This is a genomic window from Corynebacterium sp. HMSC064E10 (assembly GCF_001812505.1).
GTDB lineage: Bacteria > Actinomycetota > Actinomycetes > Mycobacteriales > Mycobacteriaceae > Corynebacterium > Corynebacterium amycolatum.
In genome coordinates, this window is sequence record NZ_KV809173.1 from 714,398 (window position 1) to 771,843 (window position 57,446).

Annotated in this window: 51 protein-coding genes and 5 tRNA genes; 18 read left to right on the forward strand and 38 right to left on the reverse strand. The window is 58.8% G+C overall.

From position 1 onward, the window contains the following. Positions 1-223: 223 nt before the first annotated feature. The 5 genes from ndk to HMPREF2860_RS04940 all read right to left on the reverse strand — a co-directional run bounded on the left by ndk (position 224) and on the right by HMPREF2860_RS04940 (position 6,911). Positions 224-634 carry a nucleoside-diphosphate kinase gene (gene ndk / locus HMPREF2860_RS04920; RefSeq protein WP_038629458.1) on the reverse strand — a complete coding sequence of 137 codons (411 nt, stop codon included), beginning with the start codon at positions 632-634 and terminating at the stop codon, positions 224-226. A 99-nt stretch (positions 635-733) separates the two neighbouring features. Further along, positions 734-1,249: a DUF4233 domain-containing protein gene (locus HMPREF2860_RS04925; RefSeq protein WP_016422309.1), complete on the reverse strand. Its 516-nt coding sequence runs from the start codon at positions 1,247-1,249 to the stop codon at positions 734-736. Further along, on the reverse strand, positions 1,246-2,751 hold the full coding sequence (locus tag HMPREF2860_RS04930; protein ID WP_187402728.1) for a bifunctional tetrahydrofolate synthase/dihydrofolate synthase: 1,506 nt from the start codon (positions 2,749-2,751) through the stop codon (positions 1,246-1,248). Before HMPREF2860_RS04930 ends, HMPREF2860_RS04925 begins: the two co-directional genes overlap by 4 nt. A gap of 224 nt (positions 2,752-2,975) precedes the next feature. Further along, positions 2,976-5,711, reverse strand: a complete 2,736-nt coding sequence (locus HMPREF2860_RS04935) for a valine--tRNA ligase (protein ID WP_038628102.1) — start codon at positions 5,709-5,711, stop codon at positions 2,976-2,978. Positions 5,712-5,927: 216 nt separating this feature from the next. Further along, positions 5,928-6,911: a malate dehydrogenase gene (locus HMPREF2860_RS04940; RefSeq protein WP_038628100.1), complete on the reverse strand. Its 984-nt coding sequence runs from the start codon at positions 6,909-6,911 to the stop codon at positions 5,928-5,930. A gap of 230 nt (positions 6,912-7,141) precedes the next feature. On the opposite strand from HMPREF2860_RS04940, the gene HMPREF2860_RS04945 reads away from it, so the two are divergent. Further along, complete coding sequence (locus tag HMPREF2860_RS04945) at positions 7,142-7,927, forward strand: TetR/AcrR family transcriptional regulator (protein ID WP_038628098.1); 786 nt, start codon at positions 7,142-7,144, stop codon at positions 7,925-7,927. 62 nt (positions 7,928-7,989) lie between these two features. Here the strand turns inward: HMPREF2860_RS04945 and clpX are convergent, their stop codons facing one another. The 5 genes from clpX to HMPREF2860_RS04970 all read right to left on the reverse strand — a co-directional run bounded on the left by clpX (position 7,990) and on the right by HMPREF2860_RS04970 (position 12,321). Beyond that, the gene (gene clpX, locus HMPREF2860_RS04950; RefSeq protein ID WP_038628096.1) at positions 7,990-9,252 is read right to left on the reverse strand and encodes an ATP-dependent Clp protease ATP-binding subunit ClpX; all 1,263 of its coding nucleotides are present in this window, start codon (positions 9,250-9,252) and stop codon (positions 7,990-7,992) included. A gap of 173 nt (positions 9,253-9,425) precedes the next feature. After that, positions 9,426-10,049: an ATP-dependent Clp protease proteolytic subunit gene (locus tag HMPREF2860_RS04955; protein ID WP_369707172.1), complete on the reverse strand. Its 624-nt coding sequence runs from the start codon at positions 10,047-10,049 to the stop codon at positions 9,426-9,428. A gap of 46 nt (positions 10,050-10,095) precedes the next feature. Further along, positions 10,096-10,668, reverse strand: coding sequence for an ATP-dependent Clp protease proteolytic subunit (locus HMPREF2860_RS04960; protein WP_016422302.1), 573 nt, complete (start codon positions 10,666-10,668; stop codon positions 10,096-10,098). Positions 10,669-10,808: 140 nt separating this feature from the next. Further along, entirely contained in the window at positions 10,809-12,272 is a 1,464-nt protein-coding gene (gene tig / locus HMPREF2860_RS04965; protein WP_141737472.1) for a trigger factor, read from the reverse strand. Continuing rightward, positions 12,245-12,321, reverse strand: a tRNA-Pro gene (locus HMPREF2860_RS04970). Before HMPREF2860_RS04970 ends, tig begins: the two co-directional genes overlap by 28 nt. Positions 12,322-12,883: 562 nt before the next feature. Between HMPREF2860_RS04970 and HMPREF2860_RS04975 the strand changes: the two genes are divergently transcribed. The 3 genes from HMPREF2860_RS04975 to HMPREF2860_RS04985 all read left to right on the forward strand — a co-directional run bounded on the left by HMPREF2860_RS04975 (position 12,884) and on the right by HMPREF2860_RS04985 (position 14,331). Further along, positions 12,884-12,958 (forward strand) — tRNA-Gly (locus HMPREF2860_RS04975). 110 nt (positions 12,959-13,068) lie between these two features. After that, entirely contained in the window at positions 13,069-13,302 is a 234-nt protein-coding gene (locus HMPREF2860_RS04980) for a hypothetical protein (protein ID WP_038628093.1), read from the forward strand. A gap of 147 nt (positions 13,303-13,449) precedes the next feature. Beyond that, positions 13,450-14,331: a hypothetical protein gene (locus HMPREF2860_RS04985; protein ID WP_070628631.1), complete on the forward strand. Its 882-nt coding sequence runs from the start codon at positions 13,450-13,452 to the stop codon at positions 14,329-14,331. A 16-nt stretch (positions 14,332-14,347) separates the two neighbouring features. Here the strand turns inward: HMPREF2860_RS04985 and HMPREF2860_RS04990 are convergent, their stop codons facing one another. After that, positions 14,348-14,965, reverse strand: coding sequence for a DJ-1/PfpI family protein (locus tag HMPREF2860_RS04990; protein WP_038628087.1), 618 nt, complete (start codon positions 14,963-14,965; stop codon positions 14,348-14,350). Positions 14,966-15,067: 102 nt separating this feature from the next. Beyond that, on the reverse strand, positions 15,068-15,541 hold the full coding sequence (locus tag HMPREF2860_RS04995; protein ID WP_005511109.1) for a ribose-5-phosphate isomerase: 474 nt from the start codon (positions 15,539-15,541) through the stop codon (positions 15,068-15,070). Between the two features lie 228 nt (positions 15,542-15,769). On the opposite strand from HMPREF2860_RS04995, the gene HMPREF2860_RS05000 reads away from it, so the two are divergent. Beyond that, a complete protein-coding gene (locus HMPREF2860_RS05000) occupies positions 15,770-16,975 on the forward strand; it encodes a TIGR04053 family radical SAM/SPASM domain-containing protein (protein WP_070628632.1) in 1,206 nt (401 codons plus the stop codon). Between the two features lie 27 nt (positions 16,976-17,002). Here HMPREF2860_RS05000 and HMPREF2860_RS05005 read toward each other — a convergent pair whose 3' ends face one another. After that, positions 17,003-17,647, reverse strand: coding sequence for a mycothiol-dependent nitroreductase Rv2466c family protein (locus HMPREF2860_RS05005; protein ID WP_070628633.1), 645 nt, complete (start codon positions 17,645-17,647; stop codon positions 17,003-17,005). Between the two features lie 129 nt (positions 17,648-17,776). On the opposite strand from HMPREF2860_RS05005, the gene pepN reads away from it, so the two are divergent. Together pepN and HMPREF2860_RS05015 are read left to right on the forward strand one after the other, a co-directional pair. Then, the gene (gene pepN, locus HMPREF2860_RS05010; protein ID WP_070628634.1) at positions 17,777-20,479 is read left to right on the forward strand and encodes an aminopeptidase N; all 2,703 of its coding nucleotides are present in this window, start codon (positions 17,777-17,779) and stop codon (positions 20,477-20,479) included. Positions 20,480-20,546: 67 nt separating this feature from the next. Beyond that, positions 20,547-20,945, forward strand: a complete 399-nt coding sequence (locus HMPREF2860_RS05015) for a globin (RefSeq protein WP_038628076.1) — start codon at positions 20,547-20,549, stop codon at positions 20,943-20,945. A 19-nt stretch (positions 20,946-20,964) separates the two neighbouring features. Here the strand turns inward: HMPREF2860_RS05015 and HMPREF2860_RS05020 are convergent, their stop codons facing one another. From HMPREF2860_RS05020 to HMPREF2860_RS05040, 5 genes are all read right to left on the reverse strand, one after another. Then, positions 20,965-21,771 carry a DUF8185 domain-containing protein gene (locus HMPREF2860_RS05020; RefSeq protein WP_038628073.1) on the reverse strand — a complete coding sequence of 269 codons (807 nt, stop codon included), beginning with the start codon at positions 21,769-21,771 and terminating at the stop codon, positions 20,965-20,967. 6 nt (positions 21,772-21,777) lie between these two features. Then, complete coding sequence (locus HMPREF2860_RS05025) at positions 21,778-22,221, reverse strand: acyl-CoA thioesterase (protein ID WP_016422286.1); 444 nt, start codon at positions 22,219-22,221, stop codon at positions 21,778-21,780. A gap of 136 nt (positions 22,222-22,357) precedes the next feature. Next, complete coding sequence (gene ettA, locus HMPREF2860_RS05030; protein WP_038628070.1) at positions 22,358-24,028, reverse strand: energy-dependent translational throttle protein EttA; 1,671 nt, start codon at positions 24,026-24,028, stop codon at positions 22,358-22,360. A gap of 303 nt (positions 24,029-24,331) precedes the next feature. Beyond that, complete coding sequence (locus HMPREF2860_RS05035) at positions 24,332-24,871, reverse strand: single-stranded DNA-binding protein (protein ID WP_038628068.1); 540 nt, start codon at positions 24,869-24,871, stop codon at positions 24,332-24,334. 233 nt (positions 24,872-25,104) lie between these two features. Beyond that, entirely contained in the window at positions 25,105-27,252 is a 2,148-nt protein-coding gene (locus HMPREF2860_RS05040; protein ID WP_038628066.1) for a bifunctional copper resistance protein CopD/cytochrome c oxidase assembly protein, read from the reverse strand. Between the two features lie 110 nt (positions 27,253-27,362). Between HMPREF2860_RS05040 and HMPREF2860_RS05045 the strand changes: the two genes are divergently transcribed. Next, positions 27,363-27,435 (forward strand) — tRNA-Arg (locus HMPREF2860_RS05045). A 55-nt stretch (positions 27,436-27,490) separates the two neighbouring features. Here the strand turns inward: HMPREF2860_RS05045 and HMPREF2860_RS05050 are convergent. Further along, positions 27,491-28,135, reverse strand: a complete 645-nt coding sequence (locus HMPREF2860_RS05050; RefSeq protein ID WP_038628064.1) for a TetR/AcrR family transcriptional regulator — start codon at positions 28,133-28,135, stop codon at positions 27,491-27,493. Positions 28,136-28,404: 269 nt separating this feature from the next. Here HMPREF2860_RS05050 and orn point away from each other — a divergent pair, with 269 nt between their 5' ends. Together orn and HMPREF2860_RS05060 are read left to right on the forward strand one after the other, a co-directional pair. Next, on the forward strand, positions 28,405-29,058 hold the full coding sequence (gene orn, locus HMPREF2860_RS05055) for an oligoribonuclease (protein ID WP_038628062.1): 654 nt from the start codon (positions 28,405-28,407) through the stop codon (positions 29,056-29,058). 143 nt (positions 29,059-29,201) lie between these two features. After that, positions 29,202-29,277: transfer RNA gene (locus tag HMPREF2860_RS05060), tRNA-His, on the forward strand. Between the two features lie 145 nt (positions 29,278-29,422). On the opposite strand, the gene HMPREF2860_RS05065 is transcribed toward HMPREF2860_RS05060, so the two are convergent. Beyond that, a complete protein-coding gene (locus tag HMPREF2860_RS05065; protein ID WP_070628635.1) occupies positions 29,423-30,217 on the reverse strand; it encodes an ABC transporter ATP-binding protein in 795 nt (264 codons plus the stop codon). Positions 30,218-30,315: 98 nt separating this feature from the next. Then, positions 30,316-31,332 (reverse strand): FtsX-like permease family protein, encoded by a 1,017-nt coding sequence (locus HMPREF2860_RS05070; protein ID WP_052155632.1) that lies wholly within the window; start codon positions 31,330-31,332, stop codon positions 30,316-30,318. A gap of 149 nt (positions 31,333-31,481) precedes the next feature. Here HMPREF2860_RS05070 and HMPREF2860_RS05075 point away from each other — a divergent pair, with 149 nt between their 5' ends. Together HMPREF2860_RS05075 and HMPREF2860_RS05080 are read left to right on the forward strand one after the other, a co-directional pair. Beyond that, complete coding sequence (locus HMPREF2860_RS05075) at positions 31,482-32,687, forward strand: sensor histidine kinase (protein ID WP_038628056.1); 1,206 nt, start codon at positions 31,482-31,484, stop codon at positions 32,685-32,687. Between the two features lie 61 nt (positions 32,688-32,748). Further along, the gene (locus HMPREF2860_RS05080) at positions 32,749-33,432 is read left to right on the forward strand and encodes a LuxR C-terminal-related transcriptional regulator (protein ID WP_038628053.1); all 684 of its coding nucleotides are present in this window, start codon (positions 32,749-32,751) and stop codon (positions 33,430-33,432) included. Between the two features lie 54 nt (positions 33,433-33,486). Here HMPREF2860_RS05080 and HMPREF2860_RS05085 read toward each other — a convergent pair whose 3' ends face one another. After that, a complete protein-coding gene (locus HMPREF2860_RS05085; RefSeq protein WP_038628051.1) occupies positions 33,487-34,656 on the reverse strand; it encodes a L,D-transpeptidase in 1,170 nt (389 codons plus the stop codon). Positions 34,657-35,318: 662 nt separating this feature from the next. Here HMPREF2860_RS05085 and HMPREF2860_RS05090 point away from each other — a divergent pair. Continuing rightward, positions 35,319-35,391 (forward strand) — tRNA-Lys (locus tag HMPREF2860_RS05090). Positions 35,392-35,795: 404 nt separating this feature from the next. Here HMPREF2860_RS05090 and HMPREF2860_RS05095 read toward each other — a convergent pair. From HMPREF2860_RS05095 to HMPREF2860_RS05140, 13 genes are all read right to left on the reverse strand, one after another. Then, complete coding sequence (locus HMPREF2860_RS05095) at positions 35,796-36,650, reverse strand: phage major capsid protein (RefSeq protein ID WP_049172902.1); 855 nt, start codon at positions 36,648-36,650, stop codon at positions 35,796-35,798. Between the two features lie 287 nt (positions 36,651-36,937). Continuing rightward, positions 36,938-37,480, reverse strand: a complete 543-nt coding sequence (locus HMPREF2860_RS05100) for a hypothetical protein (RefSeq protein WP_070628636.1) — start codon at positions 37,478-37,480, stop codon at positions 36,938-36,940. Next, positions 37,470-37,847 (reverse strand): hypothetical protein, encoded by a 378-nt coding sequence (locus HMPREF2860_RS11030; protein WP_141752976.1) that lies wholly within the window; start codon positions 37,845-37,847, stop codon positions 37,470-37,472. Before HMPREF2860_RS11030 ends, HMPREF2860_RS05100 begins: the two co-directional genes overlap by 11 nt. Further along, the gene (locus HMPREF2860_RS05105; protein ID WP_083309503.1) at positions 37,844-38,185 is read right to left on the reverse strand and encodes a WhiB family transcriptional regulator; all 342 of its coding nucleotides are present in this window, start codon (positions 38,183-38,185) and stop codon (positions 37,844-37,846) included. The genes HMPREF2860_RS11030 and HMPREF2860_RS05105 overlap by 4 nt, the downstream gene beginning before the upstream one ends. Before the next feature lie 179 nt (positions 38,186-38,364). Next, positions 38,365-39,453: an AAA family ATPase gene (locus tag HMPREF2860_RS05110; protein ID WP_070628637.1), complete on the reverse strand. Its 1,089-nt coding sequence runs from the start codon at positions 39,451-39,453 to the stop codon at positions 38,365-38,367. 60 nt (positions 39,454-39,513) lie between these two features. Beyond that, a complete protein-coding gene (locus HMPREF2860_RS05115) occupies positions 39,514-39,984 on the reverse strand; it encodes a hypothetical protein (RefSeq protein WP_070628638.1) in 471 nt (156 codons plus the stop codon). 13 nt (positions 39,985-39,997) lie between these two features. Further along, a complete protein-coding gene (locus HMPREF2860_RS05120) occupies positions 39,998-40,279 on the reverse strand; it encodes a hypothetical protein (protein WP_070628639.1) in 282 nt (93 codons plus the stop codon). A 2-nt stretch (positions 40,280-40,281) separates the two neighbouring features. Further along, on the reverse strand, positions 40,282-40,539 hold the full coding sequence (locus HMPREF2860_RS05125; protein ID WP_141752978.1) for a hypothetical protein: 258 nt from the start codon (positions 40,537-40,539) through the stop codon (positions 40,282-40,284). Then, positions 40,529-40,753 carry a hypothetical protein gene (locus HMPREF2860_RS05130; RefSeq protein WP_141752979.1) on the reverse strand — a complete coding sequence of 75 codons (225 nt, stop codon included), beginning with the start codon at positions 40,751-40,753 and terminating at the stop codon, positions 40,529-40,531. Before HMPREF2860_RS05130 ends, HMPREF2860_RS05125 begins: the two co-directional genes overlap by 11 nt. After that, positions 40,740-40,988 (reverse strand): hypothetical protein, encoded by a 249-nt coding sequence (locus HMPREF2860_RS05135; protein ID WP_070628642.1) that lies wholly within the window; start codon positions 40,986-40,988, stop codon positions 40,740-40,742. The genes HMPREF2860_RS05130 and HMPREF2860_RS05135 overlap by 14 nt, the downstream gene beginning before the upstream one ends. Then, on the reverse strand, positions 40,985-41,143 hold the full coding sequence (locus HMPREF2860_RS11140) for a hypothetical protein (RefSeq protein WP_168164993.1): 159 nt from the start codon (positions 41,141-41,143) through the stop codon (positions 40,985-40,987). The genes HMPREF2860_RS05135 and HMPREF2860_RS11140 overlap by 4 nt, the downstream gene beginning before the upstream one ends. A 128-nt stretch (positions 41,144-41,271) precedes the next feature. Further along, positions 41,272-41,439 carry a hypothetical protein gene (locus tag HMPREF2860_RS11145; RefSeq protein WP_168157924.1) on the reverse strand — a complete coding sequence of 56 codons (168 nt, stop codon included), beginning with the start codon at positions 41,437-41,439 and terminating at the stop codon, positions 41,272-41,274. Next, the gene (locus HMPREF2860_RS05140; protein WP_049172885.1) at positions 41,436-41,645 is read right to left on the reverse strand and encodes a helix-turn-helix transcriptional regulator; all 210 of its coding nucleotides are present in this window, start codon (positions 41,643-41,645) and stop codon (positions 41,436-41,438) included. Before HMPREF2860_RS05140 ends, HMPREF2860_RS11145 begins: the two co-directional genes overlap by 4 nt. A 143-nt stretch (positions 41,646-41,788) precedes the next feature. Between HMPREF2860_RS05140 and HMPREF2860_RS11035 the strand changes: the two genes are divergently transcribed. Together HMPREF2860_RS11035 and xerC are read left to right on the forward strand one after the other, a co-directional pair. After that, positions 41,789-42,394 (forward strand): helix-turn-helix domain-containing protein, encoded by a 606-nt coding sequence (locus tag HMPREF2860_RS11035; RefSeq protein ID WP_141752980.1) that lies wholly within the window; start codon positions 41,789-41,791, stop codon positions 42,392-42,394. Between the two features lie 40 nt (positions 42,395-42,434). Then, a complete protein-coding gene (gene xerC, locus HMPREF2860_RS05150; protein WP_168164994.1) occupies positions 42,435-43,556 on the forward strand; it encodes a site-specific integrase in 1,122 nt (373 codons plus the stop codon). Between the two features lie 567 nt (positions 43,557-44,123). Here the strand turns inward: xerC and HMPREF2860_RS05155 are convergent. Next, a complete protein-coding gene (locus HMPREF2860_RS05155) occupies positions 44,124-44,405 on the reverse strand; it encodes a DUF3618 domain-containing protein (RefSeq protein ID WP_038628049.1) in 282 nt (93 codons plus the stop codon). Between the two features lie 149 nt (positions 44,406-44,554). Between HMPREF2860_RS05155 and bcp the strand changes: the two genes are divergently transcribed. The 3 genes from bcp to HMPREF2860_RS05170 all read left to right on the forward strand — a co-directional run bounded on the left by bcp (position 44,555) and on the right by HMPREF2860_RS05170 (position 47,725). Further along, complete coding sequence (gene bcp / locus HMPREF2860_RS05160; protein ID WP_038628046.1) at positions 44,555-45,082, forward strand: thioredoxin-dependent thiol peroxidase; 528 nt, start codon at positions 44,555-44,557, stop codon at positions 45,080-45,082. A gap of 75 nt (positions 45,083-45,157) precedes the next feature. Continuing rightward, a complete protein-coding gene (locus HMPREF2860_RS05165; protein ID WP_038628044.1) occupies positions 45,158-45,817 on the forward strand; it encodes a TetR/AcrR family transcriptional regulator in 660 nt (219 codons plus the stop codon). A gap of 159 nt (positions 45,818-45,976) precedes the next feature. Beyond that, positions 45,977-47,725, forward strand: a complete 1,749-nt coding sequence (locus HMPREF2860_RS05170) for a neocarzinostatin apoprotein domain-containing protein (protein WP_083309505.1) — start codon at positions 45,977-45,979, stop codon at positions 47,723-47,725. A gap of 12 nt (positions 47,726-47,737) precedes the next feature. Here HMPREF2860_RS05170 and HMPREF2860_RS05175 read toward each other — a convergent pair whose 3' ends face one another. Together HMPREF2860_RS05175 and HMPREF2860_RS05180 are read right to left on the reverse strand one after the other, a co-directional pair. Continuing rightward, the gene (locus tag HMPREF2860_RS05175) at positions 47,738-48,142 is read right to left on the reverse strand and encodes a holo-ACP synthase AcpS (protein ID WP_038628039.1); all 405 of its coding nucleotides are present in this window, start codon (positions 48,140-48,142) and stop codon (positions 47,738-47,740) included. Continuing rightward, on the reverse strand, positions 48,139-57,243 hold the full coding sequence (locus HMPREF2860_RS05180) for a type I polyketide synthase (RefSeq protein ID WP_070628790.1): 9,105 nt from the start codon (positions 57,241-57,243) through the stop codon (positions 48,139-48,141). The genes HMPREF2860_RS05175 and HMPREF2860_RS05180 overlap by 4 nt, the downstream gene beginning before the upstream one ends. Positions 57,244-57,446: the final 203 nt, after the last annotated feature.

Here is a 57,446-nt window from a genome sequence, read left to right on the forward strand (position 1 = left end):
GTTACTGACTGCGTTTATGACAAAAATAGCTCGAAAAATGGCCGAAAGTGTCAGAAACTCGCACAGTTTCACATTTGCAGCCTGTGCCCGCATTCACACGTACAGCCCGCTGAAGGGCCACCCCACGGTCGTCGACAAGCAAAAAGCGCCGGACCGGCAAACAATTGCTTGCTCAGTTCGGCGCCAGTTCAACGCTTACGGGTCAATGCTGAACCGTCAACGTTTAGAGGTTCGGGAACCAAATACCAATCTCGCGCTCAGCGGACTCCGGGGAATCAGAACCGTGAACAACGTTGTTAGCAACCTCAAGTGCGAAGTCACCGCGGATGGAGCCCGGAGTTGCGGCCTCAACCGGGTTGGTGCCGCCAGCGAGCTGACGCCAAGCAGCGATTGCGTTCGGGCCCTCGATAACACCAGCGACCAGCGGTGCAGAGGTGATGAAATCAACCAGCTCACCAAAGAACGGCTTATCGACGTGCTCTGCGTAGTGCTCCTTCGCAGTTGCCTCGTCAGCAACACGGAGGTCAAGCGCGACCAGCTTCAGGCCCTTGCGCTCGATGCGGGAGATAACTTCGCCGACCAGACCGCGGGAAACGCCGTCCGGCTTGATCAGAATAAGAGTACGTTCAGTCATGGTGTGCATCATACTATGACAAACCCCGCTGCACCGGAGTGGTGGTGCAGCGGGGTGAAATGTGCAGCGTAACCCAGCGCGACTACGAGCGCGGGAGATCTACGAGTGCTGGGTGGTCAACAGACCGCGCTCCATACGCTGGATGAGGTTCTTCCGCAGGTGCAGAATGTAGGCCCACACTAGTGCGAAGAAGATACCCACCACGCCCATCGACACGTGTGTGAAAATAGCCAGCACACCAAAGACCTGCAGTACAATGTTGGCCTTCAGCGCCCAGGGCTGCTTCTGCAGGAAAGCCATCGCAATCAGAGCCAGGCCCAGGATGGTGATGTACGTAACCGAGAAGGTCTGGTTAATCTGACCGTCGGGAATGCGCGTGACCACAGTCAGACCAAGCAGCACCGAGATAGCCTGCATGATCAGCGTGCCGGACATAACACCGCGCAGACCCTTCAGCGGGTCCTTAGCCGGATCGTGTCCCGCACCGAGCGGACCATACTTGCCGCCCTCACTCAGGTCACGCCCCTCGCGGTAGGCGCGCAGGGCCTCGCGGTCGGCAGCGGTGTAATCCTCCGCGCCATTGCCCTGTGGCTGGCTCGCCTGAGATTCGCTCATTGCGGGTCCTTTCCAAATAGTGTCCGGGCCTCGCCCGCGGTAACAACAGATCCAGTGACAATCACGCCGGAACCAGAGACAATACCGTCACCGGTGTCGGTTTCCTCAGCCAGCGCGACAGCTAGCTCAACGGCGGACGGCAGAGTGGGCACGCGATGCACGCGCTCCTCGCCGAAAATCTCCTCCGCAAGGTCAGCCAGGTCGTCGTAGTGCAGCGCACGCGGCGAGGTGTTCTGGGTGATTACCACTTCTTCGAAGTACGGCTCCAGCTCCACCAGCAGCCCACGAGCGTCCTTCTCCCCCAACACCGACAGCACACCGATGACACGGCGGAAGTCGAACTCAGCGGAGAGCGCCGTGCGTAGCGCACGGGCACCGTGAGGATTGTGGGCGGCATCGATAAACACCGTCGGGGTCGAACGCACGCGCTCCAGGCGGCCGGGCGATGCGACCGTCGCAAAGCCTTCGCGAACCGCATCAATGTTGAGCGGACGTCCCGGACCTGCGCCGAAGAACGCCTCCACCGCGGCCAGCGCTGTGGCGGCGTTGCGCGCCTGATGCGGACCGTGCAGTGGCAGATGGATATCGTCATACTCGCCGGCCAGGCCCTTGAGCGTCAGGTTCTGCCCGCCGACCGCCAGCTGATGGCTGACGACGCCATACTCAACCCCAGCACGGGCGACCGAGGCATCCATTTCCACGGCACGGCGCAAAACGACGTCCATTGCTTCCGGTTCCTGCTCGCCAACAATGGCGACATTGTCCGGTGGCGTGAGCAGGTCGTCCTTGTTCCACCGCGACTTGATGATGCCGGCCTTCTCAGCAGCGATTTCAGCCAGGGTATCGCCGAGGTACTCCGTGTGATCGAGACCGATCGGGCAGATGACTGCCACGTCGGCCTCCACCACATTGGTCGCATCCCATGTGCCGCCCATGCCGACTTCCACCACGGCGACATCGACAGGAGCGTCGGCGAAGGCAGCGTAGGCCATGGCCGTGAGCACCTCGAACTTGCTCATCTGCGGGCCGCCCTTTTCGGCGGACTTGGCATCAACCATTTCCACGTAGGGCTGAATCTCGCGCCAGATGCGCACGTAGTCGCGTGGATGGATGGGCTGGCCATCAATGGCGATGCGCTCGGTAACCAGCTGCAGATGCGGACTGGTGGTGCGGCCAGTGCGCCGACCGAGAGCGCGCACCAGCGACTCAATCATGCGAACAGTGGAAGTCTTGCCATTAGTGCCGGCAACGTGAATCACCGGAGTGGCACGCTCGGGATGGCCAAGGATGTCCATCAGCATCTCGATCCGCTCGAGTGATGGGTCAATCTTGGTCTCCGGCCAACGCTGATCCAGCTCGGCTTCCACCTCTGCGAGCTCGCGCAGCTCCTCGGCGGTGGCCTCCAGCGGAGCCGGCTCATTGACTGGGCGGTCCACATCGACCGGCAGACTCAGGCCTTCCTCGGATACGGAGACCTCACCGAGGCGCATGTCATCGGGCATGCGGTCATCGGCCATCACACCGGCGATTTCGCGAGGCTCAAGGTCCTCGACAATCTGGGAGTCAGTCGGATCGAATTCGAACTCAGGCGCTGCGGTGGACTCTTCTCGCGCTGCAGTCTCATCTTGCGTCACCGATTCGTCTTCGCCGCCGAGATTCAAACGAATCTCCCCTGCAATCTCATCGTGTGATTCAGCACCCCGAGGTTCGATATCCCGTGGTTCGGTCATGCCTGCGGAAGTCCCTCCAAACGAGCCTTAATGCGGTCAATTTCCTCCAGTGCGAACTGGTGGCGAGTCTTGATCTTCTCCACGACCTGCTCCGGAGCCTTGGACAGGAAGGCCTCGTTGCCGAGCTTCTTCTCGGTGCCGGCCAGTTCCTTCTCGGCCTTGGCCAGGTCTTTTTCCAGGCGCTTGCGTTCAGCGGCCACATCGACGGTGCCGGAGGTATCCAGCTCTATCAGGACCGTGGCCTGAGACAGGCGCACCTCAATGGAAGCGGTAGCGGTGAATCCATCCTCCGGTGCCTCAGCACGAGCCAGCGAACGAATCATCTCTTCCTGAGCAGTCAGATCAGCATCCGCCAGGTTCATGCGTGCCGGCACGCGCTGCGACGGCTTCACACCCTGGTCATTGCGGAAACGACGCAGCTCGGTGACCAACTTCTGGGCATCGGCAATACGACGTGCGGCAACCTCGTCGACAGCAGCGCCGTCGGTGGTCATGGTGGCATCCGGCCAGGCGGAAATAACCAGAGAGTCCTCGAAGCCCTCCGCGCCGTCGGTAAGCGCCTTCCATAGCGTCTCCGTGACGAACGGCATGGACGGGTGCAGCAGACGCAGCAGCGTATCCAGCACGCGGCCGAGAACCAGACGAGTGGAGGCTGCGCGGGCGGCCTGCTCCTCGGTCATGGTCTCGCCGTCGTTCAGGCGCGGGAAGTCAACCTTGGTCATCTCCAGGTACCAGTCACAGACCTCGTCCCATGCGAAGTGGTAAAGGGCCTCGTTGGCCTTGGAGAACTCGTACTTATCCAGCGCAGCGTCAACCTCGGCGCGGACCTGTTCCAGGCGGTCCAGGATCCAGCGGTCGGTGTCGGTGAGCTGGTCGCGGTCCGGCAGCTCGCCCACGTGGGCCCCGTTCATCAGCGCAAAGCGGGTGGCGTTGAACAGCTTGGTAGCGAAGTTACGGGAGCTCTGAGCGGCGTCATTACCGACCGGCAGGTCAGAGCCCGGGTTAGCGCCACGCGCCAGCGTGAAGCGAAGTGCGTCCGCACCGTAGTCGCGGACCCAGTCCAGCGGGTCAATGCCATTGCCGAGAGACTTCGACATCTTGCGACCCTGCTCATCGCGGACCAGACCGTGCAGGAAGACATCCTTAAACGGCACCTGCGGACGACCGTCGCGCCCCTTACCCAGCGGTGAATCAGCCAGGGTGGCAGCAAAGGTCGAGAACATCATCATGCGCGCGACCCAGAAGAACAGAATGTCATAGCCGGTGACCAGTACAGATGTCGGGTAGAACTTCTCCAGCTCTGGGGTGGCTTCCGGCCAACCCATCGTGGAAAACGGCCACAGCGCAGACGAGAACCAGGTATCCAGCACGTCCGGATCCTGCGTCCAGCCCTCGCCCGTCGGAACCTCATCATCCGGGCCGACACAGACGACCTCGCCATTCGGGCCGTACCAAATCGGGATGCGGTGGCCCCACCACAGCTGGCGGGAAATACACCAGTCGTGCATGTCATCGACCCAATCGAACCAGCGCGGCTCCTGCGAAGCTGGGTGAATAACCGTGTCGCCCTCGCGAACAGCATCGCCAGACATCTTGGCCAGCTCATCGACCTTAACGAACCACTGCAGGCTCAGCAGCGGCTCAATCGGCTCACCCGAGCGCTCCGAGTGACCGACCGAGTGAACGTACGGGCGGACCTCCTTGACAATGCGCCCCTGCTCACGCAGCGCCTCCGTCAGCGCAGTACGGGCTTCCGCACGATCCATGCCGTCGAAACGCGTACCAGTGTTGAAGATACGGCCAGTGGTATCAATGACCTCCGGCATATCCAGGTCGTGGCGCTGGCCCATGGCGAAGTCATTTGGATCGTGTGCCGGCGTGATCTTCACCGCACCGGTACCGAACTCGCGGTCCACATAGTCATCGGCGATGACCTGAATCTTCAGGTCCTCGCGGAACGGGTGGTCCAAAACCTTGCCCACCAGGTGCGTGTAGCGCTCATCCTCCGGGTGCACGGCAATTGCCACGTCGCCCAGCATCGTCTCCACACGAGTCGTCGCCACAACAATGGAGTCTTCCCCATCGCCGTAGCGGAAGGAGACGAGCTCGCCTTCAGCGTCCTCGTACTTGACCTCAATATCCGAGATTGCGGTCTGCAGCACCGGAGACCAGTTGACCATACGCTTGGCGCGGTAGATTAGGCCGCGGTCAAACAGTTCCTTAAAAATCGTCTGAACCGCACGAGACAGCCCCTCGTCCAGAGTGAAGCGCTCACGGGACCAATCCAGGGAGTCACCAATCTGGCGCATCTGGTTGCCGATACGTCCGCCGTAATCGTGCTTCCACTCCCAGACCTTCTCCACGAACTCCTCACGGCCATAATCGAAGCGGTCCTTGCCTTCGGACTCCTTCAGCATCGCCTCGACCTTGGTCTGCGTTGCGATACCCGCGTGGTCCATACCCGGCAGCCACAGCACCTCGTAGCCCTGCATGCGCTTACGGCGCACCAGCGCATCCATCAAAGTGTGGTCCAGTGCGTGGCCCATGTGCAGCTGACCCGTCACATTCGGCGGGGGCAGCACAATAGAGTAAGCCGGCTTGGAGCTAGACGGATCAGCCTCGAAATAGCCAGCGTCTACCCAGCCCTGGTACAGGTCCGACTCCACGTCAGCCGGGTTCCACGACTTGGGCAACTTATCTGCTCTGTTTAGGTCCACGTTGTTCTCAGTCACGCGTCACATCTTAGCGCCTTGCCCGGATTTGTTTTTCCAGGGGCTTTACGACGACCCTTGCGCCCCAACCCATATCTGCTATCGGCGACTTACGCACCGCCGAATTCAAGCTTTACTCACTCCCCGAGCCCATCCGCGATTACCGCAGTAAATGAAAAGGTGCCCTCTTGCGAAACCATCACAAGAGGGCACCTTTAAACAGGCGTTAAGCGGCCCTTAGACCAGCAGATCCTTAACTGCGTCGCGCTCTTCGCGCAGTGCCTTGACGTTGCGCTCGATGCCAGCGCGCTGCACCTCGGAGAGATCCAGGCCCTCAACGCGAACCCACTCGCCGTCCTTGGCGTAGCACGGAACACCAGCGACCAAGCCCTCGTCGATGCCGTAGGAGCCGTCGGACGGAAGTGCGACAGAGACCCACTCGCCCTCTGGGGTACCCGTGACCCAGTCACGCATGTGGTCAACTGCGGCAGCTGCAGCGGAAGCTGCGGAAGAGGAACCGCGGACCTCGATGATTTCTGCGCCACGCTTGGCGACGCGCGGGATGAAGTCCTGCTCGACCCATGCAGCGTCAACCTTGTCGGAGACCTTCTCGCCTGCAATGGTGGCGTAGGTGATGTCCGGGAACTGGTCTGCGGAGTGGTTACCCCAGACGATCATGTTCTTAATCTCAGTGGTCGGAACACCAATCTTTTGCGACAGCTGGGACAGGGAACGGTTGTGGTCCAGGCGCATCATAGCGGTGAAGCGCTCTGCCGGGATGTCCTTAGCGTGGGAAGCGGCAATCATGGTGTTGGTGTTAGCCGGGTTGCCGACAACCAGAACCTTGATGTCGTCTGCTGCGTGATCGTTCAGTGCCGCGCCCTGCGGGCCGAAGATCTTGCCGTTGGCGCCCAGCAGTGCGGAGCGCTCCTCACCCTTGCCACGCGGCTTTGCACCGACCAGGAATGCGGCGTTGGCACCGTCGAATGCCTTTGCCGGATCATCGGTGATGTTGATGCCAGTCAAAAGTGGGAAGGCGGAGTCAAACAGCTCCATGGCGACGCCTTCGGTGGCGTGCAGCGCCGGAGTGATCTCCAGCAGGTTCAACTCAACCGGGGTCTCAGGGCCGAAAACCGAACCGCTGGCAATGCGGAAGAGCAGGGAGTAAGCGATCTGTCCGGCGGCGCCGGTAACTGCAACCTTTACGGGAGTCTTGTTCACTACAGGCCTTTCTCGAGAGAGAATCAATTCGCTGCCCACTCTAATGCGACTGCGGAATTGGCGCAGACGGGGGCGACGGGCTCAGTACAATTCTGAAAAACGGATAGCATTAGGCATGACTTACGGTCGTGTACTCATTTCACTAGAAAGAAGTCCGCGACTGACCAATTTCACCCCCGTTAGATAGCCAAAACCCCGTAGTCGCTCTCTAGTCCAAGCAAAGGATTTTCATGAAGTCTCCAGGCTCCTCTGATGCAATCCCCCATGCAGTCTTGGTGGCAGCACTTCAAGAATTCACCGCAAAGGGGTATGCAGATGCCCGTCTGGATGCCATTGCTGCCGCCTCTGGTGTCTCCAAGCGCATGCTTCACTACCACTGTGGTGACAAGATGGGACTCTACAGGGCGACGTGGGCACATGTGCTGGAGACCGTAAGGCCTGACGACGACGCCCTGCGTCCGCACTCCAATGTGCCGGTGGAAGCCCTGCAGCATGTAGTCGGCGTTATCTACGACTATTTCTCGGCGAACCCACTCGCCGTACGGTTCATCATCCAGGAAAACCTGCATCCGGTCCTCCCACTTGAAGGCGTGACTGGGCTTGGTGGTCAGAGCCCTATTGTTTTGGAGTTTGACCGCATCTTGTTGCTCGGCCGCGATTACGGTGCATTCCGCACTGACATTTCCGCACTTGATCTTTATATTCTCGTGCTGTCGCTGGCCACCTTCCCCACCCTGCACCAACGGACTTTTGAAAACCTCTACGGCATTGAAATGCAATCGACGGTGCTGTCGGACAAGCTGCGTGAGTTCGCACAGGACACCGTGACCAGCCTGTTGACATCCTCGCCTCGCAACGAACCGGGAAGCTCGTACACTTCCCTGCTGGCCTCCCATGGTGCGAACTCGTCCGCACTTGGCGCAGAGGTCTATGGCGATCAGCCCAACCCAGAGACTCAGGACTTGGCTGCTGATGATGCCCCGGATTACCGCGACATCTACGGCATGGACGACTAGGGCTCCATACAGACACCAAAACCCGGTTAGAGCAGGCGCTCTAACCGGGTTTTCAGCTACCTTTACGCAGTCTTCTTGTTCTCGCTACGTTCAACGAGTTCCGGCGCTGCACCGTCCGTGATGCACTCCTTGTGGACAATGACCTCCGCGACGTCGTCACGCTCTGGGACTTCGAACATCACGGGAACCAAGATTTCTTCCATGATGCCGCGCAGACCACGGGCGCCGGTATTGCGGCTAATCGCCTTGGCAGCAATGGCGCGCAGTGCCTCGTCGTCGATGGTGAGGCGCACACCGTCCATGTCGAACAGGTGCTGGTACTGGCGGACCAGGGAGTTCTTGGGCTCAGTGAGTACGCGAACCAGCGCATCCTCATCGAGGTTGGTGACCGATGCGATGACGGGCAGGCGACCAATGAACTCAGGAATCAGGCCGAATCGAACGAGGTCCTCCGGCAGCACGTCGCGGAATGGATCCTTCATGTCCGCGTCGTTAGCCGAGGTGACATCTGCGCCGAAGCCCAGCCCCTTCTTGCCGACACGCTCCTGCACGACCTTCTCCAGACCGGCAAACGCACCGGCAACGATGAACAGGACATTGGAGGTGTCGAACTGAATGAACTCCTGGTTCGGCAGCTTGCGCCCACCCTGCGGGGGCACGGCGGCTACGGTTCCCTCGAGAATCTTCAGCAGCGCCTGCTGCACACCTTCACCGGAGACATCGCGGGTGATGGAGGTGTTTTCAGACTTGCGCGAGATCTTGTCAATCTCATCGACGTAAATGATGCCGCGCTGTGCCTTCTCGACGTCGAAATCAGTAGCTTGCAGCAGCTTCAACAGGATGTTCTCCACATCCTCACCGACATAGCCGGCCTCGGTCAGGCTGGTGGCGTCAGCGATTGCGAACGGCACATCCAGCTTGCGAGCCAGCGTCTGTGCCAGGTAAGTCTTGCCACAGCCGGTCGGCCCCAGCAGGAGAATGTTCGACTTTTGCAGCTCGACGTCGTTGTCCGACTTGGTCTCCGCAGCACGAAGGCGCTTGTAGTGGTTGTAGACCGCGACGGCCAGCGTGCGCTTTGCCATGTCCTGGCCGATGACATACTCATCGAGGAAGTCGCGAATTTCCAGCGGACGCGGCAGGCGGTCGTCGTTGCCAGTTGCCTCGCCGCCGGTGTTAAGCTCCTCTTCAATAATCTCGTTGCAGAGCTCGATGCACTCATTACAGATGTACACACCAGGTCCGGCAATCAGCTTTTTGACCTGCTTCTGACTCTTTCCACAGAAAGAGCACTTCAGCAAATCCGCACTTTCTTGCATACGCGCCATGAGGCTCCCGCCGCCGCCTTTCCGCATCGTTGCCAATAACTGCTTCAGACCAGCCTACCGTGAGTGTGCGCAAATACCGGCTTCCACGCCAAGGACGAGGCGAATTTCACGCGATCTCGCCCGGCGCTTTACGACGGCCAGTGCGCAGCACTCCAAAGAGACCATGTCCCCTTTTAGGCGTTGTGCTTGCGGTACTCGAAGACCTGGTCGATGATGCCGTACTCGACGGCCTCTTCAGCGGTTAGGATCTTGTCACGGTCGGTGTCCTTGCGGATCTGCTCTGCAGTGCGACCGGAGTGGCGAGCCAACGTCTCCTCCATCAGCTTGCGCATGCGCTCGATTTCGTTCGCCTGAATCTCCAGGTCGGAAACCTGACCCTGGATGCCCTGGGTAGCCGGCTGGTGAATGAGCACGCGCGCATTCGGCAGAGCTGCACGCTTACCCGGTGCACCTGCAGCGAGCAGCACAGCTGCCGCGGAGGCAGCCTGGCCCAGGCACACGGTCTGCACGTCGGGACGCACGTACTGCATCGTGTCGTAGATGGCCATCAGCGAGGTGAAGGAGCCGCCTGGGGAATTGATGTACATCGTGATGTCACGATCCGGGTCCAGGCCCTCAAGCACCAGCAACTGCGCCATGATGTCGTTAGCGGCGGTGTCATCGACCTGGGAGCCGAGGAAGATAATGCGCTCTTCGAAGAGCTTGTTGTATGGGTTGGATTCCTTAGCACCAAAGCTGGAGTGCTCCACGAAAGAAGGAAGCACGTAGCGCGACTGCGGCATCTGCATATTGTTCATCTCCATGTTGATTAAATCGCCTCTAATTATTCGCTACTGTCCGCTTTTAGCGTGCGGTGTCCTTGAGAGCGGTCACGACGTGGTCAACCAGGCCGTATTCCTTAGCCTCAGCTGCGGTAAACCAGCGGTCGCGGTCCGAGTCTTCCTCAATGCGCTCGACCGGCTGACCGGTGTGCTGCGCAATCAGACGAGCCATCTCCTTCTTGGTGGCAGCGAACTGCTCAGCCTGAATGGTGATGTCGGATGCGGTACCGCCAATACCTGCAGATGGCTGGTGCATCATAATGCGGGCGTGCGGCAGTGCGTAACGCTTGCCCTTAGCACCTGCGGCGAGCAGGAACTGGCCCATGGAAGCTGCCAAGCCCATGCCGTAGGTAGCCACGTCGCACGGAACAAACTGCATGGTGTCGTAAATGGCCATGCCGGCGGTGACGGAGCCACCCGGGGAGTTAATGTACAGCGAGATATCCGCCTCCGGGTCCTCAGCTGCCAGGAGCAGCATCTGACCGCAGAGCTTGTTGGCAATCTCGTCGTCGACCTGCTCACCCAGCCAAATAATGCGCTCCTTGAGCAGCTTGTCGAAAACTGTGTTCGTCGACATCTGGGCGTTATCGCTCATCTGTGTACTCCTTCTTCGTACGTGTGCGAGTTTGTCGTTCACTAGAGGGTAACGAAAAGGGCCGTCCCTTTGTTTCAGGAACGGCCCTTGTTCGCTATAAGCGTTGCAGCATAAGGAATGCGTCGCGCTAACGGCGGGGCTTACTCAGCCGAGTTGTCCTCAGCCTTGTCGGACTCAGCCTTCTCAGCCTCAGCTTCGACCTCACCGAAGTACTCGTTCAGATCGATTTCGTTGCCCTCGGTGTCCTTGGCGGAAGCCTTCAGGATCGAGGTGGCCAGAGCCTTGCCGCGGCGAACGTCTGCAAACAGGTTGCCGAGCTGGCCGGACTGCTGAATCTGCTGGATGAACTGGTTCGGGTCCATGCCGTAGGACTGAGCAGTGAACAGGATGTGGTCGGTGAGCTCCTGCTGGGAAACATCCGGCTGGATCTCTTCAGCCAGTGCGTCCAGGAACAGCTGGGTGCGGACAGCTTCCTCAGCGGACTTCTTGGAGTCCTCGTCGAACTGCTCGCGGGTGGTGCCCTGAGCCTCCAGCATGGAGTTCAGAACCTTCTCGTCGCCACCGAACTGACCCAGCAGCTGCTGCAGCTGGCCCTCGACCTGCTCCTTGACAACACCCTCCGGCAGAGCGATGGTGGTCTGCTCCATAGCGGCAGCCAAAACCTTGTCGCGAACCTGCTGAGCCTGCTCACCCTTCTTGGTGTTCTCGACCTGGCGGGCCAGGTCTTCCTTCAGCTCCTCGATGGTGTCGAACTCGGAAGCCATCTGAGCGAAGTCGTCGTCAGCTTCCGGCAGCTCGCGGACCTTGACGGACTGAACGGTAACGGTGACCTGAGCGTCCTCGCCCTCGTGCTCGCCAGCAACCAGCTTGGTGGTGAACTCCTTGGACTCGCCCTGGGACAGGCCGACAACAGCCTCGTCCAGGCCGTCGATCAGGTCGTCGGAGCCAACCTGGTAGGACAACCCCTCAGTGGAAGCCTCTTCCAGCTCTTCGCCGTCGATGGTGGCGGACAGGTCGATGGAGACGAAGTCGTCCTTCTCGACTGCGCGCTCGACGCCGGTCAGGGTGCCGAAGCGAGCGAGCAGGTTCTGCAGCTCAGCCTCAACAGCTTCCTCGTCGGCGACCAGCGGGTCAACCTCAACTGCGATGTCCTCGAACTTCGGCAGCTCAATCTCCGGGCGAACGTCAACCTCAGCGGTGAACTCAACGAGCTCGCCATCTTCCAGCTTGGTGATGTCAACCTCAGGCTGACCGATAACCTTCAGGTCCTCCTCGCGAACGACCTCGTCGTAGCGGGACGGAACCATGTCGTTGAGCACCTGCTCCAGGATTGGGCCGCGGCCGAAGCGGGCCTCAATCAGCTTTGCCGGTGCCTTGCCCTTACGGAAGCCCGGAATCTGGACCTGCTGAGCCAGTGCCTTGTAGGCGTTGTCGAACTCTGGCTTCAGCTCATCAAACGGGACCTCGACGGTAATCTTCACTCGGGTCTCATTGAGCTTCTCAACGGAAGACTTCACTGGTGCACTCTCCTGCAACTCGATGATTAATTCATAGACCACGGGAGTGCCCGTGATACTGGTCGGGGTAGCGGGATTTGAACCCACGGCCTTCCGCTCCCAAAGCGGACGCGCTACCAAGCTGCGCCATACCCCGTATGCGTCATTCGAAACCTAGCAGAAACCCCTTTGGAGCATCTGCACCGGGGCCCTCATAGTCGCGAAATCGCGTTTCCACAACGGACCCGTATAGATTTACCTGACGATTAATGAAATCACAAAACCACACGTTTAACCAGGCTAATGCTCTGTCTGAAAACGCTTTACGACGCCATCGAGAGCCAACCTGCCAACTACTACTGGTTTCATGAAATCCATGCATATCACCGGGCGTTTGCATCACCTCGGCACTGCTTTTGGCGGCCTCGTTTACTGCAAACACTCCATTCGTCGGCCGACTCCCCAAAGAAGCCTCTCAAACGACTGCCCCTTTGTTGAGTCGTGTGACAGTGTAATCAACGGCTATACGCCTGTTTCACATACCCCACGTTGCTTTAGCTTCATTTTCTGTTTTTCCCGGCCACAGCCACTTTTCTTTAAAGCCTTCGAGAAAAACCTGGCATCGATTTTTGTATGTGCGCTTTAACGGGTTAATATGCCTTGTACCGAGACACGGTCTGGTGGAGACGATTGAGTTTCTAAGCCGGATTTCTGTCTATGGGGATGTCGTATAGTGGCTAATACCTCAGCCTTCCAAGCTGAAGACGCGGGTTCGATTCCCGTCATCCCCTCCACGTAACCGGGAGCTTTGCTCCCGGTTTTTGTTTTTTCCAAGCTGATGCCCGGGGCCAGAAATTCTTCTGCCCTCTGTTCAGGATCCAGTGCCACAGGTACTCTGGGCACCATGAAGCCCACCATTATCGATGCCGATACTGGACACGAACTATGGACCGCGGTCGAATGCGCTGCTTTTTCCGGCACTGCACGTGGCACTTTCACCAGCTACGCTGGCCGCAAAAAGGCTCCTGAGCCCGTCGCGAAGCTTCATGGGTTGACCCTGTGGGATTCCGAAGAAGTTCGCGAATGGCACGCCAACCGGAGGAGCCGCACCCAGCACAACGATTCCACCGAGTCATAAAACCTGCCCAAAAGCCCATTCATTTCCTGGTTCCCGAGCTGCCTCTGTCGCACAGAGATGTCAGCTCGGGAACTTTTTGCGCTCTACATGCGTTGTTTCAAGTAATTACTAGCAATACTCGCAATTTCCTTTTTGGAGGCCTAGCCCATGGGGGCGTTAATCCTGATTGCTATCACCGTCGGCGGCGCAATTATCATCGCGTCGATGGCTCAAAACCGTTCTAACAGGGCCTTTGATGCCCGCCAGAACAATCAATTGGAAGACGCCGTCGCAGACGCCCGCCGATGGATTGAGCGGCTGGGCTCACAGGTACTGAACCTGGCTGGCACCGATTTGGCTTCCACGCAGGCTCTTGCTGACGCATCCGAGCGCTACAACGCCGCTTCCTCGCAGATTTCTACTGCACGCACCCCGGCACAGGCCCGGATGGCGCGCGAATCGGCGCTGGAAGGTCTGCACTACATCAATGCGGCTCGCGAAATTATGGGCTTGCCAGCGGGGCCGACACTGCCGCCGCTGGAGGGCCAGAAGGCCGCTGGTTCTGTGACCGAAACCCGCACCATTGAGCACGAAGGCCACTCGGTTACCGCCTCGCCATACGCCACCCCGGAAACCCCGAACTACTACCCCGGTGGCCGTGTCGCTGGCCGTCCGGTTCCAGCCGGTTGGTACTCCGAGCCCTGGTGGAAGTCCGCACTCCGCACCGGTGTCTGGACCGCAGGCTCAATGCTGCTATTCTCTACCCTCTTCCACGGTATGGCCGGCGTTGCCTACGGCGCTGATGAGTTCGCCAGCGGCATGGGCACCGGCGCCGATGACTTCGGCGGCACCGAGGACTTTGGAGCCGAAGACTTCGGTGGCGACGATTTCGGTGGAGATGACTTTGGCGGCGACTTCGGTGGCGGCGGTGCAGATGCCGGTGACGCAGGCGACGGTGGAGGTTTCTTCGACGGCCTCTTCGGTGGCGGCGACGGTGGCAGTGACGGTGGCGGATTCTTCGACGGCGGATTCGACGGTTTCGATATTTAGAAAGAGCCCGGCGCCGCTATTTCGCTAAATCCGCAAAAGGATCTACAGTGCCGTCTGTCTGGGGCCGATACTCAATTTTTCTGGCGGCGAATCGACCAGCTTCCTTGCCAAGGATGCTGCTAATTAAAGCAACAGCCATATCCATACCTGCTGCGACTCCTGATGAGCTCCAGCGATCTCCGTCTTCAACCCATCGAGCCGCTTTCACCCACGTCACTTCGTTTCCGAACGAGGTAGCCCAATCAAAAGCCAACTTATTACTAGTTGCCCGCTTTCCTTCAAGAAGCCCAGCCGCAGCAAGCAGTGCGGAACCTGTGCAAACCGATGCCACTAACCGCGCCCGGGATCCGAGGTTGTTGAGCCAGTCCAAAAACTCTGCATCCTCAACTAGTGTTCTACTCCCGGCTCCGCCAGGAACTAGAAGAATATCGACCGTTTCGAGGTCAGCGGCACAACGTGTGGCGATAACCTGCGCCCCCTGAGCGCTGGTTATCGGACCAGCAATGTTGGCGACATATTCGACCTCAATCTCTGGGACATGGCCAAAAAGGCCAACCGGTCCAAATACATCCAAGAGCTCGAACCCGGGGAATAGCACAACAGTTACTCGACGATGCGCTTCTGAAATTGTCATACGACAATTCATACTCCGCCTATACATAAAAATGGGCTGGTTCCAGAGTTTTCTGGAACCAGACCCTTTTATTCCTATCAACAGATAGCGAACAACAACCCTTTAAGCCTCCGGCAGCTCCGGAGCAACGCCAGTCTTCTCGTACTCTGCGAGGATGTCAATGCGGCGCTGGTGGCGCTCCTCCTCGCTCCACGGCTGGGAGACGAAAGCATCGACGATGGCCAGGGCTTCTTCCTCAGAGTGCATACGACCGCCAAGGCCAATCAGCTGAGCGTTGTTGTGCTCGCGGGCGAGCTTTGCGGTCTCCACCGACCAAGCCAGCGCACAACGAGCGCCCTTGACCTTGTTAGCAGCGATCTGCTCGCCGTTGCCGGAACCGCCGAGCACGATACCCAGGCTGCCCGGATCGGCGACGGTACGGGAAGCCGCCTCGATGCAGAATGCTGGGTAGTCATCTGCAGGGTCGTAGGTGTGAGCGCCGCAGTCTACGACGTCGTGGCCAGCCTTTTCCAGGTGGGCCTTAATCAGGTTCTTCATCTCAAAACCGGCGTGGTCTGCACCAAGGTAAATACGCATGGCAGCAAGTCTAGCGGTTCCCACGGATTAAACGGTGTCTGCACCCGTTTTAGGTATTGCTTGACGACGTCTCCTGCGCAGCCGAATAGGGTGAAAAGTGACTGTATTTGCGTCTCAGCATGTCTTCGAAACCGGAAATTGGGTGCTTTTACCGTGTCTCCTGCGCCGCAAGCTCACTTCCAAGTCGATCCGGAAGCTCATGGCTCCCATGGGCATCATCACGCACCGGTGGTGCGAACGGTTCGGCATGACATCAACAAGAAGCCATTTATCGTCATTTGGGAGGTCACGCGGGCTTGTGGCCTAGTCTGCAAGCACTGCCGCGCTGATGCGCAACATGAGCCGCATCCGCACCAGCTTTCGACCACCGAGGGCAAGATGCTGCTAGAGACCCTGGCGTCGTATAGCAAGCCGAAGCCTCTTGTGGTGCTCACCGGCGGCGATCCTTTTGAGCGTGATGACCTGGAAGAATTGGTGCGATTTGGCACTGAGCACGGCCTGAACATGTCGCTGTCGCCATCGGTGACACCGCGGCTGACGCCGGAGCGGATCAAGTCGTTGCGAGAGGCCGGCGGTAAGGCGATGTCAATGTCGCTCGATGGCGCGACTGCTAAGACGCATGACAAGTTCCGTGGTTTTTCGGGAACTTTTGAAAAGACGCTGGAGATGGCTCCGCACATCAACGAGGCCGGTTACCGACTGCAGATCAACTCGACCCTGACCAAGGGAAATATCCATGAGGCACCAGCGCTGCTGAAGACCGTCATGGAGATGCAAGCCAAGATGTGGTACGTCTTTTTCCTCGTCCCCACTGGTCGCGGTGCGGATTTGGGCGCTTTGTCGCCGGAGGAACGCGAGGATGTTCTGCACTGGTTGTCGGATGTGTCCAACCGAATTGCCATCAAGACGACGGAGGCGCCGCAGTATCGGCGCGTCGTTATGCAGCAGGAGGAGGCGATAGAAAAGGGGCTGCCACCCTATGAAGGCGGCGAGCTCTACCGCTACTTGACCGAGGAAACGACAAAGCTGCTCGGCGCTGTGCCGGAAAAGCCGCGCCGACCGCGCTCCCCGATGGCCGTCAATTCTGGTTCCGGTTTTGCCTTCATTGACCATATCGGCGATGTCTACCCCAATGGTTTCCTGCCGTTGCACTGCGGCAATGTGAAGGCCACACCATTCCAGGAAATCTATTCGAACTCGCCGGCTTTTAAGGCTCTCCGCGACCCGGACAATTGGCACGGCAAGTGCAGCGTCTGTGAATACCACAGCGTCTGTGGCGGATCCCGCTCGACGGCCTACGCGTTGACCGGGGATTACACGGCATCCGACCCGACCTGTATCTACATTCCGCCGCGGTGGGCTGCGATGAGCGAAGAAGAACGGCAGGCTTCCACCGGGCAGAATGCTGAAGCTGGGGCGGGTCAGCTCTCTTAGCCGCACGCCCCAGCTGCTACAGGTTTCTTAGTCGAAGCGCGGATCCTCAGTGCGAGAGCGGTTAATTTCGAAGAAATACGGGTAGCTGGCGACGGCAACCGAGCCGTCGAAAATCTTGCCGGCTTCTTCGCCGCGTGGGATACGGGTAAGCACCGGACCGAAGAAGGCAACGTCGTTGAGCTTGACCACCGGAGTGCCGACGTCGTTGCCGACCTCCTTCATGGCCTCTGCGTGGTTTTCACGCATGAGCTCATCAAACTCTGTGGTCAGAGCCTGGGCCAGACGCTCTTCCGGCAGGCCAACCTCTGCGAGGGTTTCCTTAATCAGCTCGTCGAATGCGTGCTCCGGCTCGTCGACATGCGCATGACGATCGATGCGGTTTTCGTTGTGAATCTTCGTGCCCAGCGCGGTGTAGAGCTTGTCGACGGCCTCCTGACCATCCTGGGAGAACACTGCATTAAACAGGCGTGCCGGGGTCCAGTTGCACTGCATCATGAACTTGTACTCTTCCGGCAGTTCGTCGCGGCCTTCATTGAGTACTGACAGGCTCATCGGCTTCCACTCGACCTCGATGTCGCGGACCTTTTCGACTTCCTTAATCCAGCGCGACGTCACCCAGCAAAACGGGCAGGAAACGTCGAAGTAGAAAGTGACCTTGTCTCGATTGCTCATGTGAAAGTCCTCCTAAATCATTGATTGACTTATCAACGACTATAGGGCGGAATTTTTCGGCTTGCATTCATGTTTTCCGCGCTCACTCAGAATCCTTCTCAAATCCGGGGTCGTGGTTACACTTGTCGCATGACTTCCACGAACCTAACCAGGACCGAGGCTGCCGACCGTGCGGCCATGCTCGAGGTGTCCCACTACGACATCTCTCTCGATCTCACCACCGCACCTGTCGGTGGGCCGCACAGCGCACCAACATTCGCTTCCAAGACCACAATTTCTCTGACGGCGAAGCGCGCTGGTTCCACCTTTATTGATCTGCGTGATGCTGTTGTTAAGAGTGTGACCATCGACGGCGTCGATGCCACGGAGGCCGCTCGCTATGCCAGCGAGACCGGCATTAACCTGGACCTGACCGACGGTGACCACACCATCGTTATCGACGCGGACTGCCGTTACACCAACAACGGCCAGGGAATTCACCGCTTCCAGGATCCTGCCGACGGCGAAACATACCTGTACTCGCAGTTTGAAACTGCCGACGCCAAGCGCGTGTTCGCCTGCTTTGACCAGCCGGATTTGAAGGCGACGTATTCAATCCACGTCGTGGCACCGAAGGGCTGGAAGGTTATTTCCAACTCGGTGGCCAAGACCGGCGCCACCACCGATGTCCACGGCAATGAGGCCGATACCTTCGACTTCTCGGTGGATGTTCCCCTGTCGACGTATCTCATCGCAGTCTGTGCGGGCCCATGGTACGAGGTCGCTGACTCGTGGACCGGCACTGTCGCACCGCACCCGGAAACCCCTGCCGAACACCAGCCGGAGGGCGAGCTGACCATTCCACTGGGGCTCTACTGCCGCCAGTCCATCGCCGAGTACCTCGACGCTGACACTCTGTTCAAGGAGACCAAGGAGGGCTTCGACTTCTACGCCAAACATTTCGGCGAGCCCTACCCGTTCGGTAAGTACGACCAGATCTTCTGCCCGGAGTACAACATGGGCGCGATGGAAAACGCCGGCTGTGTGACCATCCGCGACGAGTACGTCTTCCGCTCCAAGCCCACCCATTACCTCTACGAACGCCGCAACGACACCATCCTGCATGAGATGGCTCACATGTGGTTCGGCGATCTGGTCACCATGCAGTGGTGGGATGACCTCTGGCTCAATGAGTCCTTCGCCACCTGGTCGGCCGCCGCCGCTCAGGTCGAGGTTTCCGATTACAGCCACGCTTGGACCACTTTCGCCAACGTCGAAAAGGCCTGGGCCTACAAGCAAGATCAGCTACCGTCGACGCACCCGATTGCCGCCGACGCCAGCGACATTGACACCGTCGAGCAGAACTTCGACGGCATCACCTACGCCAAGGGCGCGTCCACCCTCAAGCAGCTGGCCGCCTACGTTGGTCAGGATGCTTTCCTCGCCGGTGCTCGTATGCACTTTGCCCGTCACCGCTTTGGCAATGCCACCTTCGCGGATCTGCTGGACGCGCTCTCCGAGGCTTCCGGTCGCGATCTGTCTGGCTGGGCCGATCAGTGGCTGACCACCACCGGTATCACCACCCTGGCACCGGACTTCCGCCAGTCGGCCGGTAAGTACACCTCCTTCGCAGTCACACAGGAAGGTGCCGAGCCGGGTGCCGGAGAACTCCGCGATCACCGAATCGCCGTGGGTATCTACAACCTGCGCGGCACCGAATCGGATGCCGTACTCGAGCGCACCAAGCGCGTGGAAATCGACGTCCGTGGTGCACGCACCGAAGTCCCAGAGCTGGTCGACACTCCAGTCGGCGATGTCGTGCTGGTTAACGACGACGACCTCACCTACAGCATGATCCGCTTGGACGAAGGCTCGCTTGCCACCGTCATCGACAACATCGGTGCCTTCACCGATTCAATGGCACGCACCCTGTGCTGGTCCGCTACCTGGCAGATGGTTCGCGCAGGTCAGATGCGCGCTCGCGACTTCGTCAACCTGGTGCTCCGCGGCATCCCGGGCGAGGACAAGCTCTCCGTCTTGGAGCGCGTCATCGCTCAGGCGGTCAGCGCCGTCAACGTCTACGCCGATCCACAGTGGGCTGATTCCACCGGCCGCGACCTGCTGGCTCAGGGCCTGTTGGACTACGCGAAGAAGGAAACCGACGCCGACCGCGCCCTGGTTTTCGTTAACGCTTTGACCACCGTGGGCTCGTCGAATAGCGACGTCGTTGACGCACTGCGCGCCATCTACGCTGGCGACGCAGACAAGGCTGGTTTCCCAGCTGTCACAGTAGACACCGACATGCAGTGGCGCGCCCTGAAGGCGCTGGTTTCCGCCGGTCTCGAAGGCGAGGAAGCCATCGCAAAGCTTGAAAAGACCGACAACTCGGCACTCGGTGCGCAGGCCGCCATCGCCTGCCGCGCCTCTGTGCCGACGCTCGCCAACAAGTCCCGCGTCTGGGCAGAGGCGACGGTCTCCGGCAACGATGCCCCGTCGAACCTTGTCATTCGCCACTTGCTGGCCGGCTTCAACGCGCCGGGCTCGGGTGAGGTGCTCGCACAGGCGCTTGACGACGACTCCCGCGCCACCATCAACGCGGAGCAGTCGGCGACTTCGCTGTCGGAGCACTTCTTCGCCGTTGCCAACAGCTGGTGGAAGCAGTTCTCCTCCGAGACGGCCCAGACTCTGCTCGAGGGCTTCTACCCCACCTGGGAGATCAGCGAGTCGGCAATTGCGGCCGCTCAGCGCCTGCTCGACAGCGATGAGACTGCGTCGCCGGTCAAGCGCATCATCTCTGAGCAGCAGTTCCTGGTGAAGCTCGCTCTTCGTGCCCGCGAGTTCGACGCGAAGTAGCAAGTGATTTCGGCCGGCACTTTGGCCGTTATCGTTTTCGTGGCATCAAGTCGATAGACTTGGTGCCATGACAACTTCTCAGACGCTCTTTGACTCCGTCGGCGGCGAGGATGTCTTCAATCGCATCGTCCATGGCTTTTACACGCGTATGCGTTCCGATGACCTCATCGGCCCGATGTACCCCAGCGATGACTGGGAGGGCGCCGAGGATCGACTCCGCATGTTCCTCGTCCAGTACTGGGGCGGGCCGCGTTCGTACAGCGAACAGCGTGGTCATCCGCGCCTGCGCATGCGCCACATGCCGTTTTCCATCGGCGAAGCCGAACGCGACCGCTGGCTGGAGATCATGAGCGCCTCACTCGCAGACATTTCCGATGAAGAGCTCCCCCGCCCTCAACGCGAAGCCATGTGGAATCACATGGTGCAGGTCGCTGACATGCTCATCAACCGCTTCGACGCGCAGTAGGAATTATGCTCCTACCCCGCTAGTTCAGCAGCGGCAGCACGCCAAAGGACTCGAGCGTAAAGATCGAGCCAAACCGCCCATCCAGCCGGTGCCACCGTCCCTTCGTGGACACGCGCACCGGCTCTTTTTCATCCGGTTGCTCCGGAATGAAGCCCATCGCACACAGCGCAAACACATCCCGCATGGTCACGTCCACCACGCTTTTCGACGTCTCCTGCGACTGCCCCTCCCCTGAGTCAACAGTGGCTTCACCGGCCTCGCCGCTGACAGTAAGAACCTTCTGATCTAGCAGAGATGGCGGCATACCCATGGGGCCGGAAGATTCCACCGCGACCGCGCGCCCCTGCTTCTCGAGAGTCCGGAAAGCAGTGGCCGGAACATAGTCGACAACCTGCCATCCTTCCGGAACTGGCAAGAATCCCGGCCAGGAGGACGCCGACTGCGCATGCACCCGGTACGGCAGCGCGGTGAGCGAAGCTTCCTTGTCCTCCGCATCGTCGGATGATTTTGCCTGCGCGAAGGCACGCACTGCGATGTCTTTAATCTCCGCGGCAGTGACGATGATGTCGTCGGGAAGCGCATGTAGCGCAATTGTGCGCATGGCGAGCGGGCCGATCGGGGTCTTCACCCATACCTGTGACATTGCTGGCGCAGCGGTGGGCTCGGGCGAGGAACTGATACCGGCGACGGTGGTGGTCTTTCGTGCGCGGATGCGAAGCAATGTGTTCTCGTCGAGGGCGTAGGCCTTATGGGCTAGGACGCCCAGATTCTTCAGGGCATCGGGAGTGCCGAAGGTCAGCTCGGCAGCGGGATGAGAAGTGGTCACGGCGAATTACTTGTCCTGGTCTTCCTTGTTGTCCTCGATTGCGGGAGCTGCAAAACGCTCCAGTTCACGGCGTGCAGACGGGGAGAGCTCGACTGCCTTCGCAGTCTTGAGATCAAACATCACCATCACGGTTTCAAGCACAGCCACGATGTGATCATGCTGGTCGGAGATAGTCTGGCGGAGTGTGAAAGAGGTGCGACCGAAGTTGATGATCTCGGTCTCAACCACAACTTCCTGGGTGTCCGGCAAGATAGCGCGGACGTAGTCGATCTCCAGGCGACGCACCACTGCCGCAGGCATCCCTGCCCCGCCGCCGAGACCGCGCATAACAAAGTCCAGACGAGCCTGCTGGGCGTATTCCAGGAATGCGGTGTTGTTAGCGTGGCCGTACTGATCGAAATCAGACCAGCGGATAGCAACGTTGGTACGAAATGGTGCTGATTCAGTCATACCCAGAACTATAGGCGTTTTCTGGAGCTACGAGCCTGCAAATAACGCGAAAGCCCGGGACCTGTGCACTGGTGCGAGCCAGTCCACACTGTTCCGGGCTTTGCCGTTGGCAAAAATCAGATTCGCGGGAAACAGATTAGCGGGTCAGGCGACGGTGAGTGACACGCGACGGGCGCGCAGCCTCCTCGCCGTAACGCTCAATCTTGTTCTTCTCGTAGCCCTCGAAGTTGCCCTCGAACCAGAACCACTTGCCCTCTTCGAAGTTGCCTTCCCATGCGAGGATGTGGGTACAGGTGCGGTCCAGGAACCAACGGTCGTGAGAAATGACCACGGCACAGCCCGGGAAGTTCTGCAGCGCGTTTTCCAGCGAAGACAGGGTTTCGACGTCAAGGTCGTTAGTCGGCTCATCCAGGAGGATAAGGTTTCCGCCCTGCTTGAGGGTCAGCGCGAGGTTCAGACGGTTGCGCTCACCACCGGAGAGAACCTTCGACGGCTTCTGCTGGTCCGCGCCCTTGAAACCAAAGGCAGACAGGTACGCACGAGACGGCATCTCGTTCTGGCCGACCACGATGTAGTCGAGACCATCAGAGACAACCTCCCAGACGGTCTTTTCCGGATCGATATTTTCACGGCCCTGGTCAACGTAGCTGAGCTGAACAGTCTGCCCGACCTTGACCTCACCGGAATCCGGCTGCTCCAGCCCCACGATGGTCTTAAACAGGGTGGACTTACCCACACCGTTCGGGCCAATCACACCGACGATGCCGTTACGCGGCAGGGTGAACGACAGGTCCTTAATCAGGACGCGGCCATCAAAGCCCTTCTCCAGGTCCTTGACCTCAACAACCTGGTTACCCAGGCGCGGCGGGGTCGGAATCTGAATTTCTTCGAAGTCGAGCTTCTTGTACTGCTCGGCTTCCTCCACCATCTGCTCGTAGCGCTCCAGACGGGCCTTGTTCTTGGCCTGGCGAGCCTTCTGCCCCGAGCGGACCCACGCCAGCTCATCCTTCAGGCGCTTCTGCAGCTTGGCGTCCTTCTTACCTGCAACCTCAAGGCGCTCAGCCTTCTTCTCCAAGTAAGTCGAGTAATTGCCCTCGTACGGGTAGAGCTTGCCGCGGTCGACCTCACAAATCCAGCCAGCGACGTGATCCAGGAAGTAACGGTCGTGAGTCACGGCCAGGACAGCGCCCGGGTACTTAGCCAGGTGCTGCTCGAGCCACAGCACGGACTCGGCGTCCAGGTGGTTAGTGGGCTCGTCGAGAAGCAGCAGATCCGGCTCGGAGAGCAGCAGCTTAGCCAGTGCTACACGACGACGCTCACCACCGGAGAGGTGAGTAACCGGCTCATCTGCCGGCGGGCAGCGAAGCGCATCCATTGCCTGCTCAATCTTGGAATCCAGCTCCCAAGCATCAGCAGTGTCGAGCTCCTCCTGGAGCTTGCCCATTTCTTCCATGAGCTCGTCGGTGTAATTGGTGGCCATCTCCTCGGCGATGGCTTCAAAACGAGCCTTCTTCTCGAAGATGTCGCCGAGGCCCTCCTCGACGTTGCCGCGAACGGTCTTCTCCTCGTTCAGCGGAGGCTCCTGCAGCAGGATGCCAACAGTGGCGCCCGGCTCCAGGAAAGCTTCACCGTTACTCGGCTGATCCAGGCCAGCCATAATCTTCAGAATCGACGACTTACCTGCGCCGTTCGGACCGACCACGCCGATCTTTGCGCCCGGGTAAAACGCCATGGTGACGTTGTCGAGAATAACCTTATCGCCGTGCGCCTTGCGCACGTTTTTCATCTGGTAGATGAACTCACCCATGATGGAATTTCGTCCCCTCGTAAAAAGGAAATAAGCAATCCCTGTAGAGGTTACGCATAGGAACCAAAAGGCACAATCTACATGGGCGTACCCGCAATCCTTTCCCACCAAAGTCTCTGCCAGGCTACTAGCAAAACTAGCTGCGAGATAACGCTGCCGAATCGTATGCGATCCCTCCCCCTTTCTCAGCAGCGTCACCTCACATGCAGCAAATGCCCCTCCCCTCTTTTAGCGGCACCCCCTTAATCCGCTCTAGAACGGCCAACTAACTCCTTGCCTGGAACTGGCCAACTAACTCCGTCACTAAAACGGCGCACTAGCTCCTGCACCAGCCATTTCTTGCTGCTCAGCACGAGCTGCACTTGTGTTCCCAGCCTCACTAGCGTCGCCAGCACCAGCGCTGAATGTACGCACTGTCTCGGTAACCGAGGCGTCCGATTCCCCAGCAGAAGCCTCACCAAGACCCGTCGGCGACTCATGCGGCTTCTCAGTCATAGTCTTGACCGTCGCCAGGTGACGACGCAGATTCGGCCCCACCGCCTTAGCAATGATCTTCTGGCGCTGATGCTTCGTACCATCATCGCCCTCCCAACGATCCGTACGAACGTGACCGTGGACAATAACGGCTTGGCCCTTCCACACCGTGTTATTCACGTTCTCGGCTAGTTTGCCCCAGCATTCAACATCAAAATATGACGTCTCCGACTGCTCCCAACCATTCTCCCCCTTCCATGACTTGCTGGATGCCACAGAAAACTTGCAGACCTTTGCCCCAGAATTGGTATTTCGATTTTCCACATGATGGACCACATTGCCCACCACGGTAATAACTGCCTCAGACATCGGGCTCCTCCCCCAAAAGAAAGCGTTTACCTACTGCGGCCGAATAATCCGAAGATGTCTCATTCGTGCCGTGCCAACTACTTTTCCGGCTCCGGGAGGCAAGCGAAAGAGGCAAACAAAAAGCCTGTGGATAATTTCGTCTAAAATACAACTATCCACAGGCTTCATATGAAGGTGAGGGGCGAGGTCGCAGCAATCCTCGTCGTCAAGCGAACGAAATCTGCTTAACGACGCTACCTTCCGCGCCTCTTCGAGGCATCAATCGGATTGTCCATGTGCACCGGATGCTGCGCGTCAACCTCTGAGGTGTAGTAGTCGCGCTCATCTTCGCCACCGACACCGACCTGCTGGCTCATGCGAGCGAGCATTTCGTTGTATGCAGCCAACTCCTCATCGTTGTTGCGGTCTGCGACACGGTCGTAGCGTGCTGCATCCTTCTCATCGGAACGTCGCCACTGCACAAACAGCGCAACGGTAACGATGTAGAGCGGAACCTCACCGGCAGCCCACGCGACGGCACCGCCGACATTCTGATCTTCCAAGAGATTGACTGCCCACGGGAGATCAAGGCTGGCGTAGTAGGTCTCGGCGAGCACCTGCTGCGACTGCATTAGCGAAATACCGAACCAAGCGTGGAACGGTAGCGACCCCATCAGCGTGACCAGTTTGACCGACGGCGCAATCTGCTGCGGTGCGGCATCGACACCAATAATGACCCAGTAGAAGATGTAACCCGAGATCAGGAAGTGGATGTTCATGAACACGTGACCTGCGTGCTCATCGGCCAGGAAGTCGTAAATCGGTGTCATGTAGAGCAGGTAGAAACCTGCAACGAACTGCACCGTCGCCACCACCGGGTGCGTGAGGAAACGCGACACCGGGTTGTTGATGAAGACCACCAGCCACTCACGAATACCCGGCAGACCATCACGTCCAGCCGGCTTCAGCGCACGCAACGCCAGCGTGACCGGACCACCCAGCACCAGCATGACCGGAATGCCCATCGAGTAAAGCATGTGGGCAATCATGTGCACAGAGAACAGAGCCGGCATGTACACACCCAGTGCGCTGCACGAAGTAAACAGCAAAGTTGCGCAACCGCCGAGCCACCACAGAGTGTTGGACAGCGGCCAGGTACCGCCGCGCTTCTTCAGCAAGTAGAGCCAATACAGGTAAATCCATGCGGCGATAATCGCGGCAGAGCCGAAGAAAATGTCAAAGCGCCACTGCGTGAACATGGCCTCCCAGCCGAATGGGATCTCCAGGTTGTAGCCGAGCTTGACCTGCATCTGCGTAATGGACGGCAGGCCCTCACCACCGGCCTGCTCAGAGAAATTCGGTGGCGGCGGAGTACGGCCGAGGGCCACGGCAACGCCAATCGTGAGCGCCATAATGATGACCTCAACAATGGCCAGTCGCCAGAACGGGCGATTCGACTGGGCACGCTCAATCTCCGGGATGGTGATCTTGCGGTGCACATAGCCACACAGGCCCAGCAAGATGGTGAGCACCGCCTTGACCAGCACCATGATGCCGTAGTTATTGCTGACCAGGTCAGACCAGTCAATATTGATGGCTGCGTTAATGAAGCCAGAGGCAGACATTGCAATGAATGCAACCAACGCCACGAAGGAGTAGCGCTTCACGACCTCTGGCATCCACTCACCACGACGACGCGCGTGGCCAACCAACGCCATCAAACCGCCGACCCAAAACACAGTGAAAGTCAAGTGCCAGATGTAGGAGTTGGTGCCGTAGTCATGCGCACCACCGGAGGCGTTGTGGCTCACAACAGCCAGCGGCATCATCGACACCAAGCTGATGGCGAAGAACACCGGCTGCCAAATCCATTTACGAGTCAGCGATGAGCCGAGCGCCACAATGCCCGCAAAAATAGCTACCCACAGCCACGCCAAGCCCTCCTTGGTCTGCTCCAAAGACACAGCCCAGTTACTCAGCTGAATCGTCGTTGACAGCGGCTGGCCCGACACATCGGAGAGAACCAGCGGAATCTCCATCAGCGCCATGAGACCCCAGCCGAGCATGGCCCACATACCCGTACGGGATGCCGTGTAGCCGTCGAGGCCCAAAGTGCCGTCGGCACGCTGCTTCGTACCGAAAGCAGCGAGCATAAACGAGCCGACACCGAGACAAGCGAGCAACTCACCGGTCGCCTTGGCGAACGGAAACCCGAAGGTAGTGATTGTGCCCGGATCAGGAATGCCCAACGTGGCGCGCGAATCCATGTTGAACGCCATCGAGAGCAAACCAGCTAGAACGCCGCCGATAAGCACAAAAACAACGTACCAACCAGCAGATTTACGGACTTTCTTATCCTTGCTAACAGGCGGAGAGGTCTCGGCCTTGGTCGTGGCAGTCATAGCCCTAAGCTTAGCGACCAAATTCCCTAGAGCAGAACCGGTAACACCACTGGGATTAGAACCGGTTGTGATTGGCTGTGCCAGAGACGCTACAATGCTTTTCTTAGCTGGCCTCCATAGCTCAGTGGACAGAGCAGTCGGCTTCTACCCGATTGGTCGAGGGTTCGAATCCTTCTGGGGGCGCAAAAATAACCCGCCTGGCCTGGTTTTATACCAGCATCAGGCGGGTTTTTACCTTTTAGTCCTTCTTGTTATCCGCGGGATCCGGACGCAAGTAGCGGTCAACCATGTCGACAACCTCTTCGACAGATTTCTTGTCTAGCGCAGCATCCTTTCCATCCGGACGCCACACCAGCACCATCGTCTGAATCAGACGGTAAATGTTGCGTGCCAACTGATATGGGTCGTGCTCGCGAATAGTGCCATCTTCCTGCCCGTGACGGACACCGGGGAGAATGAACTTCTCCACAATCTCCAGCTGAGTGTCGCTCATCTCTCCAGTGAGCGCTTCTAAGACGCGGTCGGGATCTGTCTTGACCAGGCCAGGGAAAAAGTCACTTTCGATGATGCGTTGAACGACGATTCGAATACGCAGCAACATACGAGCGCGTGAATCGCCAGGGACATAACGGAGCCCCTCAAGCATGTGCAGGATTTCGCGGTTGGTCACTTCCGCGAGAAGCTCGCCAATATCGGCGTAACGGCGATATACAGTCGGCCGCGAAACCCCTGCCTTGCGAGCAATTTCTGCAATCGAAGTCCTACGAAAGCCCACAGTCATTACGCTCTCACGAGCAGCGGCAATGATGACATCATCGACGGATGGTTTCTGTGCCGCGGTGTTGCTTTGAGCAGCGTCGCCAACACGGCTCGTCTCATCCATGTAACTATTTCTCCCGTTGGAATCCGAATTCAGAAGTAATTTTATCAGGCAAATAGGTCGATTTAGTTCATGCCCCGTTGTCCAATTCTAAAACCTCACTTTCCAGTTAATTTCGTTTCCCCACAATCCGCCTCAAAATCGGCACGCTAAACCACATCACAATCCACATCGCTAAGCTGGGCGTAGTCAACACGCGCCCCGCAGCCCAGTCCGGGCACAAAATAAGGCGCACTGCAGAAACATGCCGAATCTCAGCGAAAGGTGAAATCATGGCTCAGCCCAATCCCGATCTCCAGCTCTCCCCTGAGCTCGACCGGATTGTGTGGATTGACTGCGAGATGACAGGCCTCGAGCCCGAGCGCCACGTCATTGTCGAAATCGCGGCTCTCGTCACCGATGCCAACCTCAACGTGCTTGGAGAAGGTGTGGACATCGTCGTGCACGCGTCCGAGACTGAATTGGCACAGATGGACGATTTCGTCACCAAGATGCATGCAAAGTCCGGCCTGGATCAGGAAATACGCGCAAGCAAGACAAATGTCGCCGACGCCGAACAAGCTGTTCTGGACTACATCCACCAGTGGGTTCCCGAGCCCCGCACCGCTCCGCTGGCAGGAAACTCGATTGCTTCCGACCGCAAGTTCATCCACCGCTACATGCCAGAGCTCGATCAGCACCTGCACTACCGCATGATTGATGTCTCTTCCTTCAAGGAACTGGCCCGCCGTTGGTACCCCCAGGTTCTCAAGGGCGCTCCAGAAAAGGGTCTCGCTCACCGAGCTCTCGCAGATATCAAGGAGTCGATCCGCGAGCTGGACTACTACCGCCGCGCCATGCTTCTGCCCCACCCTGGCCCCGATGCCGACGCTGTTTCCGCCGCAAGCAAGGAATCCACAGAAAAGTACGGTGAAATTCGCGGCTAGCTCGCTTTACGACGGCCCCAAACCCTAACCCTCTCCAATTTTATCCGGGTTGACCTGCTGTTTTTGTTTCCAGCCCACTGTGGGCTACCATATAGTTCGCTGCAGAGATGAACTGAGAAAACAGCTCATTTAATGCGGTAATGGTGACTGTAGTTCAGTTGGTAGAGCACCAGGTTGTGATCCTGGGTGTCGCGGGTTCGAGTCCCGTCAGTCACCCCAAGTAGAACCCTCGGCCAGGATTTTTCCTGGCCGAGGGTTTTTGTGTGTCCGCCTACCACGCGGGTCTCGGGTTAATAGACAAAGTGTGTCCACCCAGCGTGTCGCCGGGATGGGTCCTTTTGCTACTTATCCCCCCCCACAGTCACTACCGAGTAGCTACCAAACCTGCATCCGATACCTGCAGTTTGCCGTCGATCATCTCCACGATCCGGTCGGCACCGTGGAGCTGCCCCAGGTCGTGGGTGATGTACAGGGTGGCCACACCCATCTTCCGCGTCACATCCATAATCAGTTGCGTCACGGCCCCTGCGCTCTTCTGATCCAAGGCCGCGGTCGGCTCGTCGACTAGCAGCACTTCCGGCTCATTCATCAGTGCGCGCGCAACATTGACACGTGCCTGCTGACCACCGGAAAGCTGGTTCACGCGACGGTTTCCCAGCCCCGCCAGGCCGACTGCCTCGAGTAGCTCATCGGCGCGCTTCTCCGCTTCACGACGGCCACCCGCGAGCCAACCGAAGACGCGGCCCAGCAGCCGCATTGCGATGAGCTGCTGCTTAACCGTTAAGGCTGGTAGAAGATTCGGCTGCTGGAAGACGATACCGATATGTTCGCGACGAACCTTGGCAGCATCCGCGCCGCGAGCGCTCAGGTCAATGGCCGTCCTTTCCGCACTCTCGTCCGCGCCTGCACCGTTCGACTCCTGCTTGGTGGAGTACAGAGTGACGTGTCCGGAGTCGGCGCTCTTCAAGCAACCGGCAATGGTCAGCAACGTTGACTTACCAGAACCCGATGGGCCGACCAATCCAACGACCTCGCCAGCGCGAATCTTCAGCGAGATGTCATCCAAAAGAGTGCGCTTGTTTTCACCGTCCTGGACAGTCAACGAGATGTTTTTGAGCGCCAGTGCCACGGGAGCTTTGTTGTCGATGTAGGTAGTCATGTTGTCCTCAATTCCTCAGTTGCGTGATGTGCAGAGTGTGCAGGGCGTGCAGGTTGTACGGGATGTTTTTGGCGGAAAGTCGTTTTCTCAGATTGCCACTATGCGTTCGCCAGTGCGGTGGTCGGATCGACGCGAAATACCGGCACCAGTGCCAGCAGCGCACCAACTACGCCGGTCACAGCGAGAACGAGCCCCGGCACGACGGTCGTGGAAGCATCGACCACAATCGGCATGACGTTGGCGCTCTGCAGAGCCCAGCCCGCCGCTGCAGTCACCGCCACGCCGCCGCCGACTCCGATTGCTAGCACGGCCAGGACCTGTGCCAGAGAGTCAGCCACCAGCACGGAGCGGGACGCACCGAGCGCCGAGGAAATGGCCACACCACGGAGTCGCTGAACGGTCCACACGGTGAAAAATGCGCCTACTACCAGCGCGGAGATGACATACAGCATCGAGGTCATCGCGTTGAGCGAAGTCTGCTCGCCCTGGTAGGAAGCCGACAGGTTGTTGCGCTCGCCGTCGCGCAGAATGGTTCCTTCCGGGACATTCGGCAGCTGCGCCGCAGACTCGTCGACAACCATCGCCGCCGGCACCATCTGCCCCGGCGTCAGGTCTTCCATCACACCGCGCCCGGCATAAATGACTGCTTGATGGTCCAGCCACTTATCCCCCACCAGTCGTGCAACCGTGGCCTTATAATCGCCCATCGCGCCAGACAGGGTCAGCGAGTCACCTTCCGCAATGGCGGTTTCACTAACGCCGTCGGTGACGGCCACCTGGTCGTCGTTAAGCGAAAAATCGGAGATGACGGTGACGGGCGTTTCATCGACTCGTGCACGGCTGACGTAGACATCGCGGATGGCGGCGTTATTATCGTTCGCCCACGTTTGGATGCCCTTTCGCACTGTCTCGCCCATGCTTGACGACGACAACGACGTGGCCCCCTCAGCGACGACGACGGCATCGTTTTTGCCGTAGACCTCGTCAAGTGCGGAAACGGACTGGGAGGACAGGCCGGCAGCCAAAGCCGAGAGGAACACGACCATCACAGCAATCATGCCAACGGTGATGGTGATTAGTGCCGCACGGCCTGGAGCGGCCCGAAGTTCTTTCATTGACTGGTACATACTCATTATGGTCGTGGATTCAAAGGAGGATTTAATCGCCAGGGAGGTTGAACTTCGTCTCCAACTTTCGGTTGATGTTGACAATTCCGGCTCGTCAGCGGTGTTTTGGCAGGTGGAACTGTCCTAAGCTCGAGGGCGTGGATACTCCTGAGACCCTGAACCGCAACTGGCAATTACTGCGGTTTGCCCTGGATGTTTTGGTGCTGGTGCTGCTAGCGGTATGCGTGGTTCCGGACCCGCAGTGGCGAATCATCACCTATGCGGTGTGTTTTCTAGCGGTGTACATAGCAGGTTCGGTCGGGCCGATTGGTCGGGCTCGGCATGGCAACGTAGCCAACGAGGTCGCACTGACTAAACCGCACGGCCTACTACTGGGCTGGCTTGTGATCCTGCTGCTGTGCTGGGCTGCGTTGGCGTTTGCAACGCTGGACGCCTCGTTCCTGATTTTCCCACTGTTTTTCGTAATTTTGCAGGTCACTGGCGGCCTTACGGCTGTAATCATGGTGGCGGCGACAACAGCGACGGCAATCGGCGCTATCGCCGTCCACACTCCCCTGACTTTTGGTGGGGTCCTCGGTCCTATCCTCGGCGGGACATTTGTGCTCACGGTGGGGCTGGGGTTTCGGCTGCTGCAGAAGGAGACTATCGAAAAGACCAAGGCGCTGGAGGAGCTCTCGGCTGCCCGCGCCCACTCGGAAGCACTGTCCCGTCGTGCCGGTGAGCTGAACGAACGCGCACGCCTCGCAGCCGACATTCATGACACCGTGGCGCAGGGGCTTTCCTCCATCCAGCTGCTGCTGCATTCGGTGGAGTCTCGCATGAAAAGTGCTCCCACTCAGCATGACCAGGCCTCGGTGGATTCGCTGCAGCTCGCTCGCAAGGTCGCGGCCGACAACCTCGCCGAAACTCGGCGCATTATCGCAGCACTTCAGCCGGCTCCTCTCGAAGGGGCTGACCTATCCGGTGCGTTGGAGAAAGTCTGCTCCTCCACGGTGCTGGGCGATGCTGTCAGCTTCTGCGTTGACGGCACACCCACGCGACTGCCGGCCACCGTCGAAGCCACAATTATCAGGGTGGCCCAGGCGAGCTTGGCGAACGTCGTCAAGCATGCACACGCCACGCGCTGTCGCGTCACTCTGACCTATCAGCCCGACGAGGTTCTGCTCGACTGCGTCGACAACGGCATCGGCTTCGACCCCACCGCACCAACCAACGACGACAGCGTGGGTATCGCCAACGCGCGCCGACGCGTGGAAAAGCTCGGCGGCACCTTCACAATCGAGTCGGAACCTGGGCGCGGCTGCGGTGTCAGCGTCAGCATCCCGCACGAGCTCGCCTCTTAAAGTCCCGCGCCTGGTATGCAGGTAGGAAACGACCATTCACATCACCCGAGGAGATAGCCAGGTGACCAAGCCCATCGGAGTCCTCATCGCCGACGATCATCCCATCGTGCGCGCTGGTCTTCGCGCCGTCGTTGAATCGGCGCCGGATATCGTCGTGGTTGGCGAGGCTGCCAGCGGTGACGACGCGGTCGAGAAGGTGCGCGCATCGCTTGACGACGACTCTTGCGACCACATCGATCTGGTACTCATGGATCTTCGCTTTGGCGAGGCCCCTGGCACCGCTTCCCGCGCAGGCGGAGTTGATGCCACTGCAGCCATCCGCGCACTCGCCGGGCGCGGCGTGAAGGCTCCGGAGGTGTTGGTGGTGACCAACTATTCTTCGGACTCCGATGTCCTCGGCGCTGTCACCGCTGGCGCAGTTGGTTATCTGCTGAAGGATGCCGCTCCGGAAGAACTCATCGATGGCATCCGTCGCGCCGTTCGCGGCGAGACCGTGCTGAACACGCAGGTTGCCGGGCGCTTGATGGGGCGGATGCGCAATCCCAATACGGCACTAACCCCGCGCGAACTCGAGGTGCTCGAGTTGGTCGCGCGGGGTATGTCGAATAGAAAAATTGCAGAGCAGCTGGTGCTCACTGAAGCGACTGTGAAGTCGCATCTGGTGCATATTTTCACCAAGCTAGACGTCAGCTCCCGCACCGCGGCTGTTGCTCGGGCGCAGGAGCTGGGAATGTTGGATGAATAGTAAGCGGTCTAACCCGTGTGACTTAAGTGATGGCCTCACTTAGAGGACAGGGGGTTACCAAGAGCTGGTCTCGTCGGCGTTGCCCTTCTTCCAGGTCTCCCACGGGATGTTCCAGTCACCTAGTCCATCAACACCGGAGAGCGTCTCGCCAACCGTATTCTTCACAACCACGATGTCACCGCGCTTAGTGTTGTCCAGGAACCACTTAGCGTTGGCGTCAGTGACGTTGATGCAGCCGTGAGACTGGTTGACGCTGCCCTGTGCCCATGTTGACCACGGTGCACCGTGGACGTAGATACCGGAGTAAGACATCTGCGTTGCGTAGTTAACCGGCGTGACGTAGCCACCGTTATCCAGAGACAGGCCGTAAGTACGGGAGTCCATCACCATAGTCTCGTTGCGATCACCGATGATGTACTGGCCATTCGGAGTCGGGTGAACATTAGACCCCATAGAGATAGGCATGGAGTTTACGACTTCACCGTTCTTCTTAATGACCATGGTCTTCGTCGCATCATCAGCGATAGCGATGACTTCATCACCGATGGTGAAGCTGGTTTCGGCGGACTCCGCACCGTACATGTCGTCACCGAGATCCGTGCCATAAATGTCGGACTTCACGGTAACCTTGGTACCCGGCTTCCAGTACTCCTTTGGACGCCAGCGCACCTCGCTATTATTCAGCCAGTAGAAAGCGCCTTCCACCTTAGGCTCGGTGGTCACCTTGATTGCTTCCTCAGCGGCCTTGCGGTCCGAAATACTCGCGCTGAACTTCACGGCAATAGTCTGACCGACACCCACGGTGGAACCATCCAGTGGGGACAGGTAGCCATTTACCTGAGAAGTCGGCTCAATAGTGGTGAAAGAAGTAGCCAGCTTTTCTGTGCCTGAGGTGGCGTTAATCTCATAGGTCTTTGAGTAGCCCAGGGGTTCTGCAGTGGTCCACTTGGTACCACTGGAGTCGAGCTTGCCCTTTACCTCTTTGCCCTCAGGGTTGGTCATAACAACCTTGTCCAGGCGATGCCCCTCTTCCACCTGAACCGAAATCGGGTCAACCACCGAAACATCGGTGGCATCGTCCTTCACACTGGCGACAAGACCAACGTCCGACTTCTCCGCCTCTTGCTGCTCGGCATTATCGCCGCCGACGGTACAAGCAGCTAGCGAAATGGTGGCCGCAAATGTCACCACCGCCGTCGACAGGCGCTTAAAAGATTGCCGCATGATCGTGCTTCACTCCAACAGTGCAATTATTAAGTAGTAAGTCCCGGGGACACACTGTGACACACAGCGGAGTCCTGCTACAGCCCCTGGTGCGCCCTCGAAAAAGGTCAGACTACCCTGCAACGGCACTAGCCGCCGATAAAACGCCCGCCCTAGCTGAAAAAGCCGTAATGACTGCCCGATCGCAGTTTTCAACTCTTCACAGGGCGCAGCACGCAAAGTAGCCCAACGGTTCCTACAGTTAACCCTCTGGAAAAATGCTGTGCAACCCCCAAAAACCGGGGCACTTCAACCGACCTGGGAAAACGATGCACCTTTGAGGCTGCGTTACCGAAAAGTAATCAGTTCGCTATTCAAAAGTGCCACCGGACGTTACCGGACGTTACTAAACACCGCCGAACGTCACCGAACGTACCTACGGCATCAATGCACGCTCCCGGCGTTGATGACCTTGATACAACCCCACCCCACTTTGAGGATTTTCAAACTTTTTTTGAACTTTTTTCAAACGGTTGCGCAAAACCCTTCAAAAAACATGCAAAAACGTCAGCTCAAAAACAGCACCTGACCAGCCGATTTTACAAACAATCAGAAACCTGGTTATATATCTTCTCGTTGCCGGGGAGGAGCTCACACAGAGAGCACCAAGCAGGAAACAGTAAGCGCCATTAGCTCAACTGGCAGAGCAGCTGACTCTTAATCAGCGGGTTCGGGGTTCGAGTCCCTGATGGCGCACAAAAGCCCCTGGTAGACGGACTTTGATAGTTCGACTACCGGGGGCTGTTCCCTTTTTGTTCCCTTTTTGGACGTTTCCGCAGGTCAACGAAAGATAAGGGCAAAGGTAAGGAAGATAAGACCAAAGAAACACCCTCTGACCTGTGAAGATACAAAGATGAGGAAGATGAGGGCATACAGGCCGCTTCCGCATCTTTGCAGGTCAGACACCTACAGCCCGGCGCGCCCCCACCTTAGGCGGTGGGGTGTTGCCGGGTGATTGATTGGAGTCTGCTTGTCCTGGTTTTTAATAGGCTGTCCCTAATTTGTCCCGGCACGTTTTCGCAGGTCAGGGGAGGTATCCAAGCAATGTCAGTGCCCCTTTGCTTTCGTGTTTGGGGACAGGGTTCCCTCCCCTGGGTCGCCTATTCGGCGGCGGTCAGTTTGATGATTGCGGCCGGGTTGATGATGCCCCAACCAACCCGCATGATTGCGCGGATTGCGATGCGGTCGGAACTGAAATAGGTTTGGTCGCTTACTTCAACGCGGGTGTCGGTGCGTCGCACGAAGATTGAGGTTGTCGACGGCACGCCCCAAATCGTGCCTTGTTCGACGTGTGGCGTGGCCATGAGTGGCACACCGTCGATATGTCGCACCAGTTGGCCAGTGGCGTCGCGTTCGGTTGTTAGTAGCCGTTCGGCGCTGCCTGTTGCCTTCTTGATCTTGGCGAGTGCTGCGGCGTCGGCGGGGTTGGCGGCGTAGGCGGTCAGCGGGTGGCCTTGAGACTGCGCGGCCTGCATGGCGTCAATGAATGGGTCAAGGCTTGAGAATGCGGCTCCTGCCTTGATTTCGGTGGTGCCGTCTAGTGCGGCGAGACCGCTTGGCGCTGGTGCTTCGAGCGCGCCGAAGTATGCGGCGTCAATCTGTCGAATGATGTCGCGTGTGAGTCCTGCACCGACGAGGTTTGCGGCGTCTGCGCTGGAATCGTCTGCGAGCTCACGTGTGACCACGGTGAGACCTGCGACCTTTGCCGGTCGGATAACCAGCGGCTTCATTTCCATGTCGTCGGTTGTGATCTCTGCGCCCTCTGCTGTCCATCGTGCTGTTGGGTCTTTGGTTACGGTTGGGACGATGACGGACTCGCTGCCGGTCTGCATCTGCTGGGATAGCAGCGCGGCTAGTGACTGTTCCATCACGGGCTTTTCAATGACGGTGGCCACGACGTCCGGGGTCAGTAGTGCGCTGCCTTGTAGCGCGTCGTTAGATGTGAAGCTTGGCATGGGTTGCCCCTCCTATTGAGGTTGGCGCGCGGGGCTGCACCCTCCTGCCGGTGTCGCCGGGGTGCCCCGTGGTCAAGCCTGTAGGGGTCGGTGGCGGTCGGTGCCCTTGGGGTATGCAAACGCCCGGGGCGGGGGTGCATTCCGCACGACGGTGTACGTGTACGAGAAATTGCTGTTAGTCGGTGTCGTACCGGCTAACGCCCCCGCTCCGGGCGGGTGATAGTGGTCAACTGTTCGCATGAATCCGGTCACGCGGGGGCGTTGACGCTCCCCTGCTGCTAATCCTATCAGCGTTGATCGAGAGCCCGGCCAATCCAATTGCCAGCCGCGCCAGACGTGCCAGTGGCACGCCCGACCGATTCCACAATCGGCAAGCCTGACTGTGGGGCGGTGTTGATGCCAGCGTCGGCGGCAATGTCGATACAGGCTTGCTTAATGCCAGCTAGGTCAACCTCCCCACTGTCAGAGATGTAGTCGGCGATATTGAGACCGAGCTTCACCAGCGCGGCGGTCGACACGTTATGAGCAATGGGGTTAGCCATCTCGATAACGGCGTGCTCTAGGCCAGTGACGCGGGCGGTGGCGTGGGCTAGTCCGCTTTCTGTCTCACGTAGGCGCTCCCGGTATTTCGCGGCGTCTTTCCGAGCAGCCGTAAGCCGTGGGTCTTGGTGCTTTCCATCGTCGGCCACGTCGCTACCGTCGGCGGCGTGGCCGTCGGCGGTGTCTGGATTTGCAACGCTTCCGTGTCGCTCCTGCTCATCGGTCGGTGAAGTCTCGGCGGCGTGGCCGTCGGCCTGCTCCACAGCATCGGCGGCGGTGTCATCTGTCATTTGTCAGTCTCCTTTTCTCCGTGAACTCGAAATGCCTAAGCCACTGCGCGGGCATACCCTGTCTATCCGGCGGCAAATACCCGGACGTGATAGCCGTCGGACGCACCGCGTGGACAACCACACGACGGCCAGGCACGCGGCCAGTAGCGGCCAAAAGCTCGGCTTCATGCGCCAAAATAAACCGCGGCAACCGGCCACCAACAGCAGCCGGGGAACACTCAATAGCCGCCAAATCAGCAGCACGCGCCGAATCCTCAGCCCTGCCAATCCGGCACCCCGGCGCGTGACTAGTCACAGGATTAAGCCACCAGTTAACCGGTGTCGAACATGCCGGGCATATTCCAGCGGCATCGTGTTTATTGCTCATTGGTCTTTCTCCTTTTTGCAGCCCGGCGCGTATTTGTGGCCGTTGTCGTACACCATTCCTGCCCATACTCCGGCGCGTTGTTCTGGTGGTAGTTGTTCGATTGCTTTTCTGCATGACTGTTTGGCCGTGCAGGTGGCGCATATGCGGGCGGCGGCGCGGTGGCGAATCGTTTGTTTGTGTTCGCGTTCTTTGTGGTGGGAAAGGTCGAATAGCCAGCCGCTGCCGCGGCACGCGGCGCCGGGCATGTGGTTGGTTGACCAGGTGGCCAGTTCGGCGGCGTGCTTGGCTAGCGCGGTGCTGATCTCTATCTCGGCGCGGCGTCGGCGTTTGTGTGTCACGGCGGCTATTCTCCTTATCCGGTCTATGCGCTAGCTATCATGCCCACAGGTCTGTTAACAGCATTGCGTTAATTGGTTCTGACTGCTCTTCCATGTCACTACTTTTTGCCTTTCTAAACAACATTAAATTTGCTGTTCATGCTGGTTGATGGATTATGCGCACGCGTGGCCACGGGCATTTATGCGCTAGCTATCATGCCCGTTGATGCAGCCCCGGCGTTTGTGGTCGGCGGCGTGGGATTTGTTCCCGGTAGGTGCCATGCCCACCCACCCGAGCCCTGTTTGCGGGCTTGGACTCCCAGGCGGGTTTTAGCGTCCCGAACCTGGGGCATACTCCACCCCGCGCCGGAAGCGTCGGCCTTAATGTCCGTCGACCAGCGCGCCCCGTCGGCTAGATACTCCCTCAGCCACGTATCGACACCCCGGCGCACGGCGCGGGTGTCTCCGTTCTGGTCAGCTTCGAGAACGTCGCGTGCGTCCCGGTCGGTCACCTCACCCCACGACACAGCACCTACACGGGTAGCAGCCGCGCCGGGGATAGGCACCAGAGTGTCCACAATCCGCGCCGGGCGGGTGATTGTGCGGGCGGCAAGGTTGGTTTTCGTGTTGGTCACAAGTATGTCGCCGTTGGTTTCGTCGGCGGCTACGGCCAGGACGCTACGAGGGACTTGGGACCATGCGGCGGAACCGAGGACGGCGCGGCCAGTGTCGGCGGTGGCGGTCTTTCCGAAATGCGTCACGGCCAGGATTGCCAGCCGGTGACGTTCTGCCAGGGCTGCCAGCGGGTCTAGTAGTTGGCGGACGTCTCCGGCGTGATTGGGGTTAAGACGCGGCGACAAAACGGCGGTAATCGGGTCAATGATGATCATGCCGTAGTCTCCCGCTTCGACTAGTGCGGCTAGGCGTTGCATATCGCGGGGTAGGTCGAGCGCGCCGGGTTGGCCGTGGTTGGTGACGTCGAGGAAGTCAACGCGGTTTAGGTCTGCTCCGGCGGCAATGAGCCGCGGGACGGTAACCAGTGCGCGGGAATCTTCGACAGCGACATAGAGCACGCGGGTGGGTGCTCCTAGTTGGCCTTTGGTGGCTTGGGCGGCGAAGTCGGCGGCGATAGTGCTTTTTCCGATGCCCTCACGGCCTGCGATGAGGGTTAGCGCGTTGGCGGGGAGCCATGACGGGATAAGCCAGGACAGGCGCGCGGGTTTAACGTCGCTTGCTCGGCGGGGTGTGAGTTCGCGGGTGCTGCTATTCTGTGGGTGCGGAGTTTCCATGATTTGCCTTTTCGGGTGGGAATGAGCCGGGTGTTTTTGCGAGCGCCCGGCTCTTTTTCGTCACTGTGACTTTGCTGCTACAAGGCGTAGGGCTTCGTACATTCCCGAAATGAACTCACCTCTAGACGCTGGGGTGTATTCCGATTCATGGCAGATGCTGATTACAAGGCCGGTGTCATTGGCGGCGTCGGTGCCTATCAGGAAATCGCGGGGGCTCCATTGATTCGCGGCGTTGAGCTCTGCCCACGCGGAAATCATGGCGTGCCTAGTGGTGGAACCAATGACAATCTTTTTCCCGGCGGGCATCGTGGCGAGGTTCGGGGCGGCGTCGACCGCTTTAGTGGTGTCGGTGAGGTACGCGCCGATAGCGACGTTCTCGAAGTTCGTCACCAGCGCCACAAAGTAGTTTTCAGTGTTCGGTGTTGACGATGCGAGGATCAGCCCGGCGGCGATTCCGCGCGAGTAGGCGGCGGTTTCGTTCGTGAGTCCGTCATAGAGGGCGGTGGCGGTTGGCCGGTGTGGTGTGGTCATTTGGGTAGCCTTTCTAGACAATGTCGGGGACGCTGTGGCCGTCAAGGACGGTAAACATTGGTTGTGCTTCGGTTGCCACGAGCGCGGAGCGTAAGACAGATTGGAGAACATCGGCGGTTTGCCCTCCTGATTTGGCGGCGAACTCATGGCAAGCCCGATGAATATCGTGGACGGTCAGGTCTGCAATCATGCCCGGTACGGGAAGCGGCATCGATGGAAAGCAGTGCAGAAATGCGACTTGGGCTAGTCCGTCGTACACGGCTTGATACACGTTTGTAGGTGTCGGCTCGGTCATTGTCAGTTTTCGCCCCTTAGCGGAAAGAAAATCATCTCTAACAACGTGGAAATTTCCAGGCGTAAATCTTTGCCAGTGATGTCTTTGAGCGTTTGGGTCATCATCGACACGTGTTCCATCGTTATGCATTCGCCCTTTTCGACTTCTTCGAGGATAGGAATATCGGGGCAAATGACATTCAGAGCGAAGCCCTGCATCTCTAACAACGCTGTGCGACTAACGCGGTGGTCAATTAATCGGGACACGACTTCACCTTTCACTTTCGGCCAGGATTGCGCGGTTAGTTGCCATATCGGCGGCTATCTCGGTGACCTGTAGCCACTTCACGGCGATTTCTTCAATGTGCTGTGTATCGCGGTTTTCGGCGGCGTCAGACAGTTCAGCGGCCAGCAAATCAGCTGTTTCACGGGCTTCGACCAGTGCGACACCGATGGACTCAATCAAGGGGCTGTAATCACGGTTACTTAGCGTCACGGGTTACCTGCTCTGCAATTTCGGGTGTTACGGCGTTTACTTCTGCCTGCCATGCCTTGATGTGCGCGTCGGCGCGCTGGTAGGCGTCAATCCGGTAGGCAATAACCGCCGGGATTGGGTCGGTGAACACGGCGCTATCAGCGGCGGCGGCAACACAAATGATGTCGGCTAGGTCGCGGGCTAGTTCGTCGCGGATTTTCAGCTTGTCGGCGAAGTCGTATTCAGTGAAGTTCATTCCCGGGTTTCCTTTTCAATCAATGCGTCAGTATCGAGGTTTTCCAACAGGTCGACGGCGAATAGTTCGAGCTGTTCCAGTTCCTCCCACGCCTTAGCGGTGGGGACGTATTCGCAGGTAGACCGGTGAACGCGGGGTGCTGGTATGGTGTTCATTGCAGTTCCTCTTTTCGTGGATTGCGTAGACGGCTCCCGTTCGCCCCTTTTCTCTGCTGGTTTCCAGTCCAAAGGCATTAGCAGTGTTAAAGGGGGCGGCGGGTTTCGCTGTTTCTGGGGGGTGTTTTTCAGTCGTTGGCTACGGCCATTAGGCGCGCTGCGAGGGCGAGCAGATCTATCACTGTCTCTAGTTCCTTGGCGTTGACGCGGTGGCCGTTAAGCCGTGTCGTTCCGTCGGCGGTGACGTCAACCTGTATCCCGCCGGCAAGCCGCGCGGTCATTGCCGGCCGGCTCACAGTTCGCCCTCATTTGTTGCGGTTCCGGTCTCTGCGAGGTTGTTCAGGGCGGCGCGGGGAACGCGGATAGAGCGCCCTAGACGAATGACAGGGACGGGAAACTTGTCTTCGGCTATGAGGTAGTAGGCGGTTCGGGTGCTGATTCCGAGCGCGGCAGCCGCTTGGGGAACCGTGAGCGTCGCGGCTGGGGGCTCCGACTTCGACATAAAAGACTCCTATTCGGTTGCTGTACGCAAGTTCACACTTTCTCTGCGTACATGAACGACAGTAGTCTAATTTGAACAGCAACGCAATAACTGCGTGGATTGCGTTCAGTTACGCTAGATTTATCGCCTGTATGCTTACCCCTATGGACTGGGAACGTGAACTAACGGTGCAAATTGGCCGGGCGGTCGATGCGCGGCGTCAAGAACTAGGACTAAGCGCGCAAGCATTGAGCGATAAGACTGCTGAGCTCGGTCACAAAATTTCCCGGTCAGCAATTGCCGATTATTCAAACGAGAATCGACGCCCGCGCGTATCGGTCGCTGATCTCCTGGTCTTAGCCCGCGCGTTAGACATGCCACCCCTGTATCTGCTTTTCCCTAACCCCGCTGGTGAGACAGTCACTTACTTGCCAGGCGAGCACGACGCTTCTGGATATGGAGCACTACGGTTCGTTGGAATGGTGGAGGGCTACACCTCAGATGACAGATACAGAAACGTTTACAACGCGCTAATTTCCTATCTCACTGAAGCTAGGGGCAGTCAGCCACTGGAAACATTGAAAGAAAAATACGGCGCTGAGGTTGGCGCACTGCTTTACAAGGACTCGCTTAAGTCCCTCCAGGTCACGGGGGGCGAGGTTCTGCGCGTGGCGGCACTCTTAGGTATTCCAATTGGCTTAGATGTCTCACAATCGCCATTGGTTGAACATCTTCCCGATGAATTTAGGCGTGACAATGGCGCGGATTAGATTAGCTCCCGGTGAATGGGGCGGCGTACAGCTTCACCAAATGCCTAATGGCCGTTGGCGCGCCCGCGTGCTCTATCGCGCGGCCAGCGGCGAGACTAAGCGCGTGCAGCGCGTGGCCACGACGAAGACAGCGGCGAAACGTGACGCCTTGCGAGCCGTCGAACAGGTTGCCCGCGTTGGCGTCGGTTCCCAATCCGATTGCACGGTGAAAGAACTTGTAGAGACTTATCTTGAGTGGGGACGCGCCCATAAGTGGCGGCCACAAACAGCCGACATATACGACTATCACGCGGAAAAAGACGTGTACCCGGCTATGGGGTCGCTCTTGGCACGTGAGGGAACGACCCCAATTTTCGAGCACCACCTACAGGCCATTAAGCAACCCTCTAGGCGGCGCGCGGCGCGCGTCCTGCTGCGTGGCGCGTATACGCACGGCCTGCGCATCGGAATTGTGACGTCCAACCCCGTTGAGGGAACAACACCCGTCCCCCGGCCACGTCCGACAGCGGCGGCCATCACCCCGGCGGATATGGAAACCGTGCGCGCGGCTATCCGCGCTTGGCAGAGTGCCACCCCCTTGGCCGGTGGCCGCGCTCCGTACCTGCTGCACTTTCTCGATGTGCTCATTGGCTCCGGTGCGCGCCCCAATGAGATTTTGGGGCTCCGCTGGGAAGACGTCGATATTCCGACGCGGCAAATTACGCTCCGGTCAACAGTGACGCGGCATAGCGGCGAAGATGGAAAAAGTCACCTGTTTTTACAGGAAGCGACAAAGACGGCGCGGGGTTTCCGCGCGGTCACCCTGCCGGATTGGTCTATGACCGCGCTCGAGCTCCAACGGCTAAGCCCGTGGGGCGAAGACGGCGGGAACCTTACGACGCCACCCGGTCTAGTCTTTCCGAGCAGTCGCGGCGGCCTGATGGATCTAGCCAACGTCCGCCGGTCGCTGCGAGACGCCTTGAAGCACACGGGGATTGCCTTTCACCCTTACTTGCTCCGTTCGACCGCTCTCACGGCGGTTGCAGACGTTTACGGCATGGTTGCAGCCCGTGACGTCGCCGGGCACACCACGACGGCTATCACTGAATCGCACTACGTCCAGAGGGCGGCGGTAGCGCCCGATGTTTCCGGCGCGCTCGGTGATTATCGCCCGAAAAGCTAAACCCCGCGCCCTGTTCGGCGCGTCCCCGTGACCTGCGAAGATGCGGACTGTCTCTATATACCCTCATCTTCAACTTCTTCTGTATCTTCACAGGTCAGAGGCTTATCTTTAAAACTCATCTTTAACCAAAGGTGAGAATGTTAGGCAAGCAAAAGCGTTAGCTTTTGCGCGGCAGAACAAACGAGCGCTAGCTTGTGCGTTAGCTCTCTCTCTTTCCCGTGAGTCGGCGACAACGACTCTTTAACACGTTCCCTTTTTGTTCCCTTTTTGCCATGTCACACCATGACACTGAAACTGAAAGATAGTGAACGTGGCTGTAGTAGTTTCCACCACATGCGGGGAAATCGTCTGACTGTCACAATGACTTAATGTCAGCGGGTTCGGGGTTCGAGTCCCTGATGGCGCACGATACAGACCGGGAAGGTAGAAATACCTTCCCGGTCTTTTTGTTGCATAACAAGCGCAGTCGCCAACTTGTGCCCCACGCCTGACTCAAAAAGGGATTAGATACGCAAAAGCGCACGACCCCAGGTAACCACCCGAAGCACGTGCGCTAATTACTGAAAACTACTTAGCAGCAGTCTCAATCATCTCGCGAATGCGGTCGATTTCCTTGCTGCGATTGCGGTTACGACGAATGCCCATTGCGATGCCGCCAACAACGAGTGCGGCAACGACACCCAGTGCTGCCTGCACCTTAGGCTCATTCAGAGCATCGAAAACACGGGTCTTTGCGTCATCCGCAACGTTCTTCGGATTCGTTCGCACGGTTAGCTCATCCAGAGTACGGGCGAGCTGGTTACGGTTACGCTCAATATCGCGCTGGATATCTTCAATGCTGCGAGCCACGTAAACTCCCTAAAAAGTTGAATATCTAAAGTGATTGTTCGCCTAAAAGACTAACACTTCCGCTACAGCAACGTGGGCGAGCACGGGAAAAACTCAATGCATTGCTTCAGAGTCGCCACGCACCGCTCCAGAGTCGATACGATTAAGCCATGACTACTTCTTCCTCCAGCGACAAAGAATACGGCCAGAACAACATCCGATTGGAAGCTGGCGATCCTGCCCCGGCGTTTACTCTTCTCAACGACGCCGACGAGCAGGTTTCTCTGTCGGACTACGCGGGCAAGCCAGTGCTGATTTACTTCTACCCGCGGGCCAACACCCCAGGCTGCACCACTGAGGCATGCGACTTCCGCGATGAATCCGCAGCCCTGAACGATGCCGGCATTCCTGTTGTAGGTATTTCTCCGGACAAGCCGGCAAAACTCGCAAACTTCCGTGAGGACCACGGCTTGAACTTCACCCTCCTGTCCGATCCGGACAAAGAAACTATGACCGCGTTCGGCGCTTTCGGCGAGAAGAAGAACTACGGCAAGGTTGTCCAGGGCGTCATCCGCTCGACTTTCCTGGTTAATGCCGAAGGAGAAATTGAAAAGGCCTGGTACAACGTTCGTGCCAAGGGGCACGTCCAGCGAGTACTGCGTGATTTGGGCGTGGAATCACAGGCTTCCGACAGCTAGCTTGTCGCAAGACCTGCTCTGGCCCCGGCCCCAAACTCTCATCTCATATCATCCCGATTAGACGGTTTCGTAGTAGTGACTCAATCCCAGGACGCACCGAATATTCTTCGTCCCCGTCGCACTCCGGCTCAACAACGCAGCCGAGAGCGGTACGCACGCATGCTCAGCTCGGCACGCACAGTGCTCATCGAGCACGGGTTTGAGTCTTTCACTTTCGACGAAGTCGCTCGCCTTGCCGATATCCCCATTGGCACGCTCTACCAATTTTTCGCAAACAAGTATGTGATGATCTGCGAGCTCGACCGTCAGGACACCGAGGCCGTCATTGAGGAAGTCTCACGCTTCGGTGAAACAGTCCCCACCCTGAAATGGCCGGAGTTTCTCTCGGAGTTCATCGACCACCTGGCAAAACTGTGGCGCGAGGACGTTTCTAGAAGAGCCGTATGGCTGGCCGTTCAATCGACGCCCGCTACACGCGCGACCGCAGAAGATACGAAGGCACGCCTGGTCACCGAGATTTCAAAGGTGCTGCGCCCGCTGGTGCCGTCGTCAAGCGATGCGGAACTGAATTTCATCTCCGACCTCATGATTAACGCGACGTACGCCCTGCTGAATTATGCGGTTGACCATCCGGGAAGTGATGCTGAACGGGAAGCTCATTACGAGCTGACGGTGCAGGAAATCAAACGCATGACTATCTCTTATCTCATGAGCGTCGCAGAAGCAGCAGACTAGAAAGCTCCCCTCCTCACCTCGGCAGGGGCATTTATTGCCCTTACCAATACGCGGAGGGTAGGCTTGCCTTAGTTTACGCTTTACTCTGGTCAGCGCGGTGGGGTTGCTTGTTTTTCGCCGTGCCTGCGCCGGAACTCCCAAACAGAATCAGAGGTTTACATGTCCACGACGCAGGGCGCTTTCCGACGGAGCCTGCTTCCCCGCTCTATTGTTCTAGCTTCGGCAATCGTAGTGAGTACGGGATTTCTACCCGCAGTCCCCGCATCGGCACAGTCGCTGCCATCGATTGGACAGCTCGGCGGTTCGCTCCCCGGCATCGGTGACCTTCTCGGCGGTAGCATCGATCAGTCTGAGCGCCAGCTCTCCGTGACCCCTGCCACTGATCTTTCCGACGGCGCCACCGTGACCATCAAGGGAGTCGGCTACCCCGCTAACGCAAATATTTACCTGGCCCAGACAATCGAGAAGCCAAAGTCGGGCTACCCCTCGACCTATGGCGAAGCGGCCAAGGTCACGGTCGGCGCTGACGGAAGTTTTACGCAGGAGATGAAAGTCGCGACCAGCTTTGGCGATGTCGACTGCACCTCCACCCAGTGCTACGTAGCCTCCTTTACTGCGTTCCCTAATCTTTCTGACCGCAGCAATGACCAGTGGGTCCCCATCACTTTCAAGGCGGGTGCTACTTCCCAGGCTGCTCAATCGCAGGGTTCCACCGGCGCGGCACCGAGTGGTGGCCAGAGCACTGGTTCGGGCGCACAGTCACCGTCGCAGTCACGAGGTAGCGCATTGGTGAGCCTGTCCAAGACCTCAGACTTGAACCCGAGCGGCGACACCATTCGAGTTGAAGGCAAGGGATTCAAGACCTCTGGACCGGGCATCTACGTCGGTATCGCGCAAAATGACCAGATGGATGTGACCAACGCCGATTCCTTCGGCCCGGATACCAAGTTTGTGTCTACCTCTCGCGGCAACCTGAAGTCCGACGGCAGCTTCAGCGTGGATCTTCCGGTCAGCGCGAAGTTTGGCACGGCAGACTGCATGCAGAACGCTTGCTCGGTCTACACCATTGCTGCTCACGGTTCTTCCGACCGCAGCCAGGACACAGCGACAGCAGTATCGTTTGCCGGCGGAGCTGCTAAGCAGGACGCTACCCTGCCGTCCGGCGGTGACTCCTCACAGTCCGCCGGCAGCGCAAGCTCCAGCGCCAGTGGCAGCACAGGGTCTAGTGGGTCGAGTAGCACCACCGGTTCCAGCGGCTCTAGCAGCTCCAGCAGCTCCAACGACAGCAGCTCCTCGACCGGAACCCCGGCGGTAAGCCTGTCCACCACGGAACTGAACCCATCGGGCAGCACCGCAATTACCGTCTCCGGCACCGGATTCAAAACCAGCGGCAACGGCATCTACGTCGCAGTGGCTGAGAAGAACAAGTTCTCCACCACCAACGCTGATGCTTTCTCCGCCGCTGAGTTTGTCCGCACCTCCCAGATGTCCTCCGACGGAAGCTTCTCTACCACGCTCAATGTCGAGGCCGTCACCTCGGCCGCCAACTGCGTCGAAAATGACTGCGCACTCTACACCTTTGCTGCACATGGTTCTTCCGACCGCAGCCAGGACACGGCCACGGATCTCAGCGTCGGTGGCTCCGCCAAGGAACGCGAAGAAGCTGTGAAGGCCGGTGCCTCCAAGACCGGAGAGTCCAAGGCCAGCGGCGCATCCAAGGCATCTGGCAAGGCTTCCGCAAAGTCCAACGCTTCCGGTAATGGGCTCGACGAAGTTGTGCAGACTCAGCAGGCCGCGACCAATTCCCCGCTCCAAACCGCCGCAGTCGCCGGAACCGGCGCAATCCTGGGCGCGCTAATCTTCGGTGCTGGCATCCTGGTCGGTCGCCGTCAAAAGTCCGTCGATTAGCACCGCGCCGGACTAGTCCAAGCGTACGACGGCGATTGCGTAGTCGCCGTCGTGCGAGATGCTTAACGACGGCCCCAGCTGCCACTCCTGATCGTGGAAATGGCGGCTTACAGCTCCGTGGAGACTGATGCTCACGCGACCGTAGGCATCCGGCTGCACCTCTATTTCCCGCCAGTCCAGCCGATCTCGCGCAATCGGCGGCTGGCTGCCGAAGATAGTCTGCGACCAGGCCTTGATGAAGGCTTCCTTCGCAGCCCAGCGGCCCGCTAAGTGACGCGCCAGCGCGCCGCCGACTGCTCCGCGGCGCTTTGCTATCAGTAGCTCAGCCGGTGTGAAAACCGCCTGCGCGAACTGACTTCCTGGCATATTCAGCTGCTCTTCGAAGCTCGGAATATAGACGAGGTCTACGCCAATCATGGCTGGAGGACACCATCGATCAGACGGGCGCCATCGGAAAGCAGAACGGCCTTTTCCAATGCAGCGGGTGAACCGAACCGACCACCGTCCGCCAGGTTTCGCTCGCGTGGACGCTCGTAGAGAGTTTCCCCACCGTAAATAGCCTCATCAATGCGACGCAGACCAGCCGCTTCGCGGTTGTGCGCCGCGCTACGCCAGCGTTCCGCAGCCTCAGCGCCATCGTGCTGCACTATCGCTTGATAGAAAGCTTCCGGATGGACGACTGCCACCAGTGCCGAGACATGTCCGAACCCGAGCGAGGTAACAAAGCCAGCCTTCAGCGGCAACGTATTGCCGAAATTGACTGCCTTCGTTGGCCATACCAAACGAGAATGCTCAGCCAATGCGGGATCGACGCAGTCCAGCGATCGATTACCTGGCACAATGCCGCTACGCAATACTTGAGTCAGACCAATGATCTGGAACGCTGCAGCCCCACCCTTGGCGTGTCCGGTCAGGGATTTCTGAGAGACCACCAGCAGCGGGTTCGAGCGCTCGCGACCGAGTTCATCTGCAATGCGTTCATGCAGTTCAGACTCATTGGGGTCATTGGCATTGGTCGAGGTATCGTGCTTGGACAACACCACGACCTGATCCCCAGTGACATCGAGTGATGCAAGTGCGCGAGCCAACCGAGACTTCTCGCCGCCCTGAGCTGCCGCTAGTGCACCCAAACCCGGCGCCGGGATGGATGTGTGCGCGCCGTCGGCGAAGGACTGGGCGTATGCGACGACACCGAGCACGGGGAGTCCCATGTCACGAGCGATGTCTCCGCGAGCCAACAGCACCGTTCCGCCACCTTGCGATTCCACGAAGCCTCCGCGTCGACGATCGTTAGGCCTGGAGAAGTACGCATGGTCGATACCCTTATCTTCCATGGTGGCGGAGTCAGCTGTGGCGGCCATGTCGCCGAAACCTGTGATCCCCTCTGCGGATAGGTCATCGAAGCCACCCGCGACAACGAAATCTGCCTTACCCAGGGCTATCTTGTCGACGCCCTCCTCCACCGACACCGCTGCCGTCGCACAGGCTGCGACAGGGTGAATCATCTGCCCGTAGCCACCGACATAAGACTGCATAACGTGGGCGGCAATAACATTTGGCAATGCCTCCTGCAGGACGTCATTGGCTCGCGGTTGCCCCAGCAGGCCGTCGATGTAGAGACTGCGCAGCGACTCCATCGCACCAATACCTGTGCCCTGCGTCGACGACACTCGCGCCGGGTTGACCGCTTCCAGCAGTTGCGCTGGGCTGAAGCCCGATGACAGGAACGCATCAACAGTACAAACGATGTTCCACAAGCTCACGCGGTCCAGATTGTCCATCATGTCCGCCGGAATACCGTAGCGTGCCGGGTCAAAGCCCTGCGGAATTTGACCGCCAACATAGCGGCTCATCGCCATTCGGCGCGGAACCTGAACCGGCGTGCCAGCGGCTCGTGTCACAAGCCACTGCCCTGTCTCGGCATCGAAGCTCGCAGTGGTGTTGTCCGGGTTGGAACTGACAAAAGTCTCCGCTGCCGCGCGATCGCGCACCGCAAAGCTCAACGCTCGATCCAGGTAGACCGTGGTCAGCTCAGTCATCGTATTATCAACCAAATCGCCATCATCGGCGTAACGACGCACACCAACTCGCGCCAACACTTCATCGCGGTAGCGCGAAGCAATGTCGCTTTCTGCCAACGGTTGCCCATCGGCATCGCGCCAGCCGCCCTCATAGGAAATCAGCCCCATTGACCAGGCCAATTCCACAATTCCCGCTGCAGAAATATCATCGACTTCGGCCTCAAAGCGCGTCCGGGAAGAACCGTACGGTCCAAGCTCGCCGGCGCCCACGATGACCACCATGTCCTCCGGAGCCGCTGCGATGTCACCAAAGGTTGGTGTTGTCTGCGAAATCGGTCGACGCGGGCTTGGCAGGCTGCTTAAGACACGGCTTGACGACGGCTCCTGCGAGCGCGCCCCGCTAGCGACCTCGGAGTTTTGAGCTGATAGGCCAGCCGCCTGTGCAGCCTCCTGAGCCAATTGCGCAATGTTGAGGTCAACGTCACCCAATCCACCGGTGAGATCGGCCTGAATCGGGCGGGTTTGAGCATTCTTCCGAGTCTCCGAGCTCGCGAGCTCAATCAGTTCAGCTGCCATTTCTTCGGTGGAGAAGGTGCGGACTCCCTTTGCTTCCACTGCAGCAACCAACGGATCGTTTCCACCCATCAGGTTGGTTCCTCGGACCCAACCAATCTGTGCATGAGCCAGAGTGGTGCGCCTACGCCAAGCGTCCTCCACATTCCAGCGCGCCACCACTGCGTCGAGAGCGGCCTTGGCTTCACCATAGGCACCATCGCCGCCGAAGCGACCACGGTTCGGTGAACCCGGCAGCACCACGTGCAAACGATGCTGCAGATTATTGTCCCCGCCAAGTGCTGACATCCCTGCGATGAGTCGTTCCACCGACCACAGAAGCAGACGCATTTGGGTCTCGGACGCGGGACCGGCGTCGGCAAGCGAGCCCGAAACCGTAGGCGCCGCGAACGGGAAGAGTAGCGTCGGTGACAGTGCGGGCTTGGTCACGACCACTTCCGCACCAATCGTCGTAGTCTGCTCGGTTCCAATCCAGTCGATAAGGGAATCCAGGTCCTGGAAACTGGACAAGTTCGCCGGTACCACCCACAGCTTCGCCTCGCCCTGCGCATTCACGCGATAGAGCTGCTTGTAGAAGCTCAGGCGTTCGCGTCCAAGGCGTGAAGTGGTAACAACAACGGTTGCCCCCTGAGACAGCAGCTGTGCAGTTACGGCAGAACCAATCGAATTTGGCGATGCGCCGGTAACAACTGCAATGTCGGAGCTCATCGGCAGTTCGTCCACATTCGTGATGACCTCATCCGCCAACTGGCGGTAGATACTCGCCAACTGTGTCCGTCCTGCCTCGTCTGCCTTGGCAGCCCACCACTGTGCCTGCTCAACTGCGGTTTCATGGATACTGCCCGGCGCGGTGCCAGCCACATCCTCATCAGCGGCTGCCCATAGGCGCGCGAGGTCATCGCGGGAGGTGGCCCAGCGGTCGTCGAGAAGCACTGCCTTGGTGGGCGTAAACGTCGGGGTGACCAGCTTCGGCCAGTCCGCGCCGAGTTCAGCGGTGACAAGATTTACCAGGTTGCTGTCGGCGTCTTCGGCATCGAAGTCAATGGCATCGGTAATCTCGTGGCCGAGTTGCTCCAGAATCGTGCGTGCCGCGGTAGCAAGAATGCCTCGCTGACCTGTCAGTTTATCTGCAAACTCAGTGAGTGCAGCCGAGTCGACCACCCCAGCGCCACTGTCACTTGCCGACGGCTTAGCGACAGCTACACCGCGCTGCGTGGCGACCGCAAGGATCGCTTCATCGATCAGCTGGTTGAGTTCAGCAGTACTGGTTGGGGCGGCCGGTGCCAGATGCGCAAGATCGCCGCCGCGCAGGGATGCGCCCTCACGAGTACCAAGCATAATCTCAGCACTGACTGCGCTTGCCCACCCCTTGCCAAGCTGCCATTCACCCAGCACATAATCATCAATGTAATTCGCGCCTGCACCAGCGGGACCGGTAATCCGGCGAATACCGTCGGCAATGGCTTCGGAGAGAATCGGACCGAATGCCGAATACCCACTGGCCAAGCTATCAATCTTGTCCTTTAGATCCGCCAGTTCCGCATCTGCTGCCCCCTCGATTGAACCGAGCTCGAATTCCACTCCGAGATCGAGCAACAGTTGATTGCGTCGAGATGAGACTCCATCGACCAGAGTCTCGATGGAGTCAGCGGCACCGAGCTGGTCGGGGCGCACCTTCGTCCATTGGCAAATAAGAACTTCCAGCGCTTGTGCCGGGCTGACGGAAATATCAGCAACTTCGGCAGCCGGAGTGGCAGAACTCGTGATCGTGGTGGCCTGTTCGGTCGCCGCGGATTGGTCGGTGGATACTGCCGGCTCCGCTGCTCCCGCTGCGGCCGCTACTCCCGCTGCTCCTGATTCTCCAGATAGAGCCTGCGCCGCGTCCTGCTCTGTTGTCACCTCCGACTCGAGCTCAGTCTTTTCCGGCTGAATTTGGTCGCGCATAAACACTGCATCAGCATCACGTTCGAGATTGAGCACTCGAATGTCACGGCTCCGGTGACGGGGCAGCTGGCAGGTACGGGCAGCCAGGTTTGCCAGTGTGGGCGCTGTACCTACCCCGACTTCAATAATGCGGCTGACACCGAGAGCCTCAAGCAGCAGATCCTGCGTTTCAATCCACCTCACCGGTGAGCAGAATTGCCAGGCCAGCAGCTCGACCAGCAACATGCGGGCCAGGCGCGCCGGGTTTTCAGCGGCAGTGCCGAAATCGGCAAGGATGTGTTCCAGAATGTCTGAGTCGACGACTGCAGCCATCTGGCGGACGAACTTCTCAGTCAGCTCAAAAGAGGTCGCGGTGAGATTCGGGATATAGCGTCCCACCAGGCGTTCTGGAGCGATCTCCGCCGGCAGCAGCCGCTCCAGGTGTTTACGGAAGGAATCCACACCGTCGCGCAGGACACTGGAGTGGAATGGCACATCAATACCTGGGATACGCACGAATCCCTTGCCGTCCGAGCTACGGCGCTCGCACTGTTCAGCCAATGCCGCCAGCCCCGCGACGGTGCCGGCGACGGCGTACTGCTTGCCTGCCAGGTTGAGATTTACGACTTCGAGGAACTCACCGGTTTCCTGCGACAACCGATTAACAAACTCAGTGACCTCGTCCTCGCCCACGCCAATCTTGTCCGGACGCAAGGCGCACAAACCATAGTTGGACCTCCCCTGCTCATCACGTTCGACCAGTTCATGCATGGTCAAACCGCGGCGGTAGACAACCTCCAACACGGCGTCTGCGTCAAGCGCACCAGCGAAAGCCGCCAGCGCGTTGTACTCACCGACAGAGTGTCCCGCAAAGTGAGCTGTTTCATCTAGCAGCCCTGCTTCACGGAGCTCCGCAACCTGTGCCAGCCCCAACGTCGCCATCGCAACCTGGGTGAACTGAGTCAGATTCAGAACACCTTCTGGGTGGAAATAGCGCACACCATCCACGACCACCTCTACCGGGTTGTCCCGGACAATAGCCAGTACGGAAAAGCCAAGCTTCTCTCGGGTCATCGCATCAGCCTGGTCCCACACGCGGCGGGCCGCTACGCTGCGAGTCCGAGCAGACAGCCCCATCCCCTGTGATTGAATCCCCTGACCAGGGAAGACATATGCGGTCGTCGGTGCGGCGATTACAGCAGTGGCGGTCAATACCAGCTCGCCATCTACTGTGGCCGTGACTTCGCGGACTTCACCGGCGCCTGGGCGGTCATCAAAACCACGGCGTTCGACAGAGAATTTCACTTGCTGTCCAGGTAGAACCGGGCTCAGCATAGTCGCAGTGAACTCAATCACCCGATTGCCCATGCCGGCATCCGACGTGACAACAGCCGCATGCTCGGCCATCGCCGACAGCCACATTCCATGGACAATAACCCCTGGTAGACCAGCGAGCACTGCTGCACGGGAATCGACGTGGATAGGATTGCGATCGCCCGTGACATAGCTAAATGGCTCCATCGCCTTAGGCGCTTCCACGGTCAACGCACCGCGGAAACTTCGTGGCGTATCCGTGACCGTTGGAAATGGCACAGTGTTGGTCCGCGCTGTCTCGCCGCCGTTTCGGCCACGAATGGCAAAGCGTTCACTCAAGGTAGCGAGCAGCGTACCGCCATCACGAACCTCCGCGCGCACCACAACGAGCCGCCCTAAGTCCGTATCAACGACCTCGTCGACACGCGCACTAATCCGCAACGTTGTGGTTTCCTGCGGCAGAGCCCCAATCATACGAATGTGATGCTCAAGGTGAACAAGCGCGAGCATGCCCTCAACAACATCAATGCCGGTCTCAGTACGCGCCTGCGCGACTGCCGCAAAAATCGCTGGCCAAGCATGCCCAACCAACGCGTCCGGCACCGTCGCCTGTGACTCATCGCCGGCAGCTGCAATAGTGACCGCATCGTAGTCAGCCATCGCCATCGGATCCCACACGGATTCCCACTCCGCGACCCCATCGACGATGTTTGCAAGCTCACCGCCAGCTGCGATTCGCGTCAGTTCCCGCATCGCGGCTGTCGCATCCTCATGCTTAACGACGGGCACTGCGCCCACCGCTGCACTCTGGCACAGGCGAATTCGCAGTTTCGTATTCTCACCCGCAGCATCGGGCAGCGGCACCGTCAGCTGTGCCCAGACGAGGTCCTCCCCGCCCTCATCATTGCTCCCATCAGCTCCAATGGTCTCCACAATGGCACCAGTACCTGGGTGTTCCAGGCGTTGCGAACGAGAGACATCACTTGCTTCAGATACACATACCCACTCATGTTCCGCGCCGAGTGCCAGCGCCGGGTTCGGCTGCTGTCGGCCAGCCCACCAAATCACAGGTGCTGCGAGCATCCGGCTGAGGGCGTCAACAGGTACCTCCGGCAGGTAGCCGGTATCCATCAATGCCTGTGCGGTAGCTTTTTCAAACCGGCCCAGAATCTCTGCTACTGGCTCATTCGCGCGGGTAATGCCCGAAACAGCTTGCGGCCCTGGGATGATGCAGACTTGATCCGCATCGTAGCGAGAGTCATGCGCCTGCCATAGGGAGTCCGATCGCCACCAGCGACGAACCTCAGCATCGATAACCGGAACGAACGGCACAGGCTTGCCCGGGGTGCGGCAGAGCTCAGAGATAAAGAAGGTGACATCTGCTGGATGGAGCTGGGTATCCAGGTCTAGCAGGCCGGACAGTCGCGAGATTTCGCTGCGCGGCTGGGTGCGCAAGCTGTCGCCGTCGGCAAGCGCGGCAAACGTGCCCGCGTCGACTGCACTTAGTCGTGCCTCTACGCGGTCGACGAGTGCGACGAAGCGCGTCGACCACGTTGGATCGAGGAACGTCCCCTCGGGCGCGCACAATTCGAGATAGCGGTTCAGCACCTCGGCATACGTCATGGTGCTGACATCTCCGAAGTACGGCTTCGCGGTGGAGTTAATTGCCTCGATGATCTCCGCGCGTCGTTCGGTGACCTTAGTGAGGTCACCTGCGACTTCGTCAAGCAATCTGCCTGCGCGTGCTGCGGCGTTTTCAATTTCGTGGATATCAGCACCCAACTGGCTACGCCCCGACGCCATGCCATCCATGGCGCTACCGGCGGGAATCCAGTTGTCAGTGCCGACGGTGTCGACCAGCATTTGTTTCACGGACTCAGAGGCGGTCGACTCCTTTGCCGCCATCGCAGCTGTGCCGATGATGACAGCATCTACCGGCATCGGCGCCAACCCGTAACGTGTCGACCACGTGCCCATCAGATAATCACGGGACTGTTCTGGCTTGCCGATGCCACCGCCAACAGCAAGCACTACATCTCGCCTGCGGATCTTTGCGTAGGTGTTAATTAGCAGGTCATCGAGGTCTTCCCAGGAGTGATGGCCACCAGCACGCCCACCTTCAACTTGCATGATGATTGGATACGGCGTGCCATGCTGCGCCAAGGTATCCGCGATTTCGAGCACCGACTCGATTTGTGCGATTGTGCCCGGCTTGAAGGAAATATACGGAATTCCGCCCTCGCGCAGCTGCTTTACTAGCTCTACTGCCTCGTCCACCTCGGGGATGCCCGCAGAGATGGTGACACCATCAATCGGTCGACCGGCTGCCACCGCACGCGGGAGCAAACGCCGGCTTCCAATGTGCAAACCCCACAGGTACGGATCCAAAAACATGGTGTTGAACTGTGCACTGCGGCCCTCCTCGAGCAGTTCGGAGAGTCGCGCCACATTAGCCTCGAAGATTTCCGGCGTGACCTGGCCGCCACCGGCCAGCTCTGCCCAGAACCCGGCATTCGCTGCAGCCGCCACAATTTCAGGGTCAACAGTTGTCGGGGTCATACCGCCGAGCAGAATTGGCGAGCGCCCGGTCAACTTGGTGAACTTCGTCTCGACACGGGGCTTAACCCCAGTGACCAGCCGCGGTGCAAACTCCAGCCACGATGTCGGATACTCAATGTCGCTCTCAGACAGGATGCTCCTCCCCGCAGCTGTTGCCGCAGCAATCACCGCCACGCCGTACCCTTCAGCGTTACGTTCTGTCAGCTTGACGACGCCCGTGTGTGGCCCCAGATCCAAAATGGTGGTTGCCCCTTGGTCGATGAGCCCCCGCACCTCAGCGCTCCAATCGCTGGAGTCAACCAAGATTGCACGCGCAAGCCAGTCAGCTGTTTCTGCATCCAGCCCAATGCGCTCAGCTCGCTCCACTACCCATGCCGCAGCAGGCGCCAGTGCTGGGTGATGGAATGCGCCGCTAACTGGCAAAACTGTACATTCGACAGCCCGCCCCTTCTGCTGCTGCGCTGTGAGCTGCTCTGCCAGCTGTTCTAGTTCATCTTGCTTGCCGATAACTACGCTGGTGGTCTGCGTATTCTTCAGACCGATGACACAGTCCTGGGAGAGGAAAGGTTCCAACTCCTCGACCGTTAGGCCAGAGATACTCATCATCGGCGCGCGCCCAAATCCGGCTACTCGGCTTCCGCGCGCACACGCCACACCGATGAGGCGAGCTAGTGCAAGCAGTTCTGCTGCCTTCTCTGGATGAGCGACAATCTCAGCGGTAAGAACACCTTGCGAATGACCGGTTACCGCTATCGCGTCATCGATATTAATTCCCTGCTTTGCCAGCAACTCAACAATGCCCAACTGTGCTAATACGATGCCCGGCACGCTGACTGCAGGGTTGGTTGTATCTCCGGTAAATGGGTCGTCTGTCACGAGTGAGATTGCCCAACCAAAGGGGTCGAAACCTGCGGGAAGCTGGCCGATGAGATCGTCGTCAAGCGGTGCGAGCAGTTCCTCAGCGCGAGTGAAAACTTCCCGTAGTTTCTTTGAGTTGCCACTGGCCATGACGCTGGAGAGAGTGTCCAGCCATGGTTGCGATTGACCGGCGAAAGTGACTGCAAAAGTACCCAGATCTGGAGCATTTACGACATTGGTCTGCAAAGTGGCGAGTTTTTCGTATTTCACGTGGCTGAGGTCCTTGTCTTGTGGGGTACGAAATGAAAACATCTTTTGTTTCCAAATCCTTGCCAGGACACTATGCCATAAATCATGAGGAATCCATCATGTTTTTCTGATGCGGTTCTGTGGTCATGTCAGAGGGAAAATAGTTTCCCCCCTAAAGTAGGGAGTCCGGAATAGCAACGAGGTCAACGGGTCCAGCACCCCAA

Excerpts from the sequence above, each read along its gene's own strand:
- ndk (WP_038629458.1), bottom strand. The coding sequence starts at position 634 with ATGACTGAACGTACTCTTATTCTGATCAAGCCGGACGGCGTTTCCCGC.
- HMPREF2860_RS04925 (WP_016422309.1), bottom strand. The coding sequence starts at position 1,249 with ATGAGCGAATCTCAGGCGAGCCAGCCACAGGGCAATGGCGCGGAGGAT.
- HMPREF2860_RS04930 (WP_187402728.1), bottom strand. The coding sequence starts at position 2,751 with ATGCCCGATGACATGCGCCTCGGTGAGGTCTCCGTATCCGAGGAAGGC.
- HMPREF2860_RS04945 (WP_038628098.1), top strand. The coding sequence starts at position 7,142 with ATGAAGTCTCCAGGCTCCTCTGATGCAATCCCCCATGCAGTCTTGGTG.
- clpX (WP_038628096.1), bottom strand. The coding sequence starts at position 9,252 with ATGGCGCGTATGCAAGAAAGTGCGGATTTGCTGAAGTGCTCTTTCTGT.
- HMPREF2860_RS04955 (WP_369707172.1), bottom strand. The coding sequence starts at position 10,049 with ATGAACAATATGCAGATGCCGCAGTCGCGCTACGTGCTTCCTTCTTTC.
- HMPREF2860_RS04960 (WP_016422302.1), bottom strand. The coding sequence starts at position 10,668 with ATGAGCGATAACGCCCAGATGTCGACGAACACAGTTTTCGACAAGCTG.
- HMPREF2860_RS04980 (WP_038628093.1), top strand. The coding sequence starts at position 13,069 with ATGAAGCCCACCATTATCGATGCCGATACTGGACACGAACTATGGACC.
- HMPREF2860_RS04985 (WP_070628631.1), top strand. The coding sequence starts at position 13,450 with ATGGGGGCGTTAATCCTGATTGCTATCACCGTCGGCGGCGCAATTATC.
- HMPREF2860_RS04990 (WP_038628087.1), bottom strand. The coding sequence starts at position 14,965 with ATGACAATTTCAGAAGCGCATCGTCGAGTAACTGTTGTGCTATTCCCC.
- HMPREF2860_RS04995 (WP_005511109.1), bottom strand. The coding sequence starts at position 15,541 with ATGCGTATTTACCTTGGTGCAGACCACGCCGGTTTTGAGATGAAGAAC.
- HMPREF2860_RS05005 (WP_070628633.1), bottom strand. The coding sequence starts at position 17,647 with ATGAGCAATCGAGACAAGGTCACTTTCTACTTCGACGTTTCCTGCCCG.
- pepN (WP_070628634.1), top strand. The coding sequence starts at position 17,777 with ATGACTTCCACGAACCTAACCAGGACCGAGGCTGCCGACCGTGCGGCC.
- HMPREF2860_RS05015 (WP_038628076.1), top strand. The coding sequence starts at position 20,547 with ATGACAACTTCTCAGACGCTCTTTGACTCCGTCGGCGGCGAGGATGTC.
- HMPREF2860_RS05025 (WP_016422286.1), bottom strand. The coding sequence starts at position 22,221 with ATGACTGAATCAGCACCATTTCGTACCAACGTTGCTATCCGCTGGTCT.
- ettA (WP_038628070.1), bottom strand. The coding sequence starts at position 24,028 with ATGGGTGAGTTCATCTACCAGATGAAAAACGTGCGCAAGGCGCACGGC.
- HMPREF2860_RS05035 (WP_038628068.1), bottom strand. The coding sequence starts at position 24,871 with ATGTCTGAGGCAGTTATTACCGTGGTGGGCAATGTGGTCCATCATGTG.
- HMPREF2860_RS05040 (WP_038628066.1), bottom strand. The coding sequence starts at position 27,252 with ATGACTGCCACGACCAAGGCCGAGACCTCTCCGCCTGTTAGCAAGGAT.
- HMPREF2860_RS05050 (WP_038628064.1), bottom strand. The coding sequence starts at position 28,135 with ATGGATGAGACGAGCCGTGTTGGCGACGCTGCTCAAAGCAACACCGCG.
- orn (WP_038628062.1), top strand. The coding sequence starts at position 28,405 with ATGGCTCAGCCCAATCCCGATCTCCAGCTCTCCCCTGAGCTCGACCGG.
- HMPREF2860_RS05065 (WP_070628635.1), bottom strand. The coding sequence starts at position 30,217 with ATGACTACCTACATCGACAACAAAGCTCCCGTGGCACTGGCGCTCAAA.
- HMPREF2860_RS05070 (WP_052155632.1), bottom strand. The coding sequence starts at position 31,332 with ATGAAAGAACTTCGGGCCGCTCCAGGCCGTGCGGCACTAATCACCATC.
- HMPREF2860_RS05085 (WP_038628051.1), bottom strand. The coding sequence starts at position 34,656 with ATGCGGCAATCTTTTAAGCGCCTGTCGACGGCGGTGGTGACATTTGCG.
- HMPREF2860_RS05095 (WP_049172902.1), bottom strand. The coding sequence starts at position 36,650 with ATGCCAAGCTTCACATCTAACGACGCGCTACAAGGCAGCGCACTACTG.
- HMPREF2860_RS05100 (WP_070628636.1), bottom strand. The coding sequence starts at position 37,480 with ATGACAGATGACACCGCCGCCGATGCTGTGGAGCAGGCCGACGGCCAC.
- HMPREF2860_RS11030 (WP_141752976.1), bottom strand. The coding sequence starts at position 37,847 with ATGAGCAATAAACACGATGCCGCTGGAATATGCCCGGCATGTTCGACA.
- HMPREF2860_RS05110 (WP_070628637.1), bottom strand. The coding sequence starts at position 39,453 with ATGGAAACTCCGCACCCACAGAATAGCAGCACCCGCGAACTCACACCC.
- HMPREF2860_RS05115 (WP_070628638.1), bottom strand. The coding sequence starts at position 39,984 with ATGACCACACCACACCGGCCAACCGCCACCGCCCTCTATGACGGACTC.
- HMPREF2860_RS05120 (WP_070628639.1), bottom strand. The coding sequence starts at position 40,279 with ATGACCGAGCCGACACCTACAAACGTGTATCAAGCCGTGTACGACGGA.
- HMPREF2860_RS05135 (WP_070628642.1), bottom strand. The coding sequence starts at position 40,988 with ATGAACTTCACTGAATACGACTTCGCCGACAAGCTGAAAATCCGCGAC.
- HMPREF2860_RS11140 (WP_168164993.1), bottom strand. The coding sequence starts at position 41,143 with ATGAACACCATACCAGCACCCCGCGTTCACCGGTCTACCTGCGAATAC.
- HMPREF2860_RS05140 (WP_049172885.1), bottom strand. The coding sequence starts at position 41,645 with ATGTCGAAGTCGGAGCCCCCAGCCGCGACGCTCACGGTTCCCCAAGCG.
- HMPREF2860_RS11035 (WP_141752980.1), top strand. The coding sequence starts at position 41,789 with ATGGACTGGGAACGTGAACTAACGGTGCAAATTGGCCGGGCGGTCGAT.
- xerC (WP_168164994.1), top strand. The coding sequence starts at position 42,435 with ATGCCTAATGGCCGTTGGCGCGCCCGCGTGCTCTATCGCGCGGCCAGC.
- bcp (WP_038628046.1), top strand. The coding sequence starts at position 44,555 with ATGACTACTTCTTCCTCCAGCGACAAAGAATACGGCCAGAACAACATC.
- HMPREF2860_RS05170 (WP_083309505.1), top strand. The coding sequence starts at position 45,977 with ATGTCCACGACGCAGGGCGCTTTCCGACGGAGCCTGCTTCCCCGCTCT.
- HMPREF2860_RS05175 (WP_038628039.1), bottom strand. The coding sequence starts at position 48,142 with ATGATTGGCGTAGACCTCGTCTATATTCCGAGCTTCGAAGAGCAGCTG.